General features: G+C 67.5%; 60 protein-coding genes (2 of these 60 cut by a window edge). 28 read left to right on the top strand and 32 right to left on the bottom strand.

Going from position 1 to position 54,220, the window contains the following annotated elements; translation table 11 throughout:
- From VHP37_26050 to VHP37_26030, 5 genes are all read left to right on the top strand, one after another.
- Positions 1-414 carry the 3' portion of a hemerythrin domain-containing protein gene (locus VHP37_26050; protein ID HEX2829837.1) on the top strand. Its footprint begins 87 nt before the window's first position, so 414 of the gene's 501 nt are visible here — the last part of the coding sequence; its start codon lies beyond the left edge, outside the window; its stop codon occupies positions 412-414.
- 144 nt (positions 415-558) lie between these two features.
- Positions 559-1,761 (top strand): hypothetical protein, encoded by a 1,203-nt coding sequence (locus VHP37_26045; protein HEX2829836.1) that lies wholly within the window; start codon positions 559-561, stop codon positions 1,759-1,761.
- 8 nt (positions 1,762-1,769) lie between these two features.
- Entirely contained in the window at positions 1,770-2,165 is a 396-nt protein-coding gene (locus VHP37_26040; GenBank protein ID HEX2829835.1) for a TssQ family T6SS-associated lipoprotein, read from the top strand.
- Positions 2,166-2,179: 14 nt separating this feature from the next.
- The gene (locus VHP37_26035) at positions 2,180-3,427 is read left to right on the top strand and encodes a serine/threonine-protein kinase (protein ID HEX2829834.1); all 1,248 of its coding nucleotides are present in this window, start codon (positions 2,180-2,182) and stop codon (positions 3,425-3,427) included.
- Positions 3,424-4,980: an AMP-binding protein gene (locus tag VHP37_26030; GenBank protein ID HEX2829833.1), complete on the top strand. Its 1,557-nt coding sequence runs from the start codon at positions 3,424-3,426 to the stop codon at positions 4,978-4,980. The genes VHP37_26035 and VHP37_26030 overlap by 4 nt, the downstream gene beginning before the upstream one ends.
- 105 nt (positions 4,981-5,085) lie before the next feature.
- Here the strand turns inward: VHP37_26030 and VHP37_26025 are convergent, their stop codons facing one another.
- Complete coding sequence (locus VHP37_26025) at positions 5,086-6,042, bottom strand: nitronate monooxygenase family protein (protein ID HEX2829832.1); 957 nt, start codon at positions 6,040-6,042, stop codon at positions 5,086-5,088.
- An 89-nt stretch (positions 6,043-6,131) separates the two neighbouring features.
- On the opposite strand from VHP37_26025, the gene VHP37_26020 reads away from it, so the two are divergent.
- A complete protein-coding gene (locus VHP37_26020) occupies positions 6,132-7,250 on the top strand; it encodes a DUF748 domain-containing protein (protein HEX2829831.1) in 1,119 nt (372 codons plus the stop codon).
- A gap of 109 nt (positions 7,251-7,359) precedes the next feature.
- Here VHP37_26020 and VHP37_26015 read toward each other — a convergent pair whose 3' ends face one another.
- Together VHP37_26015 and VHP37_26010 are read right to left on the bottom strand one after the other, a co-directional pair.
- Positions 7,360-7,551 (bottom strand): hypothetical protein, encoded by a 192-nt coding sequence (locus tag VHP37_26015; protein ID HEX2829830.1) that lies wholly within the window; start codon positions 7,549-7,551, stop codon positions 7,360-7,362.
- A 175-nt stretch (positions 7,552-7,726) separates the two neighbouring features.
- Positions 7,727-8,542, bottom strand: coding sequence for an amidohydrolase family protein (locus VHP37_26010; protein ID HEX2829829.1), 816 nt, complete (start codon positions 8,540-8,542; stop codon positions 7,727-7,729).
- Positions 8,543-8,600: 58 nt separating this feature from the next.
- Here VHP37_26010 and VHP37_26005 point away from each other — a divergent pair, with 58 nt between their 5' ends.
- On the top strand, positions 8,601-9,356 hold the full coding sequence (locus tag VHP37_26005; GenBank protein ID HEX2829828.1) for an enoyl-CoA hydratase-related protein: 756 nt from the start codon (positions 8,601-8,603) through the stop codon (positions 9,354-9,356).
- A 279-nt stretch (positions 9,357-9,635) separates the two neighbouring features.
- Entirely contained in the window at positions 9,636-10,163 is a 528-nt protein-coding gene (locus VHP37_26000) for a transposase (GenBank protein ID HEX2829827.1), read from the top strand.
- Between the two features lie 57 nt (positions 10,164-10,220).
- Here the strand turns inward: VHP37_26000 and VHP37_25995 are convergent, their stop codons facing one another.
- Entirely contained in the window at positions 10,221-12,440 is a 2,220-nt protein-coding gene (locus VHP37_25995; GenBank protein HEX2829826.1) for an ATP-binding protein, read from the bottom strand.
- A gap of 111 nt (positions 12,441-12,551) precedes the next feature.
- Between VHP37_25995 and VHP37_25990 the strand changes: the two genes are divergently transcribed.
- Positions 12,552-12,800, top strand: a complete 249-nt coding sequence (locus tag VHP37_25990) for a hypothetical protein (GenBank protein HEX2829825.1) — start codon at positions 12,552-12,554, stop codon at positions 12,798-12,800.
- 9 nt (positions 12,801-12,809) lie between these two features.
- On the opposite strand, the gene VHP37_25985 is transcribed toward VHP37_25990, so the two are convergent.
- The 3 genes from VHP37_25985 to VHP37_25975 are packed head-to-tail and all read right to left on the bottom strand — an operon-like array spanning position 12,810 to position 14,579.
- Positions 12,810-13,781: a tripartite tricarboxylate transporter substrate binding protein gene (locus tag VHP37_25985; GenBank protein HEX2829824.1), complete on the bottom strand. Its 972-nt coding sequence runs from the start codon at positions 13,779-13,781 to the stop codon at positions 12,810-12,812.
- A gap of 51 nt (positions 13,782-13,832) precedes the next feature.
- A complete protein-coding gene (locus tag VHP37_25980; GenBank protein ID HEX2829823.1) occupies positions 13,833-14,126 on the bottom strand; it encodes a hypothetical protein in 294 nt (97 codons plus the stop codon).
- A complete protein-coding gene (locus tag VHP37_25975; GenBank protein ID HEX2829822.1) occupies positions 14,127-14,579 on the bottom strand; it encodes a PA2169 family four-helix-bundle protein in 453 nt (150 codons plus the stop codon).
- Positions 14,580-14,686: 107 nt separating this feature from the next.
- On the opposite strand from VHP37_25975, the gene VHP37_25970 reads away from it, so the two are divergent.
- From VHP37_25970 to VHP37_25960, 3 genes are read left to right on the top strand one after another with little or no spacing between them, the layout of a single operon-like run.
- A complete protein-coding gene (locus tag VHP37_25970) occupies positions 14,687-15,301 on the top strand; it encodes a DUF2076 family protein (GenBank protein HEX2829821.1) in 615 nt (204 codons plus the stop codon).
- Positions 15,302-15,311: 10 nt separating this feature from the next.
- Entirely contained in the window at positions 15,312-15,599 is a 288-nt protein-coding gene (locus VHP37_25965; GenBank protein ID HEX2829820.1) for a DUF427 domain-containing protein, read from the top strand.
- 58 nt (positions 15,600-15,657) lie between these two features.
- On the top strand, positions 15,658-16,140 hold the full coding sequence (locus VHP37_25960) for a hemerythrin domain-containing protein (protein HEX2829819.1): 483 nt from the start codon (positions 15,658-15,660) through the stop codon (positions 16,138-16,140).
- A gap of 99 nt (positions 16,141-16,239) precedes the next feature.
- Here VHP37_25960 and VHP37_25955 read toward each other — a convergent pair whose 3' ends face one another.
- The 3 genes from VHP37_25955 to VHP37_25945 all read right to left on the bottom strand — a co-directional run bounded on the left by VHP37_25955 (position 16,240) and on the right by VHP37_25945 (position 18,992).
- On the bottom strand, positions 16,240-16,950 hold the full coding sequence (locus tag VHP37_25955; GenBank protein ID HEX2829818.1) for a Crp/Fnr family transcriptional regulator: 711 nt from the start codon (positions 16,948-16,950) through the stop codon (positions 16,240-16,242).
- A gap of 113 nt (positions 16,951-17,063) precedes the next feature.
- Complete coding sequence (locus VHP37_25950) at positions 17,064-17,987, bottom strand: hydroxymethylglutaryl-CoA lyase (protein ID HEX2829817.1); 924 nt, start codon at positions 17,985-17,987, stop codon at positions 17,064-17,066.
- A gap of 210 nt (positions 17,988-18,197) precedes the next feature.
- Positions 18,198-18,992: an enoyl-CoA hydratase-related protein gene (locus tag VHP37_25945; GenBank protein ID HEX2829816.1), complete on the bottom strand. Its 795-nt coding sequence runs from the start codon at positions 18,990-18,992 to the stop codon at positions 18,198-18,200.
- Between the two features lie 82 nt (positions 18,993-19,074).
- On the opposite strand from VHP37_25945, the gene VHP37_25940 reads away from it, so the two are divergent.
- Both VHP37_25940 and VHP37_25935 read left to right on the top strand, forming a co-directional pair.
- The gene (locus VHP37_25940; GenBank protein ID HEX2829815.1) at positions 19,075-20,037 is read left to right on the top strand and encodes a tripartite tricarboxylate transporter substrate binding protein; all 963 of its coding nucleotides are present in this window, start codon (positions 19,075-19,077) and stop codon (positions 20,035-20,037) included.
- A gap of 199 nt (positions 20,038-20,236) precedes the next feature.
- Positions 20,237-20,401, top strand: a complete 165-nt coding sequence (locus VHP37_25935; protein ID HEX2829814.1) for a hypothetical protein — start codon at positions 20,237-20,239, stop codon at positions 20,399-20,401.
- A gap of 315 nt (positions 20,402-20,716) precedes the next feature.
- Here the strand turns inward: VHP37_25935 and VHP37_25930 are convergent, their stop codons facing one another.
- From VHP37_25930 to VHP37_25920, 3 genes are all read right to left on the bottom strand, one after another.
- A complete protein-coding gene (locus VHP37_25930; protein HEX2829813.1) occupies positions 20,717-22,108 on the bottom strand; it encodes an amidase in 1,392 nt (463 codons plus the stop codon).
- The gene (locus tag VHP37_25925) at positions 22,105-22,311 is read right to left on the bottom strand and encodes a hypothetical protein (protein HEX2829812.1); all 207 of its coding nucleotides are present in this window, start codon (positions 22,309-22,311) and stop codon (positions 22,105-22,107) included. Before VHP37_25925 ends, VHP37_25930 begins: the two co-directional genes overlap by 4 nt.
- A gap of 178 nt (positions 22,312-22,489) precedes the next feature.
- Positions 22,490-23,311 (bottom strand): alpha/beta hydrolase, encoded by an 822-nt coding sequence (locus tag VHP37_25920; GenBank protein ID HEX2829811.1) that lies wholly within the window; start codon positions 23,309-23,311, stop codon positions 22,490-22,492.
- A gap of 88 nt (positions 23,312-23,399) precedes the next feature.
- Here VHP37_25920 and VHP37_25915 point away from each other — a divergent pair, with 88 nt between their 5' ends.
- Positions 23,400-23,855 (top strand): hypothetical protein, encoded by a 456-nt coding sequence (locus VHP37_25915; protein ID HEX2829810.1) that lies wholly within the window; start codon positions 23,400-23,402, stop codon positions 23,853-23,855.
- Between the two features lie 146 nt (positions 23,856-24,001).
- Here VHP37_25915 and VHP37_25910 read toward each other — a convergent pair whose 3' ends face one another.
- Positions 24,002-24,337: a cupin domain-containing protein gene (locus VHP37_25910; GenBank protein ID HEX2829809.1), complete on the bottom strand. Its 336-nt coding sequence runs from the start codon at positions 24,335-24,337 to the stop codon at positions 24,002-24,004.
- Positions 24,338-24,504: 167 nt separating this feature from the next.
- On the opposite strand from VHP37_25910, the gene VHP37_25905 reads away from it, so the two are divergent.
- The 4 genes from VHP37_25905 to VHP37_25890 all read left to right on the top strand — a co-directional run bounded on the left by VHP37_25905 (position 24,505) and on the right by VHP37_25890 (position 27,821).
- Positions 24,505-24,969 carry an SRPBCC domain-containing protein gene (locus VHP37_25905; GenBank protein HEX2829808.1) on the top strand — a complete coding sequence of 155 codons (465 nt, stop codon included), beginning with the start codon at positions 24,505-24,507 and terminating at the stop codon, positions 24,967-24,969.
- Between the two features lie 135 nt (positions 24,970-25,104).
- Complete coding sequence (locus VHP37_25900) at positions 25,105-26,064, top strand: tripartite tricarboxylate transporter substrate binding protein (protein ID HEX2829807.1); 960 nt, start codon at positions 25,105-25,107, stop codon at positions 26,062-26,064.
- Positions 26,065-26,186: 122 nt separating this feature from the next.
- Positions 26,187-27,449, top strand: coding sequence for a hypothetical protein (locus tag VHP37_25895; GenBank protein HEX2829806.1), 1,263 nt, complete (start codon positions 26,187-26,189; stop codon positions 27,447-27,449).
- A 51-nt stretch (positions 27,450-27,500) separates the two neighbouring features.
- Complete coding sequence (locus VHP37_25890; protein ID HEX2829805.1) at positions 27,501-27,821, top strand: hypothetical protein; 321 nt, start codon at positions 27,501-27,503, stop codon at positions 27,819-27,821.
- Positions 27,822-27,833: 12 nt separating this feature from the next.
- Here the strand turns inward: VHP37_25890 and VHP37_25885 are convergent, their stop codons facing one another.
- Entirely contained in the window at positions 27,834-28,802 is a 969-nt protein-coding gene (locus VHP37_25885) for a tripartite tricarboxylate transporter substrate binding protein (GenBank protein ID HEX2829804.1), read from the bottom strand.
- Positions 28,803-28,893: 91 nt separating this feature from the next.
- Here VHP37_25885 and VHP37_25880 point away from each other — a divergent pair, with 91 nt between their 5' ends.
- Positions 28,894-29,751: a phytanoyl-CoA dioxygenase family protein gene (locus VHP37_25880; protein HEX2829803.1), complete on the top strand. Its 858-nt coding sequence runs from the start codon at positions 28,894-28,896 to the stop codon at positions 29,749-29,751.
- 216 nt (positions 29,752-29,967) lie between these two features.
- Here VHP37_25880 and VHP37_25875 read toward each other — a convergent pair whose 3' ends face one another.
- The 7 genes from VHP37_25875 to VHP37_25845 form a co-directional block, all read right to left on the bottom strand.
- On the bottom strand, positions 29,968-30,273 hold the full coding sequence (locus VHP37_25875) for a hypothetical protein (GenBank protein ID HEX2829802.1): 306 nt from the start codon (positions 30,271-30,273) through the stop codon (positions 29,968-29,970).
- On the bottom strand, positions 30,270-31,616 hold the full coding sequence (locus tag VHP37_25870) for an acyclic terpene utilization AtuA family protein (GenBank protein HEX2829801.1): 1,347 nt from the start codon (positions 31,614-31,616) through the stop codon (positions 30,270-30,272). The genes VHP37_25875 and VHP37_25870 overlap by 4 nt, the downstream gene beginning before the upstream one ends.
- Positions 31,617-31,814: 198 nt before the next feature.
- Positions 31,815-33,446 (bottom strand): thiamine pyrophosphate-binding protein, encoded by a 1,632-nt coding sequence (locus tag VHP37_25865; protein ID HEX2829800.1) that lies wholly within the window; start codon positions 33,444-33,446, stop codon positions 31,815-31,817.
- Positions 33,447-33,545: 99 nt separating this feature from the next.
- Positions 33,546-34,631 (bottom strand): mechanosensitive ion channel family protein, encoded by a 1,086-nt coding sequence (locus VHP37_25860; protein ID HEX2829799.1) that lies wholly within the window; start codon positions 34,629-34,631, stop codon positions 33,546-33,548.
- A gap of 115 nt (positions 34,632-34,746) precedes the next feature.
- Positions 34,747-34,959 carry a hypothetical protein gene (locus tag VHP37_25855; protein HEX2829798.1) on the bottom strand — a complete coding sequence of 71 codons (213 nt, stop codon included), beginning with the start codon at positions 34,957-34,959 and terminating at the stop codon, positions 34,747-34,749.
- Between the two features lie 66 nt (positions 34,960-35,025).
- A complete protein-coding gene (locus tag VHP37_25850; protein HEX2829797.1) occupies positions 35,026-35,478 on the bottom strand; it encodes a DUF2127 domain-containing protein in 453 nt (150 codons plus the stop codon).
- A gap of 147 nt (positions 35,479-35,625) precedes the next feature.
- Positions 35,626-37,275, bottom strand: a complete 1,650-nt coding sequence (locus tag VHP37_25845; GenBank protein ID HEX2829796.1) for a hypothetical protein — start codon at positions 37,273-37,275, stop codon at positions 35,626-35,628.
- Positions 37,276-37,434: 159 nt separating this feature from the next.
- Between VHP37_25845 and VHP37_25840 the strand changes: the two genes are divergently transcribed.
- Together VHP37_25840 and VHP37_25835 are read left to right on the top strand one after the other, a co-directional pair.
- The gene (locus VHP37_25840) at positions 37,435-38,739 is read left to right on the top strand and encodes a phospholipase D-like domain-containing protein (protein ID HEX2829795.1); all 1,305 of its coding nucleotides are present in this window, start codon (positions 37,435-37,437) and stop codon (positions 38,737-38,739) included.
- A 192-nt stretch (positions 38,740-38,931) separates the two neighbouring features.
- A complete protein-coding gene (locus tag VHP37_25835) occupies positions 38,932-39,723 on the top strand; it encodes a PhnD/SsuA/transferrin family substrate-binding protein (protein HEX2829794.1) in 792 nt (263 codons plus the stop codon).
- Here the strand turns inward: VHP37_25835 and VHP37_25830 are convergent.
- Both VHP37_25830 and VHP37_25825 read right to left on the bottom strand, forming a co-directional pair.
- Entirely contained in the window at positions 39,720-40,709 is a 990-nt protein-coding gene (locus VHP37_25830; protein HEX2829793.1) for a D-2-hydroxyacid dehydrogenase family protein, read from the bottom strand. The genes VHP37_25835 and VHP37_25830 overlap by 4 nt on opposite strands.
- Positions 40,710-40,879: 170 nt before the next feature.
- On the bottom strand, positions 40,880-41,281 hold the full coding sequence (locus VHP37_25825; GenBank protein HEX2829792.1) for a PaaI family thioesterase: 402 nt from the start codon (positions 41,279-41,281) through the stop codon (positions 40,880-40,882).
- A gap of 157 nt (positions 41,282-41,438) precedes the next feature.
- Between VHP37_25825 and VHP37_25820 the strand changes: the two genes are divergently transcribed.
- Positions 41,439-42,962: a sulfatase-like hydrolase/transferase gene (locus VHP37_25820; protein HEX2829791.1), complete on the top strand. Its 1,524-nt coding sequence runs from the start codon at positions 41,439-41,441 to the stop codon at positions 42,960-42,962.
- A gap of 254 nt (positions 42,963-43,216) precedes the next feature.
- On the opposite strand, the gene VHP37_25815 is transcribed toward VHP37_25820, so the two are convergent.
- Positions 43,217-43,366: a hypothetical protein gene (locus tag VHP37_25815; GenBank protein ID HEX2829790.1), complete on the bottom strand. Its 150-nt coding sequence runs from the start codon at positions 43,364-43,366 to the stop codon at positions 43,217-43,219.
- Positions 43,367-43,418: 52 nt separating this feature from the next.
- On the opposite strand from VHP37_25815, the gene VHP37_25810 reads away from it, so the two are divergent.
- The 5 genes from VHP37_25810 to VHP37_25790 all read left to right on the top strand — a co-directional run bounded on the left by VHP37_25810 (position 43,419) and on the right by VHP37_25790 (position 48,097).
- Entirely contained in the window at positions 43,419-44,381 is a 963-nt protein-coding gene (locus VHP37_25810; GenBank protein ID HEX2829789.1) for a tripartite tricarboxylate transporter substrate binding protein, read from the top strand.
- Positions 44,382-44,423: 42 nt separating this feature from the next.
- A complete protein-coding gene (locus VHP37_25805; GenBank protein HEX2829788.1) occupies positions 44,424-45,587 on the top strand; it encodes a mandelate racemase/muconate lactonizing enzyme family protein in 1,164 nt (387 codons plus the stop codon).
- 110 nt (positions 45,588-45,697) lie between these two features.
- Positions 45,698-46,642 (top strand): tripartite tricarboxylate transporter substrate binding protein, encoded by a 945-nt coding sequence (locus VHP37_25800; GenBank protein HEX2829787.1) that lies wholly within the window; start codon positions 45,698-45,700, stop codon positions 46,640-46,642.
- Positions 46,643-46,674: 32 nt separating this feature from the next.
- The gene (locus tag VHP37_25795) at positions 46,675-47,646 is read left to right on the top strand and encodes a tripartite tricarboxylate transporter substrate binding protein (protein ID HEX2829786.1); all 972 of its coding nucleotides are present in this window, start codon (positions 46,675-46,677) and stop codon (positions 47,644-47,646) included.
- Positions 47,647-47,746: 100 nt separating this feature from the next.
- Positions 47,747-48,097, top strand: coding sequence for a PilZ domain-containing protein (locus tag VHP37_25790; GenBank protein HEX2829785.1), 351 nt, complete (start codon positions 47,747-47,749; stop codon positions 48,095-48,097).
- Here the strand turns inward: VHP37_25790 and VHP37_25785 are convergent.
- The 7 genes from VHP37_25785 to VHP37_25755 form a co-directional block, all read right to left on the bottom strand.
- Positions 48,075-49,340, bottom strand: coding sequence for an MFS transporter (locus tag VHP37_25785; GenBank protein HEX2829784.1), 1,266 nt, complete (start codon positions 49,338-49,340; stop codon positions 48,075-48,077). The genes VHP37_25790 and VHP37_25785 overlap by 23 nt on opposite strands.
- 64 nt (positions 49,341-49,404) lie before the next feature.
- A complete protein-coding gene (locus VHP37_25780) occupies positions 49,405-49,938 on the bottom strand; it encodes a hypothetical protein (protein ID HEX2829783.1) in 534 nt (177 codons plus the stop codon).
- A 12-nt stretch (positions 49,939-49,950) separates the two neighbouring features.
- Complete coding sequence (locus VHP37_25775) at positions 49,951-51,213, bottom strand: amidase (protein HEX2829782.1); 1,263 nt, start codon at positions 51,211-51,213, stop codon at positions 49,951-49,953.
- Positions 51,214-51,258: 45 nt separating this feature from the next.
- On the bottom strand, positions 51,259-51,528 hold the full coding sequence (locus tag VHP37_25770) for a hypothetical protein (protein HEX2829781.1): 270 nt from the start codon (positions 51,526-51,528) through the stop codon (positions 51,259-51,261).
- A gap of 199 nt (positions 51,529-51,727) precedes the next feature.
- Positions 51,728-52,693, bottom strand: coding sequence for a tripartite tricarboxylate transporter substrate binding protein (locus VHP37_25765; protein HEX2829780.1), 966 nt, complete (start codon positions 52,691-52,693; stop codon positions 51,728-51,730).
- Positions 52,694-52,858: 165 nt separating this feature from the next.
- On the bottom strand, positions 52,859-53,821 hold the full coding sequence (locus VHP37_25760) for a tripartite tricarboxylate transporter substrate binding protein (protein HEX2829779.1): 963 nt from the start codon (positions 53,819-53,821) through the stop codon (positions 52,859-52,861).
- Positions 53,818-54,220 carry the 3' portion of a threonine synthase gene (locus VHP37_25755; GenBank protein ID HEX2829778.1) on the bottom strand. Its footprint extends 794 nt past the window's final position, so 403 of the gene's 1,197 nt are visible here — the last part of the coding sequence; its start codon lies off the right edge, out of view — the gene reads right to left on this strand; its stop codon occupies positions 53,818-53,820. Before VHP37_25755 ends, VHP37_25760 begins: the two co-directional genes overlap by 4 nt.

Raw genomic sequence — 54,220 nt, 5'->3', positions numbered from 1 at the left:
CTCGAGGACAACGCCGAAGCGGCCGAGCAGGTGATCGAGACCGCCTGCACCGAGCTCAAGTTGCACGACAAGATCGAAACCGAGATCTTCTATCCGGCGGTGCGCGAGGCTGCGGAGCAGGAAGAGATCGCGGACCTGCTCGACGAAGCCGAAGTCGAGCACGACACCGTGCGCGAGCTCATCGAGAAGCTCGAAGGCATGGATCCCACCGACGGGAAGCGCCACGCGCACTTCACGGTGCTCTCGGAGTACGTGAAGCACCACGTCAAGGAAGAAGAGAAAGAGATGTTCCCCAAGGTCAAGAAGCTCAAGTCTCTCGACCTCAAGGCGCTCTTTGATGCGATGAAGGCGCGCAAGGAAGCGCTGATGGCCGAGATGGGGGTGGAAGTCTCGGAAGAAAGCGAAACAACCTGATCGTCATTCCCGACGGCGCGCCCGCGCCGATCGGGAGCCTTCGGCTCCCTTCGGGCAGTAAACGCCAAGGAGGGAAACCAAGGTTTCCCTCCTTGAACCTCCTTTCCTTTCAAACCAACTGCAGCGATCAAGTATGATCAGTGGATGGCGGATCTCCAGAACCGCACGCTGATCTGCAGCGTACTCTTCATCGACATCGTCGAGTACTCGCGCAAGCCCGTCGTCGAGCAGATCGCGCTCAAGGACCGGTTCAACGCCCTGCTCTCCGAAGCCCTCCGCGGCGTGGCGGTCAACGACCGCATCATCCTCGACACCGGCGACGGCGCGGCGATCAGCTTCATCGGCGATCCCGAAGACGCGCTGTTCGTGGCGACCGACCTGCGCGACGACATCGCGAGCGGCGTCGGCCGCGACGGCACGGAGCTTTCCACGCGCATGGGCATCAACCTCGGCCCGGTGCGCCTCGTGCGCGACATCAACGGCCAGCCCAACATCATCGGCGACGGCATCAACGTGGCCCAGCGCGTCATGACTTTCGCGATGCCGGGCCAGGTGCTCGTTTCGCGCTCGTATTACGAAGTCGTATCGAGGCTTTCGGACGAGTCCTCGCGGCTCTTCACCTACGAGGGCTCGCGCACCGACAAGCACATCCGCGAGCACGAGGTCTACGCGGTGGGCGCCATACCGGAGCCGCACCGCCGCGGCGACGAGGCCGCCACCGACTGGCGCGCAGGCCGCAGCCGCGGGCGCGACACGTGGGCGCGCGTCGTCCACACGCTCGCCGCGTTCGTGCACCGCATCGTGGCGCGGCCGCGCATCGCGACCGCGGTCGCCGTCGGCGTGATCCTCGCGACCGCGATCGGCGCGCGCGCGTTTCGCGAGCCGCCGCCGCCTTCGCAAGTGCGCCTGACCGAGCCCGCGCCGCCGCCGAAGCCTGCGGTCGAACCCGCCGGACGTCCCGACGACAAGCTCGCGGTCGCGACCGGCACCGCGCCGCTCAAGCCCATCGCACCCCCGCCCGAAGCGAAATCGGCCGAGCCTCGCATCGCGCCTCCGCCGGTCGCACGCGCGCCGTCCAGACCGGCGGCGGAGACCGCGACCGCCGAGGAGCAGACCGCGAACGTTCCGGCCCCGGCCGAGCCGGCGCTGCTGTCGCTCGCGATCGCGCCGTGGGGCCAGATCTTCGTCGACGGCCGCCCGCGCGGGGTGAGCCCGCCGTTGCAGGAACTGGAATTGCCTGCAGGCCGCCATCGCATCGAGGTGCGGAATTCCGCGGCGCCGACGCATGTTGTCAACGTCAACGTGAAGCCCGGCGAGCGGCTACGCATCAAGCACAAATTCGATTGAAGGACGACATGCGCATCATTCGCTTCTGGTTGGCCGCGTTCCTCGGCGTCGCGGCGCTGGCGGGTTGCTCGTCGCAACCGGTGACCGCGATCAAGAGCATCTTCCAGAGCAAGGGCGAGCCCCAGCTCCAGACCGGCATTCGCCAGTACGAAGACGGCAAGTACGCCGCGGCGACCACCAGCCTGCAGGACGCCCTCTCCGCCGGCCTCTCCGACGCCGACCAGGTCACCGCGAACAAGTATCTCGCGTTCATCTCGTGCACGCAGGGCCGCGAGCGCCAGTGCCGGGCGTATTTCAGGCGGGCGCTCGAGCTCAACCCCGCTTTCGAGCTCGAGCCGAACGAAGCCGGCCACCCGATGTGGGGGCCGGTCTTCAAGAACGTGAAGGCCGGCGGCCGGCGGTGAGCGTGGGGACGGCCGTGGACGCCCGCAGGCTCGGCCGTTACGAGATCGTCTCCGAGATCGGCAAGGGCGCGATGGGCACGGTCTACAAGGCGGTGGACCCGATGCTCGACCGCACCGTCGCGCTGAAGACGATCGGCGTCGCCGCCAACGATCCCGATCTCGCCGAATACGAATCGCGCTTCTATCTCGAAGCCAAGGCGGTCGGCGGCCTCAACCATCCGAACATCGTCACGGTCTACGACGTCGGCAACAGCGGCGGCATGCCGTATCTCGCGATGGAGTACATCGAAGGGCGCGAGCTCGCCGCGCTCACGCGCGAGGGCCGGCCGTTGCCGCTGGAGCAGGCGCTCGATATCGCCGTGCAGGTCGCGGAAGGCCTCGCGTACGCGCACGCGCACGGCGTCATCCATCGCGATATCAAGCCGGCGAACGTGCTGCTCGCCGCCGACGGCACGGCGAAGATCGCCGACTTCGGCATCGCGCGCATGCGCTCCGCGGAAGCCAGGGCGGAGGCCGTGAACGTGCTGGGCTCGCCGCGTTACATGTCGCCCGAGCAGGTGCTCGGCCGCCGCGCCGACCACCGCTCGGACATCTTCTCGTTGGGCGTCATGCTCTACGAGATGCTCACGGGCTCGGCGCCGTTCGCGGGCGCGGACCTCAACGCGATCCTCTTCCAGATCGTCAACCTCGTGCCGCCCGCGCCGAGCACGATCGCGCCGGGCACGCCGACCATGCTCGACTTCATCGTCGCCAAGGCGCTGACCAAATCGCCCGAAGAGCGCTACGCCAGCTCGCGCGAGCTCGCGGACGATCTGCGGCAATGCCGCGGCAATCTCGCCGCGGGCCTGCGCATCGTCGGCGTCGCGACGCCGCAGCAGCGCGCGCTGCCGACCATCGATCCGTACGCCGCGACGCCGCTGCTCTCCAAATCGCCGCCGGTCGCGCGGCAGGGCGATACCTCGAAAACCGACGACGGCGACGCGAGCCTCGGGGTCGCGCGCGACTTCGACTCGCTCTCGGCGATGGTGAGGCTCGCCGCGCAGACCGGCGTCACGCAGAATTTCGAGAATCTTTCGAAGCCCCCGAGCAGCGACACCGCGGACGCGTCGACGACGTACGGCATCCTGGTGCGCGAGCAGTCGTCGGGCATCGTCAGCGCGCTGGACCGTCGCTTCAGCGGCTGGACGCCGGCGGACTGGGTGCTGTTCGCGATCAGCGTCGTGGTCGCTTTTTCGGTCGCGGTTTTGATCGTCCTGTTTTGAATCTTCCAGACTTACTCTCCGGCGACTCGCACGAGGTCGCGCTGATCGATCGCGAGCGCCGCGTCACGTATGCCGAGCTCGACGCGGAGAGCCGGCGCGTCGCGAGCGGTCTGATCGAGGTCGGCATACGCGAAGGGGACCGCGTCGCGCTGTGGCTTCCGAACAACACCGCGTGGCTCGCGTGCTTTTTCGCGTGCGCGCACGTCGGCGCGATCGCGCTCGCGGTGAACACGCGCTTTCGCTCGGGCGAGCTCACCGACATCCTCGGCCGATCGGGTGCGAAAGCGCTCGTGCTGTGGCCGGGATTTCGCGGCATCGACTTCAACGGGATCCTCGAAGCGGTCGACCCCGCGGCGTTGAGCGCACTGGACGTCGTCGTCGCATACGGCGAAGGCGACGAGACGGTTCCCGTGACGATCGCGCAGCGCCGGGCGGTCGCGTATCGCGATATCGCGCGTTCGAGCGCGCTCGAAACGACGCGCGCCCGTCCCGACGCCGGGGTGCTGCTCTTCACCACGTCGGGCACGACGAGCAAGCCCAAGTTGGTCCTGCACGACCAGCGGTCGCTCGCGCGCCATGCCTTCGATGTCGCGCGGGCTTTCGGCTTCGACGCGCCTGACGCGACGATCCTGCTGCCGATCCCGCTGTGCGGCACCTTCGGGCTCACGGCCGCCCTCGGCGCGATCGCGGCGCGGCGGCCGCTGGTGATGCTGCCGACGTTCGACGCGCAATCCGCCGCATCGCTCATCCGCAAGCATGCCGTCACGCATTTTCCGGCCGCCGGCGACATCGTCGCGCAGCTCCTTGCGTCGAGCGACGAGCCGCGGCCTTATCCGAGCGTGCGGCTCGTGATCGGCGCGCGCACCGGGCAGGCGGCGCGCGCCGAGAGACGCGGCCTGACGCTCGTCGGCGTGTACGGGATGAGCGAGGTGCAGGCGATGGTGTCGCGGCATTACGAGACCGATCCACCCGAGAAGCGCGAGCTCGGCGGCGGGCAGCTCATCGCGACCGACGCCAGGGTGAGGGCGCGCGACACCGCCACCGGCCGCATCCTGCCTCACGGCGAGAGCGGCGAGCTCGAATTCCGGATGCCGAGCGCGATGACGGGCTACTTCGGCAACCAGGAGGCGACGCGCGCCGTCTTCACAGACGACGGCTTTGTCGCGAGCGGCGACCTCGGTTACACCGTCGAAGGCGGTTTCGTCTTTCAGTCGCGCATGGGTGACGCGCTGCGGCTGTCCGGTTTCCCCGTCAATCCGCTGGAGATCGAGGAGACGATCAACGCCGTGCCCGGCGTCGCCGCGTCACAGGTCGTCGGTATCGACGGCGAGCGCGGGACGTACGCAGTCGCGTTCGTCGTCGCGCAAGCGGGCGCCGTCGTCGACGAGCAAACCGTCATCGCGCACTGCGCGTCGCGCATCGCGGGCTACAAGGCGCCGAAGCGGGTGTTCACCATCGACGCGTTCCCGGTGACGCATAGCGCCAATGGCACCAAGGTGCAGAAGGGGAGGCTCCGCGAGCTTGCAGTCGAGCGATTGAGAAGTGACGGGTAAAGCAGTGACGGATAAAGCGGTGACGAAAGGCGTCGCGCGACAGCACACGTCACCGTTTCATCCGTCACGGTCTCATCCGTCACCGTTCTATCCGTCACTTTTTGCTCAGCGCGCCAGGCGGCGCCTGGCGGCGTCATACTCCGCCACCATCTGATCTATGAGTTCCCTCGTAGCCGGCACCGCACTGATATTGCCCACGCCCTGTCCCGCGCCCCAGATGTCTTTCCACGTTTTCGGGCGCTCGTCGCGCGAGGTGTACTTGAGCTTCTCGCCTTCCTGCACCGGCAGGTTGTCGGGATCGAGTCCGGCGTTGCGGATGCTCTGCTTGAGGTAGCTTCCGTGCACGCCGCTGAAGAACGGCGTGTAGGCGATGTCTTCGGCGTTCGAATCGACGATCATCTGCTTGTAGGCCTCGACCGCGAGCGATTCCTGCGTCGCGATGAAGCGCGTGCCGACGTAGGCTGCGTCGCAGCCCATCGCCTGCGCCGCGAGCACGCCGGAGCCGTTGGTGATCGCGCCGGCGAGCACGAGCGGGCCGTCGAAGATCCTGCGCACTTCGTTGGTCAGCGCGAAGGGGTTGAGGCGTCCGGCGTGGCCGCCCGCGCCGCCGCAGACCAGGATGATGCCGTCGACGCCCGCTTCGAGCGCTTTCTCGGCGTGGCGCACGCGCACCACGTCGTGCAGCACGATGCCGCCGTATTCGTGCACGCGCTTGGCGATCGCGGTCGGCGCCTGCAGCGACGTGATGACGATGGGCACCTTGTGCTTGGCCACGACCTCGAAATCCTGGTCCAGGCGCTTGTTGGCCTGGTTGACGATGAGGTTGACGGCGTAGGGGCCGATCTTCGCTTCGGGACGCTCGCGCTTTTCCTTCGCGAGCGCGTCCTCGATCTGCGTCAGCCACACGTCGAGCTGTTCCTGCGGCCGCGCGTTGAGCGCGGGGAACGAGCCGATGATGCCGGCCTTGCACTGCTCGATCACGAGGTCGGGCCCCGACACGAGGAACATGGGGGCACCGATCACGGGCGCGCGCAAGCCGGCAAAAATCTCTCTCGGGGTCATCGAATCCTGCTCCTTCGGGTGGGCTCACGATTCTAACCGCGCCCGGCCCGGCATTTACCTTGCTCGGCCCGGGCGAGGAGAGCTGCGAGATGGCCGCACTCAGCGAAACCCACATGCCTGCGGGCAGCCGCGTCCGGCGGACGGCCCTGATCGTACTCGCCGTATTGGCCATGCTCGGCCTCGCCTTCGTCGGCGCCATTCATTACGCGACGCGCAGCGTCGAAGCGCGCGTGCTCGAGGCGCTCGGACCCGACAGCGAGGTCGACGCAGTCACCGTCGGCCTGCACGAGGTGCGGCTGGCCGGCCTGCGCGTGAAAGCGCCGAAAGGCTGGCCGACCGATACCGCGCTGCGTGCCGAGGAAGTCGTCGTCACGCCCAAGCTCAAGCAGCTTTTCTCGGACCGCGTGGAGATCACCGAAGTGCGCATCCACCGTGCGTATCTCTCCGCGCTGCGGCCGAAGGGCGGCGGCGGGTTGCGCCTGCTGCCGAGCGTGACCGAGCGCGCGAAGAAGGACGAGGGCGACGGCAAGCGCGGCGTCGCGGTGCGCGCCGTCCGCTTCGAGAACTGCACGATCGATCTGTACGACGCGACCGTGCCGCTCGAGCCGCAGCGCGTGCGCATCGACGACGTCACCGGCTCGATCGAGGGCGTCGAGGTGCCGGACCGCGGCGCGCGAACCAAAATCGACCTCGACGGCGCGCTGAAAGGTCCCGTGCACCGCGGCACGGTGTCGGTGCAAGGCTGGGTCGACGTCGGCCGCAAGAGCTCCGAGCTCACCATCGCGCTGCGCAACGTCGATCTCGCGATGTTCGAGCCTTACATCTTCACGCGGGTGAAAGCCGGCGTCGAATCGGGCACGTTCAGCCTCGACCTCAAAACCACCGTGCGCGACAACGTGTTGCACGCGCCGGGAACGCTCACGATCAGCGGGCTCAGGCTGCGCGCGAGCGAGAGCCCCATGGAAGCGCTCGCGAGCCTGCCGCGCAAAGCGGGTATCGGCGCGCTTGCCGACGAGCAGGACCGCATCACCGTGCCGTTCGAGCTCGAAGGCAGCATCGACGATCCGAGCTTCTCGATCGCGCGCGGCGCCGCGTTCCAGGCGGGCATCGCCCTCATCAAGGCGTTCGGGCTCTCGATCGAAGGATTGATCCGCGCGCTGGCGATCATGCTCAGCGGTCTCGGGAGCGGGCTCGGCAGCGCCGTTTGACCGCAGCGGCCGGCGGGTGATGAGTTATGAAAGGTGACGGATGGAGCGGTGACGGGTTACGGTTCGTGACGCTCTTTCGTCACCGCCTTATCCGTCACCGCTTCACCCGTCACTTTTTCAGCTCAGCGCAGACTTCCCCATCGCTCCCCCAGTACTCCACGCACTTCGCCCGCGTCATCGGTCCCTGTCCGATGACTTTCGCGAAGAGGAAATCGACCAGCGTCTCGATCTCGCGCGGCTGCGGCGTCGCCGGCGCGTTGAACAAGGCCTGACCGGACGCCTGCAGATCGGCTTCCCTCATGCCGTAACAGCGCCCGTCGCCCGCCCAGCCGTGGCACGCCTGGCAGTTGCCTTTCTGGGTGTAGAAGCGCAGGCCTTCGGCGTGATCGCTTGGGCGTATGCGCTTGCGTTCGACAGGAGAACCGCGAACATCAGTTCCCTCCCCCTCGGGGGAAGGGTTAGGGTGGGGGTGGGTTTCATTCGAACCCGTACAGCTTCGCCGGATTGTCGACCAGTATCTTCCTGCGGGTCGCCGCATCCGGCGCCCACGTCGATAACAATCGCATGAGCGCGAGATCGTCGGGCGCTTCGCCCGACACCGACGGATGCGGCCAGTTCGTCGCGAACAGCATGCGCTCGGGCCAGCGCTCGACCAGCTCTTTCGCGATCGCGCCGATATCGTCGTAATGCGGCGGTCCGCTCTTCGAGCCGTGATAGGGCGCGGAGAGCTTCACCCAGCAGCGTCCCGCGTCGAGCAATCGGTGGAGCGCGCGCACGCCGGGCGTGTTCGAATCGACCGGCGCGGTGAAGCGGCCGATGTGGTCGACGACGAGATCGCATTGCAGGTTCGCGAGCAGGTGCTCGCGCTCGGCGAGCTCCTCGCCGTTCAACTGGAGATTGATGTTCCAGCCGAACGCCCCGACGCGCGACGACATCGGCGGCATCGTCTCCCAGCCGAGCGGGCGTCCTTCGAACATGACGTAGCGCAAGCCTCGCATGCCGGCGCGCGTCAGTCGTTCGAGCTCCGAGTCGGGTACCTCGGGCTTCACTACCGCGACGCCGCGCGCGCTGTCTCCGAGCTGCGCCATCGCGTCGAGCGCGCAGCTGTTGTCGTCGACGTAAGCGCTCGATTGCACGATGACGACACGCTCGAGGCCGAGGCGTTCCTGGACCTTGCGATAGTCGGCGACGGTGGCGGGGCGCGCGGCCGCCTTGCCCTTGCGCTTCAGCTCGAAGCGCGGGTCGTAGATGTGCATGTGGGTGTCGGTCGCGCCGGCGATGCGTTCTTCCATGGGCTCCTCCTGTTCGGTGCTTCGTATAATGCCTCAACACGTTCGACAGGAGATCGCGATGGCAAGTCTCAGGCTCGACATCGACGGCGACGTCGCCGTCGTCACGCTCGATCGTCCCGAATCGATGAACGCGCTGAACGTCGAGCTGCGCGAGGCGATCGTCGATACCGCGCGCGCGCTCGATACGAACGACGAGGTGAACGCGGTGGTCTTCACCGGCGCGGGCGACAAGGCTTTCTGCGCGGGCGCCGACCTGAAGGAGCGCTGGCGCAAATCGATACAGGAGCTCTACGACCAGCGCCGGCACGGCCGGCCGAGGTTCGTGAGCGCGGTTGCGGCGATGGTCAAGCCGACGATCGCGGCGATCAACGGCTACGCGCTCGGCGGCGGCGCGGAGCTCGCGCTCCAGTGCGACATCCTCATCGCGTCGGATCGCGCGAAGCTCGGTTTCCCCGAGGTGACGATCGGTTTCCTGCCGGGCGGCGGCGCGTGCCAGCGCCTGCCGAGGCTCGTGGGGCTGCAGAAAGCGAAGGAGCTGATCCTGAGCGGCCGCCGTATCGATGCGCGCGAGGCGCTGGAGATCGGTCTCGTCGCGCGAGTCGTGCCGCACCAGAGCCTGATGAACGAAGCGCTCGGGCTTGCGCGGCAGATCGCGGCGAACCCGAGGATGTCGGTGGTGCAGGCGAAGATCGCGCTCAACGCGTCACAGGAGACGACGCTGTCGGCCGGCCTTCAGTTCGAGAACGAGGCGTGGCTGTCGTGCATGCTGTCGGAGACGTGGCGCTCCAAGATCGAGCGCTTCTCGCCGCGCTAGCGCGCGCCTGCGCCGCCGCCTCCTGAGCCCGCAGGCGCAGCCGCCGTGCCGCCCTGGTTTTGCTCGTCATGATCGGCTCTTCCGGAATGCTCTTCGGACCCCGAAAGTTGCAACGCCTATTCCCGGGCGTAACGTCGCGGTGCGTTGCCACGCACCCTACGTGACCCGACGCGCAATCATGCGTCCGACGTCCGCGGCCATCGTAGGGTGCGCGCGAGCGCACCGCGCAGTAGTCCCAACGGTTGTAAGCCGTCCACGCGCGTTGTGCGCTAATCCGATATGCCGAACTATCGCCGGCTTGTCACCGCCCACCGCACGATCTTCTTCACGGTTGCCGCAGCGAATCGCCGCAGCGCTGTGCTGACTGACCACATCGAGCAGTTGCGCGTCGCGGTCGACATCACACGTCGCATGTTTCCGTTCGCTATCGATGCGTGGGTCGTACTTCCGGACCATCTGCACTGCATCTGGACGATGCCCGAGAACGACAGCGACTTTTCGGAGCGCTGGAGAACGATCAAAGCTCGTTTTTCCAGCGACGTCTCCGCCTCGGCCTGTCTGTCGCGCAGGCAGCTGGCTCGAGGCGAACGAGGAATATGGCAGCGGCGCTTTTGGGATCATGTGATACGGGATGAAGCCGATTTCGCAGCTCATTTCGATTACATCCACAACAACCCGGTGAAGCATGGGCACGTCGAACGGGCGGTCGATTGGCCGTTTTCAACGTTTCATCGATATGTGCGGGCAGGGATTTATCCGTTTGATTGGGGATGCGAACTCGGGATTCCGGGCGATTACGGAGAATAAGGTTTAAAAGGAGCGGTGCGTTAGCACGCACCCTACGTGATCGATCGTGTCGCCTGCTCAAACCCCGACCGTTTTGACTTTATTCATCTCCTCGAACAACGCGGTTCGCGCGTCTTCGAGGGTGTAAGGCTTGAGCAGGACACGGAACGGCGAGGTGGCGGTGAGGCGCTCTGAATAGCCGGTCGCGAGCACGATCGGCACGTCGGGCCGCGTGAGGCGCATCTCCTGCGCGAGGTAGAGGCCGTCGCCCTGGCCGGGCATGACGATGTCGGAGAGCACCGCGTCGATGTCGTGGGTGCGCAGCGCGGCGAGCGCGGTCATCGCATCGCTGGCGGTGATCACGTTGAAGCCGGACGCGCGCAGCCCCGGCACCATGACCGCGCTGACGAGCTCGTCGTCCTCGACGAAGAGGATCGTCGCCGGCGCGTTGTCGGCGCGCGGCGGCTCGGCTTCGGGCGCTTTCGCGGTCTCCTCGGCGCGGCGGCTGCGCGGCAGCAGGATGCACAGCGTCGTGCCTTCGCCCGGTTTGCTCTCGATGGTCGCCGTGCCGTCGGACTGCTTCGCGAAGCCGTAGATCTGCGCGAGCCCCAGCCCCGAGCTGCGGCCGATTTCCTTCGTGGTGTAGAAAGGCTCGAACACGCGCGACAGGTGCTCGGGTGCGATGCCCTGCCCGTTGTCGCGGATCGTGATGCCGACGTATTCGCCCGCCGGCAGTCCGGTCGCCGACCCTTCGGCGACGCGCTCGTTCTTCGCCGCGATCCCGAGCTTCCCGCCGTCGGGCATCGCGTCGCGCGCGTTGAGCGCCGCGTTCAGCACCGCGAGCTCGAGCTGCACCGGGTCGACGTAGACCGGCCACAGCGCGTCCGCCATGTCGAACGTGAGCTCGATGTTGCGCCGGAGCGCGCCTTCGATGAGATCGCGGAACTCGCCGATGTGCGCCTTCAGATCGATGGCCGCGGGCGCCGACTGCGTGCCGCGTCCGAACGTCGCGAGCTGGCGCGTGAGCCGGGTCGCGCGCTCGATGGCGCGCTTGGCCGAGTCCATCGCGCCCTTGACGGCGTCCGCGTCGCGCACGCGCAGCGCGACCTCGACCGCCGCGCTGATCGTCTGCAGGAGGTTGTTGAAATCGTGCGCGATACCGCCGGTGAGCTTGCCGAGCGCTTCGAGCTTCTGGTTCTGCAGCATCGCCTCGTGCGCGCGCCGGGTCTCGGTGACCGCTTCCTCGACGCGCTTCGCCATGACCTCGTTCGCGCTGCTGATGCGATCGGACGCGTGTTGCAGCTCGTTGGCGACCATGCGCGTCTCGAGCAGGCCCTGCCGCGGCGCGCGGATGCGCTCGCCGCGCCCGACCGCGGCGGCGAGGCTGACCAGATGCCGCAGCGGACGCGAGATCGTGCGCCCGACGTACATCGCCGCGAGCATCGCGAGCACGAGCAGCACCGCGGTGACCATCACCGTCACGTTGAGCGCGGCCATGATGGAGGCGTCGATGTCCGCTTTCGGCATGCTCACCGCCAGCGTCCATCCGGTGCTTTCGATCGGCGTGAACGCGGTGAACGTGTGGACGCCGTCGAGGCGCACGGTGTCGAACACGCCTTCGCGGCGCACGGCAAACTGCGCCATGAGGTCGTCGGTCACCGGTTTGCCGACGAACTGCTCGGGAGAGAGCCGGCGCGCGACGATGATGCCCTTGCGGTCGATGATGGAGGCGTTCCAGCCTTTGGGCAGGCGCTGGTCCTCGAGCGCCTTCTGCAGGCTGTCGGCGTAGGTGCCCATCGACAGATAGCCGACCAGCTTGCCGCCGTGGATCACCGGCACCTGCAGCGCGAAGCTCCAGCGCTTGGCGATCGGCGCCATGAACAGATCGGAGAGCATCGTGGCGGCGGGCTGCGTGCCGGCGCGCAGCTCGACGAACGATTTCGACCGCGGCAGCGGCTCGCCGAAAGGCACGCGGGTGTTGATGAGCTGCTGCTGGCTCACGTCGGTGAGTATCACCGTGCGCTCGGCCGTCGGCGCGGCGGTCCGCGCGAACTCGTAGAACGCCGCCAGCTCGCCGCGCTGCAGCGCCGGGGACATCGCGAGCGTGTTCAAGGTCGTCTCCCGCCGCGCGAGCTCGCGGTCGACGACCGAGGCGACCGCGGTCGCGATCTCGGACAGGTTGCGCGTCGCGACCTGCGTCTGCTGGTGGTAGAGCGCGTACAGCCCGAACAGCGCCCCGATGACGCCGGGAAGGACGATCGCCAGCGCCAGCGCGAGCAGACGCGTCCTTATCGACACCGCGCGCTCCGCGAAACAGCTCGCCGCGAGACCGCCGCTTTGTGTACCCTACGGGCACCCGGCTTGCTCGCCACGCGCAGCGTGTCCGGCCCAGCTATCCGAGGAAAACACATGGCTACCGAAGTCGACGACCGCGACCTGACGAAAGAACCCGGCCTGGGCCTTGCGCTCCTGACGGTGCTCGGCATCATCCTCACCATCGCGGTGTTGAGCGTGATGATCTGGGGCATCATGCTCGGCGTCACCGCGACCACGGCCGGGCGCAACGACCAGGATGCCGCGCAGACCGCGCCGATGATGGATCAGAAAGCGCTGCCGGCGAATCCGCCGTCGAATCCGCCTCCCACGCCCGTGAAGTGACACGGCCGCTCATAGCGAGCCTTTGATGCCCGCGGCTTCGATGACGCGGGTGTATTTCGCCGTCTCGCGCCTGAGGAACTGAACGAACGCCTCCGGCGTGCTCGCGACGACGGTCATGCCGTCGTCCGAAAGGCGCTGCTTCAATTCCGGCAGGTTGAGGATGCGCGACACCTCCTGCTGCAGCCGCGCGATCGTCTCCGGCGGCGTGGCCGACGGCACGAGCAGGCCGTACCAGTTCGTCATGTCGAAGCCCGGCAGGCCGGCTTCGGCGATCGCCGGCAATTGCGGCGCGATCGGCGAGCGGCCGGGGCTCGTCACGCCGAGCGCGCGCAGCCGGTTCGCCTTGATGAGCGGCAGGCTTTGCAGGATGTTCATGAAATAGACCGGCACCTGCCCGCTCAGCACGTCGGCGATCGCGGCCCCCGATCCCTTGTACGGAATATGCGCGATCTTCGCGCCGGCGAGCGTGTTGAAGAGCTCGAGCGACAGATGCGGCAGCGAGCCCACGCCGGCCGAGCCGCCGTTGATCGCGCCGGGCTGCGCCTTCGCCAGCGCGATCAGCTCGCGTATCGACTTCGCCGGCAGCGACGGGTGCACCACGAGCACCAGCGGCCCCGACGCGAGATGCGAAGCGGGCGCGAGATCGCGGTTCTGGTCGTACGGGAGCTTGCCGTAGAGCGCAGGGTTCGCCGCGTAACCCGCGGGGACGATCAGCATCGTATGCCCGTCGGCCGGCGCTTTAGCCACGTAGGCCGCGCCGATGGTGCCGTTCGCACCCGCGCGGTTGTCGACGATCGCCGGCGTGCCGTGACGCTCGGTGAGCTTCTGCGCGATCGCGCGACCGAGGATATCGGTGCCGCCTCCGGGCGGGTACGGCGCGACGATGCGAACCTGACCCGATGGAAAATTCTGGGCGGCCGCGCCGAGCGGCAGGAACGGGCTCAGGAAGGCCAGCGCGCAGGTCAGGCGTGATGCGTTCATCGATCGCTTTCGAAAAACGCGCATCGTACCACCCGGCGCGAGCGGCCCGCGCTACTTGCGCTCCCTCAGACACTTCGTCATGAAGCGGCTGCGCTCGGGACCGCGCATGCCGTCCGCATCGCGCTTGCAGCTCGCGAGGTCGTCGCCGATGCGCTCCACCGCGCGTTTTTCCTGTTCCTCCGAACGCTTCTCCGGCTCGTCGACGCGCTTCTCCTGCTTGGCCGTATGCTCGATATCGTCGGAAGAGGCCGCGTCGCTGCCGTCACGAGCGCGGTCGGCCGCGAGCGCCGGCGGCGCGGCGAGCGCCGCCAGCAGCAGTGCGATCGTCGCCGATCGAGTTCGCAATCAGCTCCTCGCTTTCGCGGCACGCTCGAGCGCGCGCACCCGGTCGTGATGCTGCATCACGCCTTGGTACTGGCGCTCGACCATCGCGCGGATGGGAGCCGGCAGCTCTTTCTTGAGCGCGCCCTCGTAGCTGTGTTTCGCGACGTCCTCGCCGCGCTCGCACTCGGCCAGCACCGCCGCGTCGTCCTTGCCGAAGATCGCCGACTTGATGTCGACCCAGCGCCGGTGCGCCGAGCCCGCCATCGAGCCGCTTTTCTCGGGTTTGCCGCCGAGGCGCTGCACTTCGGTGTGCAGCTCGCCCGCCGCTTCCGCGCAGTGACGCGCCATCGTGCCGAACATCGTCTTCAGCTCGGGGTTCTTGATATCCTCCGCACACGTGAGAAAGCCTTTCTCGCCGTCCTTGCACGTCTCGATGAGGTCGTTCAGCGTCCCGATGATGTCGTCGTTGGTCATCGCCATGGAATTTCCTCCGGGAATGGTTGCCTGAATCCCGGGCGTTGCATCTTTCGTGCCCCTCGGCCGCGACAGCATCGCCCGTGCCGAGTTCAAGGAGTTTTTCGATGACACCCCAGGAAAAAGATTTGCTCGAACGGTTTCTCGGCGACATGGTGGCCGCGCGCGCCGGACAGAAAGACCCTCAGGCCGAAGCGCTGATCCGGGACGCCGCATCGCGCCAGCCCGACGCCGTATACCTGCTCGTGCAGCGCGCGCTGCAGCTCGATCAGGCGCTCCAGCTCACCCAGGCGGAAGTGCGGAAGCTCACCGACGAGCTCGCGCAGGCGAGGTCGGGCGGGACAAGCGGCGGAAGCTTCCTCAACGACCCGGCGTGGGGATCGAAGCCCGCCGCGGCGGCAGTGCCCGCGCCCGCGCCGAACCCGGTGCAGCAGGCGCCGATCGCGCAGCCCGCGGCGGCGCCCGCGCGCCCGCTGTCCGGATGGGGCGGAGGCGGCATGCTGGGCACGGTGGCCGGCGTGGCGGCGGGCGCGGTGGGCGGGGCGTTCCTCTACCAGGGGATACAGCACCTCATGCATCGCAACGATCCGCCGCCGGGCGGCGCTGCGGGAAGCCACCCCGCGGCGCAGCCGCTGGTGAGCGACGGCACCGGTTTCGAGAATCTCGTCCCGGACGACAGCGAGCTGCTCGCCGACGGCAGCGCCGACAGCGATACCGTCTAAGGAGATCCCCATGCCCAAAGCGTTGTGGAAAGGCAAAGTGATCGCGGAAGCGCAGGACGACGCGGTCGAGCGCGTCGAAGGCAACGTCTACTTCCCGGCGAGCGCGGTGAAGCGCGAGTACCTCCGGCCGAGCGACACGCACACCGTGTGCGGCTGGAAAGGCACCGCGAGCTATTACCACGTCGCGGTCGACGGCGAGGTGAACGACGACGCCGCGTGGTATTACCCCGAGCCCAAGGACGCCGCGCGCAACATCAAGGACTACGTCGCGTTCTGGAAGGGCGTGACGGTCGAGTAGAGCGATCGCGGCACACCGGTTGCAAAAGCCGCGTTAACCAACAAGGGAGACGCGGACAATGGATGCGATCGACTACCTGCGCAGACAGCACCACGAGCTGGAGCGCGCGATGGCGCAGGTGCTCGAGGCGGATGCCGAAGGCATGCGGCGCCGCTTCGTCGAAGTGGCGGACCTGCTCACCATGCACATCGAGTCCGAAGAGCAGGTCTTCTATCCCGCGGTGAAAGCTGGGCGCACCGAAGACATCCTGCTCGAGTCGCTCGAAGAGCACCTGTCGCTCAAGCGGCTGCTCGCCGACCTGCTGGAGCTCGATCCCGGCGACAAGACCTTCGAGCCGAAATTCAAGGTCCTGAAGGAGCAGGCCGAGCACCATCACAAGGAGGAGGAGGAAAACCTTTTCCCCAAGGCGGCGAAGCTGCTCGATCCCGGCCGCCGTGCCACGCTCGGCGACGAGATGCAGGCGCTGCAGGCGAAGCTCAGACGCGCGGGCGAGCCGCGCGAGATCGTGGCCGAGCAGACGGAGAGCGCCGCGCCGCTGTAAGGTCTACGCCGCTGCTTCGGCTCGGCTACGCCGAGCCTCGCCGCGCAAAGGCGTGCTTAGGCGCCTGGCGGCGCTACACGTTATCGCCTGTCGGCACGATCAGCATAACAACCGCTCGAACTCCCGGCGCACGACCGCGTAGCACTCGCACGAGGACTGCTCGAGGCGCTCGCGGTCGAGGACGTTGATGACGCCCCGGTTGTAGCGGATCAGCCCCGCCTTCTGCAGCTCGCCTGCGGCGACGCTCACCGTCGCGCGGCGCACGCCGAGCATCTGCGCGAGGAACTCCTGCGTGAGCGCGATGCGGTCGCCGCCCGCGCGGTCGTGCGACATCAGTATCCAGCGGCACAGGCGCTGCTGGACCGAGTGCAGGCGATTGCAGGCGGCCGATTGCGACACCTGCGACAGGAACGCCTGCGCGTACAGCCGCATCAGCGCCGCGAACGCGCCGCCTTTCTCGATCTCGGCGCGAAACGCCTGCGCGGGCATGCGATACGCGCTGCCGGGCACCTGGTAGAACGCCTGCGCCGGGCTGTGCTCGGTCCCCATCGCGAGCGGAACGCCCGCCATGCCTTCGTTACCGACCGTTCCCACTTCCGCCACGCCGCCGTCCTCCATGACGACGACCACCGAAAGCACGCCCTGCAGCGGGAAATCCACCGCGGCGATCGGCTCGTGCTGCCGGAAGAGCGTTTCGCCGTGGCGCGTCTCGACACGCTCCATCGCGTCCAGGACGCGCCGCCGGTCGTCCTCCGGCAACAGGGAGAGCAGATGGTTCTCGCCCGGTATGTGTAGATTGCACGTAGCCACGCGTCGCAAATTGCAACGCGTATGCCGTTGAAAGGTCTACGCCGCTGCGTCGGCTCGCCAAGGCGAGCCTCGCCGCGCAAAAGGCGTGCTTAGGCGCCTGGCCGCGCTACGCGTTATGCAGCGCGCGCAAATCCTTTCGGCAGACCGGCGCGGGCGATGGTGCCGTGGAAGGGCTCGCCCTGCAGCGCCTGCTCGATCTCGCTGCGCAGCGCGACGAGCTTGTCGATGTCGATGCCGGTCGCAAGGCCCATCGATTCGAGCATGAAGACGAGGTCTTCGGTGCAGATGTTGCCGCTCGCGCCCGGCGCGTAAGGACAGCCGCCGAGGCCGCCGAGCGACGCGTCGAAAGCGCGCACCCCGGCGTCGAGCGCGGCGACGACGTTGGCGAGCCCGAGCCCCCGCGTGTCGTGGAAGTGCGCCTTGATCGGAATCGCGCCGACGTCCCTGGCGATCGCGCCGAACAGGCGCCGCACCGCCGCCGGATTGGCGTAGCCGACGGTGTCCGCGACGATGAGCTCGTCGGCGCCGGCGGCGACGCATTGCATCGCGATTTCCCGCGCACGGTCTTCGGACACCGGCCCTTCGATCGTGCAGCCGAGCGCGGTGGAGAGGCCCGCGACGATCTTCGGGCGTTTGCCTTCGGGCTTGCTGCGGACGAGATCGACGATGCGCGCGAAATCGGCGACCGACTCGGCGGTGGAGCGCCGCACGTTCGCGCGGTTGTGGCTCTCGCTCACCGACAGCACGAAGTTGATCTTGTGCACGCCGAGCTCCATCGCGCGCTCGGCGCCCTTCAGGTTGGGCGCGAGCGCCGCGACGCGCAGGTTGGGCAGCGTGAGCGCGTGCTCCACGACTTCGGCCGCGTCGGCGAACTGCGGCAGGAGCTTCACCGGCACGAACGAGCACACCTCGATCTCGCGCACGCCGGCTTCGGCTTCCGCCGTGCACCAGAGCTGTTTCAGCGTGGTCGGCACGAAGAACGGGACGCTCTGCAGCCCGTCGCGGGTGCCGACTTCGTGGACTTCGACGTCTACCATGGTGCTTGTCCTTGGATCTTTAAAAGCAATTGACCACAAAGGACGCAAAGGACGCAAAGGAAAAACAAAAGCGTTTTTGAAACGTAGGGTGCGTTAGCCGCGAGAGCAGCGTAACGCACGCTACGCGGCTGACATTGCCGCAACCGTGCGGCATGCTATCCGACGAGCCTTCCTTTGCGTCCTTGGCGTCCTTTGCGGTTAAAACGTTTTTTACTTCCCTTTGAAATTCGGCTTGCGCTTCTCGCCGAACGCCTTCACGCCTTCCAGCCGGTCTTCGGTCACCACCGTGCGGTTGTAGGCTTCGATCTCGAACGCGAGGCCGGTGCGCAGGTCGGTCTGCAAGCCGCTGTGGATCGCTTTCTTCGCCTGTCTCACCGCGACCGGTCCGTTGCCGCAGATGCGCCGCGCGATCTCGAGCGTCCTCGGCATGAGCTCGGCGTCTTCGCACACTTCGTTCACCATGCCCCAATCGAACGCTTCATCGGCGGTGAACGGCCTCGCGGAGAGGATGAGCTCTTTCGCCCGGCGCTCGCCGACCGCGCGCGGCAGGTTCTGCGTCCCGCCGCAGCCCGGGATGATGCCGAGCGAGGTCTCGCTCATCGCGAAGCGTGCGCGCTTCGCGGCGTAGATGAAGTCGCACGCGAGCGCGAGCTCCATGCCGCCGCCGAACGCGGCGCCGTTGACCGCGGCGATGACCGGCACGGTGCAGTTCATCACCGCGTAGATCGCTTCCTCGAAGATCGCGTGCTGCGCGCGCCATTGCGCGTCGGTCATGCCGTCGCGCTCCTTGAGATCTCCGCCGGCGCAGAACGCCTTGTCGCCGGCGCCGGTGACGACGATGCAGCGCGCCTCGCCCGGCTGGAATTGCAGCGGCACGAAGATGTCGCGCAGCTCCATTCCCATCTGCGTGTTCATCGCGTTGCGCGTCTCGGCGCGGTCGAGGGTGATCGTCAGAAAGCCGTCGCCGGAGCGCTCGAGCCTGAGCGTAGTGGGTTCCTTTTGCATGCGCTTAGATTAACATGTGGACCACGCGCTCCGCGGGCACAGAGAGCGCGGCTCGAAGCACATCTCAATCGGAGGAGGTGGCATGAAGCGTCTGGTTCTCGCAGTCGTCGCATTCGGGTTCGCGTGTCATGCGGCGCTCGCTCAGCAGTATCCCGTGCGTCCCATCCGCATGATCGTGCCTTGGCCGCCGGGGCAGGCGACCGACCTCGCAGGCCGCGTCGTCGCGCTCAAGCTCTCCGAGCTTTTCGGCCAGCAGGTCATCGCCGACAACCGGCCGGGCGCCGGCGGCATGATCGGCACCGACCTCGCCGCGAAAGCGCCCGCCGACGGCTACACGGTGCTCGCGGCGTCGAGCGGACCGGTGACCATCAACCCGCTGCTGCAGAAAGTGCCTTTCGACCCGGTGAAGGATCTCGCGCCGGTGGCGAACGTGGGCCTCTCCCCTTACATCCTGGTGAGCTCGCCCAAGCTGGCGCCGCAGAACATCAAGGACTTCGTCGCTTACCTCAAGGCGAGCCCGGGCAAGTACAAGTTCGGATCGAGCGGCACCGGCGCGACCGCGCACCTCGTCGCCGAGATGTTCAACGGCGCGGTGGGCGTGCAGGTCATCCACGTGCCGTACAAAGGCAGCATCCCGGCGCTCACCGACGTCGTCGCGGGCGACATCACCTATTCGCTGGAAACGATGGCGGCGACGATGCCGTTCATCAAGTCGGGGCGGCTCCGCGCGTACGGCATCTCGACCGCGAAACCCAGCGCGCTCGCGCCGGGGATAGAGCCGTTCGCGACCGCGCTCAACCTGCCGGGATTCGACGCGGCGGCGTGGATCGGGGTGATGGTGCCGTCGGGCACGCCGAAAGCGGTGATCGAGCGCCTCTCGAAAGCGGTCGACAGCGCGATGCAGACCAACGACACAAAGGAGCGCCTGAACGCGGCAGGCCTCGAAGTCGACTACCGGCCGACGTCGCAGTTCGGCGGCTTCCTCGCCGACCAGCGCAAACGCTTCGCGGAGATCATCAAGAAGAACAACATCAGACTGGAGTAAAAGCGTTTTAACCGCCAAGGACGCCAAGGAGATGCGGTCGGGTAGTAACGCTATGAGCCGTGCCGATCGCCGAGCCGCAACGCTATTCTCTACGGCGCCGCGACCGACTTGCCTTGGTTTTCCTTTGCGTCCTTGGCGTCCTTGGCGGTCGATTGCTTTTGATCTCTCAGCCAGGCACGGCCGTTGCCATTAGAGGGACATGCTTACACCTTGCACCTGCTGTTACGTGCCGCACACGAACCCGCCTGAAGAGGGCAGGGAGGCGGCGTACTGCGACCGCTGCGAGGTGGCTTACCTCGAGTTCAAGCTGAAGCTGCTGGCCGCAGCGGTCCGCGTGGCGGCGCGCAGGGCCGACGAGGTTTAGCGCAGTACTCCGACAGCGCGGTCGTGGCCGCGCCCTTACCGGCGATCGTGCCGCCGGTGGAAAGCACGACGACGGTGGGTAGCTGCTTCACGGGTTGTGCCTGTGCAAACGAGGCGGACATCATCATCAATACGAACAGGCCACGGCCGATCGCGTTAGTCATGGATGATTCGATTATCCCCCATTGGATTTTTGAACCGCCAAGGACGCCAAGGACGCCAAGGACGCAAAGGACGCAAAGGTTTTACTAACGTCGCGTCGTCATGAGCTCGCTATGTTTAGCTTTCCTTTGCGTCCTTGGCGGTCGATTGCTTTTTAAAGGTCCGGATGCCGGGTGTGCCACTCCGTCGCGCGCTCGAACGCCGCTGCGGCGCGGAGCAGGGTGACTTCGTCGAGCGGCCTGGCGACGAGCTGTATCGACAGCGGCAGGCCCGAGGTCGACAGCCCGCCCGGCAGCGCGATCGCCGGATGGCCGGTCAGGTTGAAGACGTTGCGCGCCTGGCGCGGATAGGTGCGCGCGACCGCTTCCTCGTCGTCGATCGCGCACGCCGGATCCATCGCGTTCGCGACGAGCAGCACGTCGGCGTCGCGCAGCGCGTCGTTCACGGCCGCGATCAGCCCGGCGCGGCGCTGCTGCGCGTGCACGTAATCGCCCGCTGACAGGAACGCGCCGCCCATCAGACGCCTGCGTGCGAGCGCGCCGTAATCGCCGGGACGCTCGCGCAGCCACTTCGCGTGTATCGCCCACGATTCGGCGAGCATCACCGTGCGCTGCACGCCCGAATACAGCGTCAGCGGCGGCAGTGCGACGTCGTGCAGCAGCGCGCCTTCGCTCTTCAGCGTGCGCGCGGCGGCGTCGATCGCCGCGGCCATCTCGGCATCGGCCGGCAGGTCGCTCTCGTGGAAGTGGCGCACGAAACCGATGCGCATCCCGCGAACGCCGCGATCGAGCTCGCGCCCGTAAGCGACCGTGCTCGAAGGCGTGCTGCCCGGGTCGCCTGCGTCGTAGCCCGCCATCGCGTCGAGCATGAGCGCGATGTCGCCCACGCTGCGCGCCATCGGCCCGACGTGATCGAGCGTGAACGACAGCGGGAATACGCCGCGGCGCGAGACCAGGCCGTATGTGGGCTTCAGCCCGACGATGCCGCACGCGCCCGCGGGATTGCGCACCGAGCCGCCGGTGTCGGTGCCGAGCGCGAGCGGCACCATGCCCGCCGCGAGCGCGCTGCCCGACCCCGACGACGAGCCGCCCGGGTGGTGGCCGCGCTGCCATGGATTGCGCGCCGGCGGGTACGGCAGGTCGAAGCTCGGACCGCCGATCGCGAACTCGTGCAGCGAGAGCTTGCCGAACGGGATCGCGCCCGCGCCGCGCAGGCGGCGGATGCACTCGGCGTCCTCTTTCGCGACGTGGTCGAGCCTGACCTTCGAGTGACACGTCGTCGCCTGGCCGGCCACGTCGATGATGTCTTTGACGCCGACCGGGACGCCGTGCAGCGGGCTGCGCGCCTGGCCGCGGGCGATGTCCTTCTCCGCGGCGCGCGCCGCGTCGACCGCGGCTTCGGCATCGAGCGCGATGAACGCGTTGAGCTTGCCGTCGATCTCGCCGACGCGCTCGACGAGCGCTTGCACGAGCTCGACGGGCGACAGCTTCTTCGCGCGATACGCCGCCGCGATCTCGCTCGCGGTGAGCCAATGGGTGGCGCTCACGACTGTTCTCCCGTCGACGGGAGCGGCGCCGGCAGCACACGCATCGGCGGCCACGGCTCGGTCGCCGGATCGTCCGGGATGTCGAAGCCCCGCGTCGCGTGCGCCGCGGCCGCAGCGGCGGCGATCACGTCTTCGCGAAACTCGCGCACCGCTTTATCGAGCCCGGCAGCGCGGGCGGTAGAGAGGACGTCGGTTTTTTCCATCGATGACTCCTTGCTAAAGGCCAAAAGCAATGGACCGCCAAGGACGCAAAGGACGCGAAGGAATTCGTCGGGTGCGAATCACGCGCGCCTCATGTGCAAGCGCAAGCGATATAGCGAAAACACTCGCGACCGTAACGCTTTCCTTTGCGTCCTTGCGTCCTTTGCGGTTAAGAAGCTTTTACGCTTGTCCGATGTCGGCGAAAAACTGCTCCATCAACCGGTTCACGAGCTCGGGCTCTTCGCAGTTCGCGAGGTGTCCGGTCGCTGGCAGGACGGTTATGCGCGAGACCGGGCAGCTCTGCTTGATGAACAGCGCGCCTTCGAACGCGGCGGGGTCTTCGTCGCCGGCGATGACGAGCAGAGGCACCTTCAGCGCGCGGAACTTGTCTCCGAGCGTCGTCAGCCCGGGTCGCTTCGCCTGTATGCCGCGCTGGGTGTTGGCGCAGCCCTGCGCCGAGTGCTCCATGAAGCGCCGGCAGAAATCGTCCCATCCGCGCGGGTTCTTGCGGGCGAACTGGACTCGGTTCGGGGCGACGCGCACGCGATCGAGGGCGGCCTCGAGGCCTTGCTCGTAGCGCTTGGCGTTCACCTCGGAGTTCGCGCGCTGCTGCTCCGGATCCGCGACCGAGCCGCTGCCCGCGCCGATCGCAGTGAGCGAGACAGCCATCTCCGGATGGGTGAAGCCGAAGTGCAGCGTCGACTGCGAGCCCATCGAGCAGCCGACGATGTGCGCCCTGGGGATCTCGAGATGCCGCATGACCGAAGCGATGTCCTCGATGGCGTTGTCGACGGTGTAGCTCTCGACGCTCGCCGGCACGTCCGAAGGCGGGTAGCCGCGTGCGTTGAACGCGATGCAGCGATGGCGGCGGCTGAAGTACTGGACCTGCGCTTCCCAGCTCCTGAAGTCGCCGGAAAACTCGTGCACGAAGACGATCGGCGTGCCCTTGCCGGCCTCCTCGTAATAGAGACGGTGGCCGTCGTGGCTCTTGGCGTAAGGCATCGACTCCTCCCTTGGATGGCCCATCCAGTGTAACCCGGCGCGGGCACGGTGCTTGCGCGTCACATGAAACCCGCAACACGGAGTCTCGATGGCCGAAGTCACCGTCGCCCGCATCCATCTCGCCACACCGCACCGCGACCGTCTCACCGTCCGCGCCCGCAAAAGCCGCGACGGGCGCATGCACTACCGCATGGTCCACGAAGGCGCCGCACACAAGATCCGCATTCGTCCCGAAGTCAGCGCGAAACCGCTGTCGTTCGATCGCCTCGTGAAGCTCATCGACGGCGCGCATTACGAGAACGCGTGCGCCGATCCGTACGACCGGGAATGCTACGGCAACGTGATCTGGGGAACCCTGCGCTTACAGTTCGAGCACGGCGTCGCGGGCGCTGACGAGTATCTCTACTTCGCGACGGTGCAGTCGGAGCAATACCCGCAGCTCGAAGCGTATTACCGCGAGCGCGTGGCGCAGTGGTGCCTCGAGCATTGCGAGGAAGAGGAGGATTGCGGGAAGGTGGTGCGGATGAAACTGAGGCGAGGATAGGAAAACGCCATCCCCGCGAAGGCGGGAATCCAATTTTTCAGAACTTCGAACGTCAAAATGGATTCCGGCTCACATTGCGCTGTCGCGCGGTCCGGAATGACGATCCACTCACATCGCCGTCGGGTGCGTGCTAACGCATCGCGCCCCTACGTCAGCGGCACGAAGTCGTACTCGCCGACCCCCTGCAGGATCAGAAACGTCGCCGACGTCTCCCCCGGGTTGATCACCAGGTGCGGCCGCCTCGCCGCGAGCGCGAAACTCTGGCCGACCGCCAGCGTGACGTCCTCCTTGGGCTCGCGCATGAATATCCGGATCGTCCCTTCCAGCACGTAGAACGTATCGCCGACGTTGCTGTGGTAATGCCACGGCACCTTCTGCGTCGGCGAGATCGTCAGCTCGTTGATGCGGAACCCCGGGCGCTCGGCGTGTCTCGCGCGGCGCTCCACCGGATACAGGCCCGATGCGTCCTTGTAACTTTCCACGATTCGTCCTCCTTCCGCACGAGCGTAGCACGGGTAGATTGGACCAGCAGCTATCCGCCGCCCGATTGTGGGATACCATCGAGCGCTGGTCCGCGGGCACAGCCCGACAGAAAGAGCGACGAAGGAGAGACGATGAAGCCGAATGCGGCGATAGTGGGCGATCGGACATGATCGAGATCAACGAGCGGTTCGATGTGCCCGGCGCCAGGCCGCGCGAGGTCTGGAACCTTCTGTCGGATCCTCAGGCGGTCGTGGAATGCGTGCCAGGCGCCGCCCTCGGCGAAAAGCACGAGGACGGGTCTTTCGACGGCAGCCTCGCCGTGAAGTTCGGACCGGCGCGCGTGACCTTCAAGGCGCGCATCGAGCTCGATCTGAACGACGAAGCGATGACCGGCAGCGTGACCTCGCGCGGCAAGGACAGCCAGGGCGGCACGCGCTTTCGCGCGACGATGGCGTTCAAGGTGACCGAGCAGGAAGGCAATGCGGGCTCGACCGTTCTCATCAACGGCGAGAACGAGATCACCGGCAAGCTTTCGGGCATCGTCGAAGCCGGCGCGAAGATCGTGGTGAAGCGCATGGCGTCGGAGTTCGCCGAGAATTTGCAGGCGAAGGTCGGAGCTCCGGCGAAGTAATCGCAGGGTGCGGGCCGACGCACCGCGGATTCAAAATGGGTTCCCGCCTGCGCGGGAACGACGAAGAGTCGTCATTCCCGACCCGCGGTAGCGGACGCGATCGGGAATCCATTCCGATCTTGGTGAGGAGCAGAGATGAACGGCATGCGCTGCACGCTCGCACTCGCTGTTTGCTTCAGCCTTCCCGCATACGCGGACGGCTATCCCGCACGCCCGCTGCGCCTCATCGTGCCGTTCCCCGCCGGCGGCGGCTCGGACGCGGTCGCGCGCATCGTCTCGCCGAGGCTCGGCGAGCGCCTCGGCCAGCAGATCGTCGTCGACAACCGCGGCGGCGCGGGCGGCTCGATCGGCACCGAGCAGGCGGTGCGGGCGACGCCCGACGGCTACACGATGGCGCTCGCGTCGACGTCCGAGATCGCGATCAACCCCGGCCTGTACAAGCTCGCCTACGACACCGTGCGCGATCTCATGCCGGTCTCGCTCGTCGCTTCGACCGCGATCGTCGTCGCGATCGCGCCGAACACCGGTTTCAACAGCCTGAAAGACCTCGTCGCCGCCGCGAAAAGCAAGCCGAACACGATCAACGTCGCGTCGGCGGGCAACGGCACGATCACCCATCTCTCCGGCGAGCTTTTCCGCGGCTTGGCGAAGCTCGAGTGGACCCACGTGCCGTACAAAGGCGCACCCCTCGCGCTGGCCGATCTCGCCGGCGGGCGCGTGCAGGTCATGTTCTCGTCGCTGCCTGCGGCGATGCCGCTCATCAAGTCCGGACGCATCAAGGCGGTGGCGATGTCGACGCGCGAGCGCCAGGCCGCGCTGCCCGAGGTGCCCACGGTGATCGAGAGCGGCATGCCGGCGTACGACGTCGTCTACTGGTATGGCGTATTCGTGCCCGCCGCGACGCCGAAGGCAGCCGCGGCGCGGCTCGCCGAAGAGATTGCGCAAACACTGAAGCAGAAGGACGTGATCGCGAGCCTTGCGTCCCAGGGCGCCGCCGCCGGCGATTCCACGCAGCCGCAGTTCGCGCAATTCGTGAAGTCCGAGCACGCACGCTGGACCGGTCTGGTGAAGTCGGCGGGCGTCAAAGCGGATTGAGGATCGTGCGCCACGAGATTGCCACGTCGCCGCTACGCGGCTCCTCGCGATGACGGTCATTGCGAGGAGCGTCAGCGACGAAGCAATCCCGAGACGCTCGACAACAAACCCAAGGAGCTGAAATGCCAGAGACCGTAGATCGCTTCGGCAACCCGCACGACCCCATCGTCGGCTACGCACGCGGGTCGATACTCAAAGGCACCGACGAGGAAGTCGCGCGCATGTTGAAAGCGCGGCACATGGTGGGGAACCGCGTGCGCACGCTGGGCAAGGACAGCGTCTACGACCTGTCGGGCATGAACCGCGGCGCGGGTCTGACCGAAGAGGAAGTGCCGCACCTCACCAGCCACGTGCCGTTCTTCGAGCGCTTCGAAGGCAAGACCGAGCCGCTCGCGATCAAGCACATGGGCGCCGATCCCGAGCGCCACCGCGCGCTCATCGTCAACCGCGTCTCGGCGGCGAACTTCATCGCGCTGACGACGATACTGAAGCCCGGCGACACGGTGCTCGCGCTCGCGCCGAAAGGCGGCACGTGCCATCCCTCGACGGTGCGGCCGATCGCGATGGCGGGCGCGGATTTCCAGCAGTTCCATTCCATCGACGACCTCGAGCGCGCATGGCAGGAGCAGGGGCCGCCGCGGCTGCTGCTGATCACGCCGATCAGCGCATCGAAGCGCCACATCGACCTCGCCGACGTGCAGCGCGCGCTCGCGCTGCCCCGCGGCGCGGACACGCTCGCGTATCTCGACGACGCGCACATGGCTTCGCGCGTGGGCTTCTTCCGCGAGCCGCGCACCTTCCAGGTCGGCGATGTCGATCTCGCGGTGTGCTCGGCCGACAAGCACGTCGCCGGTCCGCGCGCCGGTGTCTTCGTCGGACGTCCCGATCTCGTCGAGGAGATCGGCTCGCGCATCTACGAGCTCGGTCTCGAAGCGCAGGCCGGGCAGTACGTCGGCGTCGGCAACGCGCTGCGCAACTTCGATCCCGAAGTGATCCGCCGCGCGGGCGAGGTCGCGAAGGAGCTGCTCGAAGTGATGAAGACGCAGTACGGCGACCGCGTCTACCAGGGTGGGCCCGGCGTCTCCATCGGCGGCGACGACGTGCTGTCGATCGCGATGGAGCAGGCGGGCGCGAGGGAGAAGCCCAGGCTCGTCGCGATCGAAGCGGCGGGGCTGGTGGCGATGGACATGCTCGGCGAGGACGGCATCCTCACCATCGGCGCGGTGTCCATGCCCGGCAGCGCGCCGGTGCTGCGCCTCATGATGTATCCCGACGGCGGCCGGCTCGGCGTCGAGCGCATCGCGGCGTCGGTGGAGAACGCCATCGGCAAGCTCGCGAAGTGCGTCAACGACGTCGACGCGGCGCGCGAAAAATTGTTGGGATAAAGCGGCACGCGCCTTGCGGCGGCTGCTGTCACACGCCATCAAGGAGCCGCCATGAAAACCCTCACCCTGGCTGCTGCGCTCGCGTTGGCATTCGTCGCAACCGCGGCGAGCGCGCAGAACGCCACCGGCAGCCTCTCGGTAGTGCCCGGCATGAACGGCGAGAGCAGCGGCACGGTCACCGGCGTGGGCCCCGAGCGCGCCGGCGCCTTCGGCACTCCGCCCGACATCCCCGACGTCGGCGCGGCACGCGGCTCGACGCGAAGCCACGCGAAAGGCGCCGGATCGGCCCAGGGCAGCGCAGGGGCAGGGCGCGGCACGGGTACCGGCACGAAGAAGCGCAGCACCGTCCCGGCAATCGTCGATCCGTTTTGAGCGTCCGCGGCGCTAGTCGGCCTTGATGCCGGCGGCTTTCACGACCTTCGCCCACTGGGCGATCTCGGTCACGATCATCTTCTGGAACTGCTCGGGCGTGCTGCCGACGGGCTCGCCGCCCTGGCTGAGCATGCGCTGCCTGGTGTCCGGCATCGCGAGCACCTTCACGAAATCGGCGTGGAGCTTGTTGACGATGTCGCGCGGCGTGGCCGCGGGCGCGAGCAGGCCCCACCAGATCCCCGCCTCATAGCCCGGCAGCACTTCCTCGGCGATCGTCGGCAGGTTCGGAAACGCGATCGAGCGCTTGAGGCTCGTCACCGCGAGCGCCTTCATGCGCCCGGCCTTGATGTAGGGCGAGGCGGACACCGGTCCCGCGAACAGCACCTGCACGTGACCGCCGACGAGATCGGTCTCGGCGGGGCCGCTGCCTTTGTAGGGCACGTGAGTCATGTCGACGCCGGCGCGCAGCTTGAAGAGCTCTCCTGCCATGTGCAGCGGCCCGCCGCTGCCGCTGGACGCGTAGGTGAGCTCGCCCTTGCGCGCCTTCGCCAGCGCGATCAGCTCCTTGGTCGTCTTCACCGGCAGCGTCGGATGCACCACCAGCACCAGCGGCGACACGCCGATCAGCGTGACCGGCGCGAAGTCCTTCACCGTGTCGTACGGGATCTTCGAGTACAGGCTCGGATTGATGGTGTGATTGTTCGACGACATCACGACGGTATAACCGTCCGGCGGCGCTTTCGCGCCGATCTCGTGGCCGATCATCATCGACGCACCGGGGCGGTTGTCGATGATCGCCTGTTGTCCCCAGATCTCGGTGAGCTTCTGGCCGAGCAGCCGCGACACCACGTCGGTGCCGCCGCCGGGCGGGAAGGGCACGATGATGCGCACGGGCTTGGCGGGGAACGACTGGGCCGACGCATGGAGTGCGCAACCCAGCACGACGGCGGCGGCGACGAGCCGCGGCGGTGATGTCTTCATCGGTGATCTCTGCTTCGAAGGAGGGTGGATCGAAGGGTTAACGTATCACGCCTATATAATGAATAACCGCCGATCGTTCGAGGAACGCCCGATGCTGAACCTGCAACAGCTTGCCGCTTACGAGCGCGACGGCGTCGTGCTCGTCGAGAACGTCGTCGACGAGGCGATGCTCGGCCGCATGCGCCGCGCGCTGTCCGACCTGATCGCCGCGTCGGCATCGGTCACCGCGCACAACGACGTCTACGACCTGGAGCCGGACCACAGCGCGGCCAATCCGCGGCTGCGCCGGATCAAGCTCCCGCACACGCGCCACCCGGTGTTCCGCGAGCTCTGCACGAGCGAACCGCTGCTGTCGATCCTCAAGCAGCTCCTCGGGCCGAACGTGCGCATGCACTCTTCCAAGCTCAACGTGAAAGCGCCCAGCGGCGGCGCAGGGCTGGAATGGCATCAGGACTGGGCTTTCCATCCGCACACCAACGCGAGCATCCTCGCGGTCGGCCTGATGCTCGAAGACTGCCGCATGGACAACGGGCCGATGCTCGTGCTGCCGGGCAGCCAGAAGACCGGCGTGCACGATCACAACGCCGAAGGACGCTTCGTCGGCGCGATCGATCCGGAACGCACCAGGCTCGACTACGAGACGCGCATCGCGTGCGTCGGCAAGGCGGGCACGATCTCCATCCACCACACGATGGCGGTGCACGGCTCGGCGCCCAACACCTCGCGGTACCCGCGGCCGTTCCTGCTCTACGAGTTCATGGCCGCGGACGCATGGCCGCTCGCGGGCGTGCCCGATCTCGAAGAGTTCGACAGCCGGATGATCTGCGGCGAGACGACCTACTGCCCGCGGCTCGAAGCGGTGCCGGTGAGATTGCCTTTGCCTGCCGCCGAGAACCTCGGGTCGATCTACGAGAACCAGACGACGTTGAAGAGGCGCTACTTCGCCTGAGGGCGTTAAAAGCAATTAACCGCAAAGGACGCAAAGGACGCAAAGGAAATCGTTCGGGTGCGAACGCAGCGCACCTAGGCCGAAGCGAGCAGTTATCCCCTCCCCCTCAGGGGGAGGGTTAGGGTGGGGGTGGGTTTGAACTTCTGCCGATTTTGTTTTTGACTTTCCTTTGCGTCCTTTGCGTCCTTGGCGGTCAAATAGCTTTTGATTTTGGCGTTAGCCTTTAAGGTCGATATCGAGCATCACGTAGGACAAGCTCTTGCCGTGCGCATCCTGCGCCAGCGAGATCGTCACGCCGCCGCCCAGCGCGTTCTCGATGACGAAGTTCAGCGCGCGCAGCTTCGGCAGCTCGTAGCGCGTCACCGGGCCTTTCGCGATGTGTGCGTAGGCGTGCGCGACGCGCTCGACGGTGAGCTGCTCGCGCAGGATGTTCCACGCGCGCTCGTCGTAGGCGGTGACCGACACGTTGGAGGTGTTGCCCTTGTCGCCTGCGCGGGCGTGGCCGAGGTCGTAGACTTTCACAGCGTGCCCTCCACCGTGACGCGCGGCTTCACCCACTCGCGGGGCACCAGCACCGATTTCACGCCGATCACTTCGCGCAATCCGTTCGTCCCTCCGCCGCCGCCCGCGGGACCGTTGACGTGCAGCGTGCGCATCTCGAAGCCGAGCGCCTGCGCGGTCTTGCGGTCGGGGCTGCGCGCGGCCATGCGCAGCCGCACTTCGTACGGTTCCGGCCGTCCTTCGCCCATGCCGTGCAGGCTCGACATGCCGATGTAGTCGACACGGATCTCGGGGTAGGAGAGGCCGCGCAGCTTCAGCCGCTCGCGCACGATCTTCTCCGCGAGCTGCGCGCGCGCGAGCGCGTTGGGCCCGGCATAGCCCACTTCGCCTTCGCCGATCCAGCCGTCGTGATAGCCGACGACCGCCTTGTAGGTCGGCGTGCGCGGCTTCGCCCTGGCGCCGGTCGCGCGCACGCGGTGCGTGCTCTCGACCGCGAACTCGACGTCGGTGATGTCGAGCACGCAGTCGGGCGTGATGTAGCGCGCGGGATCGTGCATCTCGTACAGGACCTGCTCGGTGCACGTCTGCACGTCGAGGCGTCCGCCGCTCGTCTCGAGCTTGCCGAGCGTGAGCGCGCCGTCGGCGGTCACGTCGGCGTACGGGAAGCCGATGTTCACCGCGTCGTCGGCGTCCTTGCGGCCGGGGTCGATGAAGCAGCCGCCGGTGAGCTGCGCGGCGCACTCCATGAGATGCCCCGCCAGCGTGCCGGCCGCGAGCTTCGGATAGTCGTCGTAGCTCCAGTCGTGCGCGTGCATGAGCGCGCCGACGAACATCGACGGATCGGCGACGCGGCCGGTCATCACGACCGGCGCGCCGGTCGCGAGCGCGTCGCGGATGATGTCGGCACCGAGATAGGCATTCGCCGCGGCCATGCGCGGCAGCAGCGACTCGACCGGCTCGCCGCTCTCCATCAGCGGAAGCTCCGGATGCGCGCGGATCACTTCGGCGACGTCGTCGCCCCCGACCACCGCGACCGGCAGCTCGCCGAGACCCAGCGACTTCGCGACTTCTCTCACCTTGCGCGCCGCCGACTGCGGATTCGCCGCGCCCATGTTGGTCACGACGCGCACATCGTTCCTGCGGCACGCGGGCAGCACCGCTTCGAAGCGCTCGACGAGGTAGGGCGTGTAACCCGCTTCGGGATTCTTCAGCCGCGACAGCGTCTCGCGTGCGATGGTGCGCTCGGCGAGGCACTCGAAGATCAGGTAATCGACCTCGCCGCGCTCGGCGAGATCGCGCGCCGGCTCGAAACGGTCGTCGGAAAATCCGGCGCCGGTGCCTACTCGCACAGTCTTGGCAGTCATGTAGCTCCTCCGTTTTTTAAAAACAAAGCGTCAACACGGAGGGCACGGAGGAACACGGAGGAACACGGAGGAGAACCCATTCGGTCGCGGACGCCCGGCCGTGACAAGCCATGTCGACGTCGGGCGGCCGGGCCATTTAGCTTTCCTCCGTGCCCTCCGTGCTCCTCCGTGTCCTCCGTGTGCAAGCTTTGTTTTGATTCAGGGCATCTTCACAGTCGGCGCGGCCAGCCTCTGTACGACAACGTTCACCACCGCCGGCTTGCGCGAGGCGATCGCGCGGTCGAGCGCGGGCCCGAAGTCGGCGGCGCGCGTGACGTGCTCGCCGTGGCCGCCGAGCGCGATCGCGACCTGGTCGTAGCGCGTCGGCGACAGCTCGGTATACAGCGCGCGGTCCTTGCCGTAGCTCCTGATCTGGATCTGGTGCTCGGCGTTCCAGCACGCGTCGTTGCCGACGACGATTACGGGCGCGAGCCCGCAGCGCACCGCGGTCTCGATCTCCATGAGATGGAAGCCCGCCGCGCCGTCGCCGGTGAGCGCGATCACCGTGGCGCCGGGCCGCGCGACCTTCGCGGCGAGCGCGAACGGCACCGCGCTGCCGATCGAGCCGCCCTGGCCGTTGATGAGGCGGTTCTTCGAGCTGATGCACGCCTGCGCCCACTGGCCGAACTCGCCGCCGTCGGAGACGAACACCGAGTCCCACGCCGCGTCGAGGGCGCGCTGCACCTCGCGTCCGATGTCGAGCGGGTGCAGCGGCCCTTCGCTCGATGCGATCGCCGGCACTTCCTCCGAGCGGTAGCGCACCGCTTCTTCGACTTCCGCCGTCCACGCGTTCGGCCCATCGCCCAGGCCCGATGCGCGCTCGATCAGTCTGCGTGCGGTCGGCACCGTATCGGCCACGGTCGACAGCACCACGCGCTCGTGCCCGATCACGTCGAGCGCGCGCGCGAGCGCGGCCGCCTCGGGATCGACCACGACGAACCGACACTCTTTTGCGAACCCCGGCGCTCTCGCGAACTTCAACGTGAAGTCGGGCTCCTTGCCGAGCAGCACGACGAGGTCGGCGCGGGCCACCACACGCGCGAGCCCGCCGAGCGACGGATCGTTGAGCCCGCGCGGGCTTTCCATGCACAGCACCGGCGCGTCGAGCGCACGCGCGAGCGTGGCGCGAAGCTCGCCCGCGCGCGCTTCGGCCATGACCGGTCCGGTCAGCACGAGCGGCCGCGCCGCTGCGGCGATCATCGCGATGACCGCGTCGACGGCAGTTTCGCTCAACGGCCGCGGCTCCACGTCGAGCAGCGGCGAATCGCGCTCGGCTTCGCCGTCGTAGGCGCCTTCGAGGACATCGACGGGCAGGCTGACGTGCACCGGCCCCGGACGGCCCGAGGTGGCGATGCGCACGGCGCGCGCGATGTCGTCGCCGAGGCCGGCGGCGCTCGCTGCCGTCCATGAGGCTTTGACGACGGGCGCGGCCATCTCCGCCTGGCGCATCTCCTGGAACGAGCCCGTGCCGAGCTCGGACAGCGGCGCGTGCCCCGAGAGCAGCACCACCGGGGATTCGGACGCGAGCGCGGTGTAGAGCGCGCCGATGCCGTTCGCGTGCCCCGGCCCGCCGGTGAGGAGCGCGAACGACGCCTTGCCGGTGAGCCTCGCGTAGGCGTCGGCCATGTGCACCGCCGCGTTCTCGTGGCGCGTGTGGACGACCTGAACGCGCGCGTCGAGCATCGCGTCGTACAGCGGCATCACGTGGTTGCCCGACAGTGAGAAGACGTGCGCCACGCCCGCATCGGTGAGCGTGCGCGCCAGGAGATCGGCGCCGCGGTTGTTCGACATGGGGAAACCTTCGTTGGTGTATCGCGTAGTTTAACGGCAGCGCAGGCGCCTCGCGTGCAGCACGGAGGCCTCTTTCTGCAGGTGAGGGCGCCTGCGCTCCTAACGCATGTTGCTCTTCGGAAACAGCACGCGGTCGGGCGCTGCGTTGAGCGCCTCGAGGATCTTCAGGGTGAGCCGCGTCCTGACGTGGCCCGATTCGCGCGGCACCACGAGGTAGCGCACGATCGCCTCGATCCACGTGTTCTCGCTCACGCGGAACACGACCGACGGGCGCTCGCGCACTTCGAGGTGGTCGACCGGCGTCCTGGCGAGCAGCGCCTTGAACACCTTCACCTTCTCGATCATGGTCTCGCCGAGCTCTTCCTCGGCGATCTTCTGCATCGTCGCCGCGACGAACTCGAGATCGCTCTCGTAGGCGAGGTTCACCTTGACCTCGTTCCAGATGTAAGGAAAGAGCGGCCACGAGTAATTGAACACCGGCGTGCTGAAGACGTTGGTATTGGGAAACTTGATGACGCGTCCGCTCGGATGGTCGGTCGAGAGATGGCGTCCGCCGATCTCCCACAGCGTCGTGTCCAGGTAGCCGACGTCGATCACGTCGCCGCGCGCCTCGCCGATCTGGATGCGGTCGCCGACGCGATAGGGCGCGCGCGCGAGAATGTAGATCCAGCCGATGAAGCTCGAGATCGGCGCCTGCAGCGCGAAGCCGAGGATGAGCGAGATGAGCCCGAGCGAGACGACCGCGGCATACCACTCGACGAACAGCACCGAGATGACGATGAGCGCCAGCGCGAGCCCGATGACGAGCCGCAGGATGCGCTTGAGGTTGAAGCGCGCGACGGGGCTGGGCAGGCGCTCGATCCAGTAGATTTCCACGGCGCGTGCGATCGCGAGCACGATCGCGATACCGAGGGCGCCTGAGATGTAACGCTGCGCTTTTTCCGACGCCAGCGCGTCGAGATGGAAGAACGGCGGGTCCCACTCGAGGATCGCGAGCGCCGCTACGGCTGCGAGCGCGGCGAGCAGGTAAGGCAGGGTCCACGCGATTCCCGCACGGCGTTCCTCGTGCACCTCGGACGCTTCGTGCGCGATGCGCTCGGGCTCGTGCTCGGGCTCCGTGGTTTTTGCAGCCGCGCGCTCGAGCGTCCTGAGCGTTCGGGTTTCGTGCAGCGACTCCTGCGCCATGCGCGGCTACTGCAAGGAATGCACCTGATGGGGACTGAAGGTCAAGATGGGTCCCCGCCCCCGACTGGAGCATTCGAGGGCAGGCTCTTCGCGGGGATTGACGGGCTGCCGCCCGTCAACTCTTGTCGATGAACTCTTCGTCTTCCGGGTCCATCGGCGCATCGGCGGTGGTGTCGCCCTCGGCGACTTTGCGCCGCGCCTCGTCGCCCTCGCTCTTGCCTCCCGTGGACTGACCGCGGAAACGGCGTTGCTCGTTCGTCGGCGCCGCGCCTTCGGGCCCGTCCGGCCTGGTTCGGTCGCGGGAGTCTTTTCTGGTTTCGTCCGGCATGGCAGCTCCTGACGTTGAGGTTCACGAGACACGAGTACGTCGCGTGCCGTCGCAAACTTTACCTGTTCAGCTCGCGCTTGCGCGAGCGCGCCACAGCATGAATACGACGCCTGCATTGAGCAGGAGCACGGTGATCGCCGGCCACGTCACCCGCTGCGTGAGCTCGGCGAGCTCGAACGGAAGATACAACGCGGCGGAGATGATGCCGAATCCCCACGCCCAGCTTCTCGCGCGCCAGAGGCCGTAAGCCTCCACAAACCTTACAGCGGCGTAAGCCAGCGCACCCAGGCTCAGCGCGAGCTTGTGCGCGCTGCCGAAGTCCGCGAGCGTCGCCGCGAACACGCCGGGATAGTGCCGCGCCGGATTCAGATGGAAGTGCTTCACGATCGCCTCGGCCCCATGCTGGAGGTCGCCGTGCAGCAGGCGGAAGACAATGCCGGCCGCGATCAGCACGAGCGCGCCCTTGAGCGCTTCGACGATCGCGACCGCGCGCAGCTCGCGGGTGCGGCTCGCGGCCATCTAGATGTTGCGGAATGACTTTTCCATCGCCGCATTGTCGCACCCGCGAGCCGTCGCGCGACCAGCTGCGCTAGACCCACCGGCGACTGATGAGCTGTTTCGACCGGCTGCCGTAGTGCGCGGAAAATCGGGGACAGACCCCGATTTTTAAGCCACTGAATGCGCGATACTTCTGGCGGGCGTGCCCTCGCTCGATCTCACCACCTCGAATACCGCATCGCTGTAGAGCGCCCACGGCAGCAGCACCGCCGAGTGCCCGCCCTGGCCGCCGGCGACGACCACCTGCACGTCGTCGGGCGAGCGGGTGACGTACTGGAAGCCTTGCGAGTGATCCTGCGCGGCGACGCTCACGATGCCGCGCGACCGGATGCGCTCCAGCGGAATGCGCGCGCCGGCGTGCACCTCGCGGCGGATGCGCCGCTTGTCGTAACCGTCGCGCGCGAGGATGCGCGCGTGATCGGGATTGAGCACGAGCACGAGCGGTCCCGCGTTGGATGCATTGTTGCTGCCGAGCGTGGTGCAGCAGTCGATGAACGTTTCGAGCAGCGCCGCGCCCGTCGTGCTGCCGATGTCGAGCACGTTGTGAGGCGCTTCGGCCTTGAGGACCATCACGCAGGTGGTGTCGGCGTCGTAGCGCTCGGCGTTGAGCGTCGGCCACGGGCTCAAGCGGGGATCTTCGGCGAAACAGTAGGTGAATTCCGCCGGCGACGACAGGCACGCGAGATCGGCGTGTCCCGGCACCGGGCGGCAGACGTTGAGCAGCGCGAGGTTCACCGCGCGGCCGATGGTCGCGTTCGCGCGAAAGCCGGGGCCGAGGCAGCCCGCGCCGCCGTGCATGCCGATCTGCTGAGCGATCGGGCCGCTGGCGAGCACGAAGTGGCCGCCGCTGAACGTCGTCGTCACCGCCTGGATCAATCCGTATTCGGGCCGCGCCAGCGCGCGCAGCGCCGTGAGTACGATCGGCACGTAGTGCGGCCGGCATCCCGCCATGACCGCTGCGACGAGCGCGTCGCGCACGCGGATGGGCGTGCCGCTGGGGCCGATGCCGCTTGCAATGACGTCGTCGACGTCGAACGGGCAGTGCTCGCGCATGCGCTCGAAGCGCTCGGGCGTCGGTGCGACGATTGGCAGGCCGTCGCCGATGTGCAGGGATTCGAAGGTGTCGTAGACCTCGGCGTCGCTGCCGCTGCGCTCGTGGCGAACGGGCAGATGGCCGTCGTCCTGCGCGGCTTCGCGATCGATCGGATATGAATCGGCGTGCGATGCACCCTGCGTCAGCGCCGTGACGATGCGCTCGACGCATGCATCGGCTTGGCGTTCGACGTCGCCCGCTTCGCTCGCCGGGAAGACATCGAGATCGATCAGACACAGCGCGCCGGCGCGGTAGTGCGCATGCGCGACTGCAAGCGCGGAGCCGGGCTGCGCAGTGAGGCACGCCGTGGGTATGCCGGCTTTCTCGAGCGCGATCGTCAGCGCGACCATCGCGGGGCTCACGCCCATGTCGGCGAGAGCGATCACCGCCGCAGCGGGCTTCATGTCAGCGAGCTTCTGCGCGAGCGCCGCGATGCCCCCGGGCGACTTGCCGCGGATGGTCTCGCGATGGTCGATGAACCGCGCGATGCCGCGGTTCGTCAGTCCGTGCCTGATCCGCGGGAACAGCGCGCCGTAGTGGCCGACGTCCATCTTGAGGTTGTCGTAGAAGAGCACCGTGCCCGCGGCGAGCGCGTCAGGCGCGAGACGAGGCGCGAGCGTGACGCGTTCCAGCGTGAGCTGCCCGCGCGGGTCGAGGAGTCGCATAAGGATCGTCATTCCCGACCCGCGACAGCGGGATCGGGAATCCATTTTCGAACACCGGCAATCGAACATGGATTCCCGCCTTCGCGGGAATGACGACTGCACGGGAATCCATTCGCACGCGACACGGTATCATGCGGCGCGCCCATCACGAACCGAACCATGGACTTTCACGAACTTTTCGACGCGGCCGGCCTGTCTTTCAAGATTCCCGTCGCGGTGCTGGCGCTGCTGGTGCTGGTCATCTTCTTCCTGCTGTTCGTCATCTGGTCGATGGGCCGCCATCGCGACCCCAAGCTCGAGATCGAGAGCGACGGCACGCTCGACACGCTCATCAACTCGCTGGCCGGGCTTTCGCTCGGCACGCCGATCCCCGGCAATCGCGCCGAGATCTTCGAAAACGGCGCGTTCTTCGACGTGCTGCTCGACGATATGGGCAAGGCTCAGCGCTCGCTCCACTTCGAGACGTTCCTGTGGAAGGAGGGCGCGCTCAGCCAGCGCGTGACCGCGGCGCTGGTCGCGCGAGCGCGCGCCGGCGTCACGGTGCGCGTGCTGCTCGACGCGACGGGCTGCAAGAAGATGGGCAAGGAGACCGAGCAGCGGCTGCGCGACGCCGGCTGCAAGGTCACCAAGTTCCACGAGCGCACGCTTGCGAACGTCGGCCTCATCAACCAGCGCGACCATCGCAAGATCGTCGTGGTGGACGGCCGCACCGCGTTCGTCGCCGGCCATTGCATCGTCGACTGCTGGCTCGGCGACGGCGAGGACCGCGATCACTGGCGGGACGTCGGCGTGAGGCTCACCGGTCCCGCGGTGAACGCGGTGCAGGCGGTCTTCAGCGAGAACTGGGTCGAGGAGACCGGCGAGCTCTTCGCCGGCGACGACGTCTTCCCGCAGCCCGACCGCGCGGGCGAGACCCTCGTGCACGTCGCGCACGCCAAGCCCGAGAACTCGGCGCCCGCGGTGAAGATCCTGCACCACGCGGTGATCTGCTGCGCGAAGAAGCGCCTGTGGATCCAGAACCCGTATTTCATTCCCGAGCCCGAGGCGATCGACGCGTACGGCGAAGCGGTCAAGCGCGGCGTCGACGTGCGCGTGATGGTGCCGTCGGCCGAAGCCTCGGACATGCCGATGGTGCAGCACGCGGCGCACCGCAACTTCGGGAAGCTCCTTGCCTGCGGCGTGCGCATCTTCGAGAACCCGAAGACGCTGCTCCACCAGAAGGTGATGACGGTCGACGGCATCTGGTGCGCGATCGGCTCGACCAACTTCGACGACCGCGCGTTCGAGATCAACGACGAGATCACGCTCGGTTTCCTCGATTCGAAGCTCGCCCGCGAGCTGGAAGAGGTCTTCGAGCGCGACCTGAAGGACTGCACCGAGCTCCGGTGCGACGAGTGGGAGAAACGGGGCACGCTGCACAAGCTCAAGGACCACTTCTTCTATCTCTTCAACGAGCAGCTCTAGTTGCACTACAATCGCCCGATGCACCGCAGCCATCTCGCGCGCCTCGCGCACCCGCCCTCGCTGTAGGCAATCACCGCACGCGTGCCGTCCGGTCCGTCCTCCCTAACGACGGGCACGCGCACACTCAGCACGATCAAGGCACGGCTCGTCATTCCCGCGAACGCGGGAATCCATTTCGACCTACAGCCGAACATGCCTTCGAACCAACCCCTGCGCCTCGCGACCTGCATGGCGCCCAACGCCGAACCGATGGTGCGCGAGCTCGCGCTATGGCTCGCGGCGCGACTCGAAATCCCGGTGCAGCTCGTCGACGACGTGCCGTGGCAGGAACGCGAGCGCCGCCTCGACGCGGGCCTCATCGACCTCTGCTGGATCTGCGGTCTGCCGTACGTGCAGAAGGCCGACGACGGAATCGCGATCGAGCCGTGCGTCGCGCCGGTGATGCGCGCGGCGCGCTATAGCGACGAGCCGATCTACTACTCGGATGTGATCGTGCGCATCGACAGTGCGTACCGCACCTTCGCTGATCTGAAAGGACGCACCTGGGCGTACAACGAGCCGCGGTCGCACTCGGGCTACGGCATCGTGTGCCACAGCCTCGCGCAGCGCGGCGAGACGTTCGGCTATTTCGGCAAGCTGATCGAAGCGGGCTCGCACCAGCAGGCGCTGCGGCTCGTCAAATGGGGCGACGCCGCCGCGGCGGCGATCGACAGCACGGTGCTGGAAGCGGAGCTCGCGCGCATACCGTCGCTGCGCCGGGCGTTCCGGGTCATCGACACGCTGGGCCCCAGCCCGGCGCCGCCGTGGGTGATCTCGACGCGGCTGCCGGCGGCGTCAAGGCTGGAGATCGCGCACGCACTGGAGTCGATGAGACAGGATCCCGAAGGCGCGGCGATCCTCGGGACCTGGGGAATTTCGGAGCTGCGCCGTGTCGGCGCGGCGCACTACGATCCGATGCGCGACATGATGCGCGTCGCGATCTAGCGCGCGAGCCGGCTGTCGTTCCTCTCGGGCGTGAGCACCCGGATCGGGCTGCCGCTCGCGAACGCGACGAGGTTGTCGACGGTGTCCTCGTAAGCGACCTTGAAGAACTCCTGCACCGCGTAGCCGAGGTGCGGCGTCAACACGGTGTTGGGGAGCTTGCGCAGCGGGTGGTCGTCGGGCAGCGGCTCCTGGTGATAGACGTCGATGCCGGCGCCGGCGATGCGGCCCGCGCGCAGGCAGTCGATGAGCGCCTGCTCTTCGATCAGCGGCCCTCGCGAGGTGTTGATGAGAAGCGCGGTGGGCTTCATCAGCGCGAGCTCGCGCGCGGCCACGATGTTGCGAGTCGATTCCGCCAGCACCATGTGCAGGCTCACCACGTCGCTAGTCGCGAAGAGCTCGTCCTTGTCGACGCGCGTGACGCCGAACTGGCCGGCGATCTCCTGCGTGAGATTGGGGCTCCACGCGATGACGTTCATGCCGAGCGCCTTCGCGGTGGGCACCATGTTGCGTCCCTGGCGGCCGAGGCCCACGAGACCGAGCGTGCGGCTGTTGAGCGTGATGCCGGCGGTGTGCTGCCAGCCGCCTTTCTTCATCTCGTTCGCTTCCAGCGGGATGTGCCGCGCCACCGCGAACATGAGCCCCCACGCGAGCTCGGAGGTCGCCTTGTTGTAGCTGCCACGGAAGAGCTCGGTGTGAGAGACCACGATGCCGCGCTCGTTCGCCGCCGCGACGTCGAGCGTGCGGTGGTAATAGCCGGTGATGCAGATCAGCTTGAGATTCGGCAGGCGCTCGATCAGCGAGCGCGGCACCGGCATGCGCTCGCGGATGAGCGAGATCGCATCGAAAGGCCGCAGCGCTTCCGCCGCCTCGTCCGGCACCTTCAGCGGCCGGTCGAACATCGTGATCTCGGTGTCGGGCGGCAGCTTCGACCAGTCGGCGGATTTCTGGGAGAGATGGAGGTAGTCGTCGAGGACGGCGATTTTCATGAGAGTCTCGTTGCAGAGGAGGAGCGGGACAGTGTAGTCGCGCTTTCGTCATTCCCGCGCAGGCGGGAACGGCCCGGCGTTTCGTCATTCCCGCGCAGGCGGAAATTCATTTTCAACGGCTTCAAAATGGATTCCCGATCCCGCTTGCGCGGGTCGGGAATGACGATCCGCTACGCGCGCAATACGTAAGTCCCGACATGATGCGCCGCCAGCGGCACGGTCGCGGTGCTGCAGTCGGCGACCGCATACGCGCTGCGCGCGCCGAGCTTGAGCACTCTCGCGCGGCAGATCACGTTCTCGCCGCGCGCGGCGGTGAGGAACGAGCTCTTGAAGTCGGCGGTCACCCACTGCTCGTGCGTGCCGCGCGTGGTGAGGATCGCCAGCCACATCGCGACGTCCGCGAGCGCCATCAGCGCCGGGCCGTTGACCGTGCCGCCGGGGCGGTCGAGCGCTTCGCGGTAAGGCAGCTCGACCTCGCACTCGCCGGGGCTGCACGAGATCGCCCTCAATCGATAGGGCTCGATGAACGGACAGGACGCGAGCAGGGCATTGAGATCTTCGAGCGTTGTCATGGCGGCGTAGTTTACGCGGCTGCGCCGGACGCTCCGGGATTGCTTCGCCGTTGCGCTCCTCGCAATGACGTCATCGCGAGGCGCCGTCAGGCGCCGTGGCGATCTCGTGGCGCACGCAAACGGCGTTAGACTCGCATGACGACCAAGGACCGCGCCCATGACCCGCCAGCCCAACATCCTCCTCATCACCTCCGACCAGCAGCGCGCCGACTGCAACGGCTTCGAGAACGCCAACATCCGTACGCCGCACATCGACCGGCTCGCGCGCGAAGGCACACGGTTCTCCGCGTGCATCACGCCGAATCTCGTGTGCCAGCCGTCGCGCGCGTCGATCCTCACCGGACAGCTTCCGCTCACGCACGGTGCGTGGGACAACGGCGTCGACCTCGATCCGCACGTCGGAGAGAAAGGATTCGCGGGCACGCTGCATCGCGCGGGCTACGACACCGCGTTCCTCGGCAAGGCGCATTTCGCGACCAAGTCGACGTTCGCGCCGACCGGCTCGCCCGAATGCAACAAGAGTCAGCACAAGTACGGGCCTGCATGGTTCGGACCGTACATGGGTTTCCAGCACGTCGAGCTCTGCGTGACCGGCCACCAGCACCGCACGCGTCCGCTCGAGCGCCCGCCGTGCGGGCATTACGAGCGCTGGTGGCTGTCGCGCGGGAAAGAGGAAGAAGCGCTGAAGCTGTGGGCCGAGAGCACGCGGTCCGATCTCGGCGCGGCGCAGACGTGGCATTCCGCGCTGCCGGTCGCGTGGCATTCGAGCACGTGGATCGGCGACCGCGCGGTCGAATGGCTCAGGACGCGCCCGCAGGCGCGGCCGTTCTGCGCGTGGGTGTCGTTCCCCGACCCGCACCATCCCTTCGACTGCCCCGAGCCGTGGAGCCTCATGTACGACCCGAAGGACATGAAGCTTCCCGAGCATCGCACGCGAGACCTCGAGCGGCGGCCGTGGTGGCACAAGGCTTCGCTCGAAGGCAAGCCGCAGCTCACCGACCCGACGATGTTCAAGTTCCGCGCCGAAGGCTCGCGCGTGCCCGACCAGACCGACGCGCAGCTCGCCGAGATGACCGCGAACTACTACGGCATGATCTCGCTCATCGATCACAACGTCGGGCGCATCCTCACCGCGCTCGACGACCTCGGTCTCGCCGACGACACGCTCGTGGTCTACACCACCGATCACGGCGAGCTGCTCGGGAATCATGGCCTGTATCTCAAAGGCCCGACGCCGTACGAAGACCTGCTGCGCGTGACCTGCGTGCTGCGCGGGCCGGGCGTCGCTGCGGGACAGGTCGTCGCAGAACCGGTATCGACGCTCGATCTCGGGCCGACGTTTTTGCAGCTTGCGAACGTGGCGCCGGAGCTGGAGACGCAGGGCAGGAGTCTGCTGCAGCCGTCAGCACGCGACTGCGCCTGGAGCGAGTGGCACCTCCACCCTTCGCGCTGCGGCGTCGCGCTCAAGCTGCGCACCGTCCGCACCAGGGACTGGAAATGCACCTTCGAGCTCGACTCCGGCGCGGGCGAGATGTACGACCTCGCGAACGATCCCGCCGAGATGCACAACCTCTTCGACGACGCCGGCTACCGCGCGAAGCGCAGGGAGCTCGAGGACATGATGCGCGCGCGCCCGGGCAAGGTGAGGGAGACCCTCGCCGAGCCGATCGGCATGGCATAGCGAGCGTTTGGGACTGTCTACGCGCGCCGCGGGATTGCTTCCTCGCTGCCGCTCCTCGCAATGACGACGGTTGTCATCGCGAGGCGACTCCGGCAGGAGCGCCGTGGCGATCTCGTGGCGCACGACGTTATTTCCTCGGTGCGCGCTTCTTCCTCGCCGCGCCCTCCCGGCCGTAGAGCTTCCTCGGCTCGTTCTTCGCGTCGTCCGGCACGCGCCGGCGCGGTTGACTTCGCTCTCTTCTTCGCGGCCATCGGTCAGTGCCGCTTGAAGTACTGCACCTCGCGCTCGTGCTTCTCGGCCGCCGCGCGGGTCTTGAACGTCCCGAGGTTCCGGCGCTTGCCGGTCCTCGGATTCTTCTTTCTCGAATAGAGGCGGTATTCGCCCGAGGCAAGCTTGCGGATCATCGGGTTCTCCTCAGGTTACGATTCGGGTCATCACAGGAAAGAGGAGCCTCGCATGCCTGCATTCCGTCCGTTCCTGCTGCTCTGCGCGTTCGCGCTTGTCCCGCTGACGGCAGCCGGGCAAGTCTCGCGCCCGGTCCGCATCGTCGTCCCGTTCCCGCCCGGCGCGAGCCCGAACGACGTCACCGCGCGCATCCTCGGGCCGAAGCTCGCCGAGCAGACGAAACAGCAGGTCGTCGTCGACAACCGTCCCGGCGCGGCCGGCACGATCGGCACCGACATCGTCGCGAAATCGAATCCGGACGGACACACGCTGCTCATCAACAGCATGACGCTGACGATCGTCCCGAACGCGTACAAGCACCTGCCGTTCGATCCGTACAAGGACCTCGCGCCGATCGTGATGGTGGCGCAGGCGCCTCAGCTCGTCATGGTGAACGCGACGGTGCCCGTGACGACCCTCAAGGAGCTGATCGCGTACGTGAAGCAGCGGCCTCGGGAGTTCAAGTTCAGCTCCGGCGGCAACGGCACGGTGCCGCATCTCGCCGGCGAGCTCCTGAACCACATGGCCGGATTGCAGATGTCGCACATCCCGTACAAAGGCGGCGCGCCCGCGGGCGCGGCGATGATCGCGGGCGAAGTGCAGATGTACATCGACACCGCGACGGGCTCGCTCGGCTACATCAAGGCGGGCAAGGTGAAGGTGCTGGGCGTCGCGGCGAAGCAGCGCACGTCGCTCCTGCCGGACGTGCCGACGATCGAGGAGGCCGGCCTCCCCGGTTACGAAGTGGTCGTGTGGTACGGCGTCTTCGCGCCCGGCAAGACGCCGAAGGCGACCGTGCAGGCGCTCAATCGCGAGTTCCGCACCGCGCTCGCCGCGCCGGACGTGCAGTCGCGCTTCGCCGCCCTCGGCACCGACGTCGTGGGCTCGACTGCGGAGGATTTCACGAAAAAATTCCATGCGGACCTGAAAAGATGGGCGAGCTTCGTGAAGGAGGCCGGGCTGAAGCTCGAGTGACGCGTCATAATGGCGGCTCACCCGACAGAAAAAACATCGCACGTGGCTTCCATCGAGAGCATCACCCCGTTCGTCGTCAACCTCTCGCCGAAATCGAACTGGTTCTTCGTGCGCGTCACGAACGACGCCGGCATCCACGGCTACGGGGAGGGCACGCTGTACGGGCGCGAGACGGAACAGCTCGCCGCGCTCGAATCGCTGAAGCCCATCATCCTCGGGCGGCCGGCGCAGCTCGTGCACATGGCAATGCCCGCAGGCGGCGGGGGGCTGGTCGCGAGCTCGGTGGTGAGCGCGCTCGAGCAGGCGATCACCGACCTGCGCGCGCGCGAGTGGGGAACGCCGCTCTACAAGGAGCTGGGCGTGCCGCCGCAGCGCACCGCCATCCGCATGTACGCCAACATCAACCGCCGCACCGGGGACCGTTCGCCCGAAGGCTTCGCGGCGAGCGCGCGCGACGCGCTGGCGCAGGGCTTTCTCGCGGTGAAGATCGCGCCGTTCGACGGCGTCGTGCCGCAGGAGCTCGGCACGAAGGAGAGCCGCGCGCTGATCGACGCCGGCATCGCGCGCATCCACGCGACGCGCGACGCGATCGGCGAGAACACCGTGCTCATGGTCGACTGCCACTGGCGCTTCGACGAAAAGACCGCCGCGACCGTGCTGAAGGAGCTCAAGAGCGCGAAGCTCTTCTGGTTCGAGTGCCCGATCGCCGAGACCGGGGAAAACCATCCGGCGCTGAAGAAGCTGCGCCGCGTCGCGCACCGCATCGAGACGCGTCTCGCGGGCGCCGAGCAGGGCATCGGCGTCGACGCCTTCAAGCCGTTCGTCGAAGGCGGGCTGTACGACGTCGTCATGCCCGACGTCAAATACGCCGGCGGTTACCAGCAGATGCTGCGGATCGCCGAGATGTGCCAGCGCAGTCAGGTCGACTTCTCTCCGCACAATCCGACCGGTCCGGTGTGCACGATGGCAAGCCTGCATATCTGCGCGGTGGCGCCGAACTTCCTGCTGCTCGAGCACCAGCTCGGCGAGAGCCCGCTGTATCACGAGCTCGTGCGCGGCGCGCATCCCGCGGTGCGCGACGGTTGCTTCGAAGTGCCGAGCGCGCCGGGCCTCGGCATCGACCTCGACGAAGACCTCATGCGCGCGCATCCGTACCAGCCGCTGACGAACGTGCGCGACGCGCGGCTGGGACAGGGCGGACGATGAGCGTGCGACGGCCGTCATTCCCGCGAAGGCGACGCGCCGCGTCGTCCCCGCGAAGGCGGGGACCCATTTTGACTTTTGAGACCCCAAGGTGGATTCCCGCCTTCGCGGGAATGACGGTCGCCGCACTCGCATCGCCCCTGGCCCACGCCCAGTCCGACTACCCCATCAAACCCGTCCGCCTGATCGTGCCTTCCGCGCCCGGCAGCGGCCCGGACACCATGGCGCGCGCGGTCGGCCAGCAGCTCTCGGCGATGCTCGGCCAGCCGGTGGTCGTGGAGAACCGCAGCGGCGCCGGCGGCTCGATCGGCGGCGAAGCGGCGGCGAAATCGCCGCCCGACGGCTACACGCTGATCATGGCGAGCGCCGGCTCGCACGCGGTGAACGTCGGCCTCTATCCGAAGCTGCCCTACGATCCGGTGCGCGACTTCGCGCCGATCAGCCTGGTGTCGCAGGCGCCGAACATCCTCATCGTCCATCCGTCGCTGCCGGTGAAGTCGGTGAAGGATCTGGTCGCGCTCGCGCGCTCGAAGCCGGGTGCGCTGTCGTTCGGCTCCGGCGGCAACGGCAGCACCGCGCATCTCTCGGGCGAGCTGTTCAGGATGCTCGCCAGGGTCAACATGGTGCACGTGCCGTTCAAGGGCGCGCCGCAATCGGTGCTCGCGGTGATGGCCGGTGAGGTGGAGCTCGCGTTTCCCAACCTGCCGCCGGCCATTCCGCAGGTGCGCACCGGCAAGCTGCGCGGCGTCGCGGTGACGACGAGCAAGCGCTTCGGCGGCCTGCCGGCGATTCCGACGATCGCCGAGTCGGGTGTGCCCGGCTATGAAGCGCGCGCGTGGTTCGGCCTCCTCGCGCCCGCGGGCACGCCGCGGCCGATCGTGACCAGGCTCAACGCGGAAGTCGTGAAGATCGTGAAGAGCCCCGACATGCGCACGCGCTTCCTCGCCGACGGCGCCGAAGCGATCGGCAGCACGCCGCAGGAGTTCACAGCGGTCATGAAGACCGACATCGCGAAGTGGCAGTCGGTGATCAGGGCATCGGGGGCGAAGGCGGATTAAACTCGCAGCGGTCCAGAAACTGGGGAGGGCGTATGGACCTGGGTGCAAGCCGGGCATTGCCCGCGGCGGCGGCAGTGCTCGCAATCGGTATCGCAGATGCGGTCGCGCAAACCTATCCCGCGCGTCCGGTGAGGATCATCGCCGCCTCGGCGCCGGGCGGCACGAGCGACATCCTCGCGCGGCTTCTCGCTCAGCAGCTCACGGCCGAGCTCGGACAAAGCTTCGTGGTCGAGAACCGTGCAGGCGCGAGCGGCATCATCGGCACCGACGTCGTCGCCAAGGCGCCGCCCGACGGCTACACGCTGCTCATCATCCAGCCGTCGCTCACGATCAATCCGCACATCTTCGCCAAGGTTCCGCACGACGCGGTGCGCGACTTCGCGCCGATCTCGCTCGTCGTCGACGTGCCGCAGGTGCTCAACGTCCATCCTTCGGTGCCGGCGCGCAGCGTGAGGGACCTGATCGCGCTCGCGAAGGAGCGGCCGGGCCGCGTCACCAACGGCTCGCCGGGGCAGGGGACTCATCCGCATCTCACCTCGGTCCGTTTCGAGCAGGCTACCGGAATAAAGCTCCAGCAGATCGTGTACAAGGGCGTGGGTCCGGCGTTCATCGGGCTGGTGTCGGGTGAGGTGGCGATGGTGTTCTCGGCGGTGTCGTCGGCGATCACGCACATCAAGACCGGAAAGATCCGGGCGATCGGCGTGACCAGCGGCAAACGCGTCCCGGCGCTGCCCGACGTGCCGACGGTGGCGGAGACGCTGCCTGGCTTCGAGAGCTCGCAGTGGTTCGGGATGCTCGCGCCGGCCGGCACGCCGCGTGCGATCATCGACCGCCTGAATCAGGCGATCGGCCACGCGTCACGCACGCCCGAGGTGAAACAGAAGTTCGCCTCGATGGCGATGGAGCCGGTCAACAGCACGCCGGACGAGTTCGCGAAGGTGATCCGCGAAGAGAGCGCGACGTGGGCCAGGGTGGTGAAAGAGGCGGGGATCACGCCGCAGTAGTGGTCCATTCCTTCCCCCTCAGGAGAGTACCAAAAGATTCCCTCCCCCTCAGGGGGAGGGTTAGGGTGTGGGTGGTTTCAACAAGGGGAGCAATAACCAATTGAGGCCGAGCGAGCGGAGAGCGGCGCAAAGGGTCGACATCGACATCAACGCGACGCTGGTGGTGGGCGCAAGCAGGTCGCCGTGCCGGCTGCGCAACATGTGCGAGAAAGGCTTCCTGATCGAAGCGGAGGACTCGCTGCCGGTCGGCGGGCACATCGAGCTCGTCGTGCCGTTTCCGCCCGGCGAGCCGATCCATTGCACCGTGCAGATCCGTCACGTCAACAAGGGGCGCCTCGGTGCGCTGGTCACCGGGATCGGTGACGAAGAGCGGGGAAGGTGTCTCGCGTATCTGGCGGAAAGAAGGGCGGCGTCGCCCGCTGCCGCGTCTACGCCGGCGCCACTGCCTTGACCGGCGCTGCCTGCGCGCGCTCGTGGCGCGGTAGCCACATCGACAGCGGCACGGCCAGGTATCCGATCGCCGCAGCGACGATGATCGAGGCGGTATACGTCCCCGTCATATCGAACAGCAGTCCGCCCAGCCAGCCGCCGAGCGCCATGCCGATGCTCGCGCCGACCATCTGGAACGAGTAGATCGAGCCGAGCGGCGCGTTGGCGCCGAAGAGCTGGCGGTTGATGATCGGGAAGCCGACCATCTCGCCGCCGTAGCAGATCCCGAAGACCACGGCGAACGCATAGAAGTGCCACGGCTCGTGCGCGACGAGCAGGAGCAGGACGGACGTGCTTTGCCCGAGCATCGCGACGGTGAGGCACGAGCGGCCGCCGAATTTCTCGGTGAGGATGGAGAACGCGAAGCGGCTGAACGCCGACGTGCCCGCGATCACGCTGAGCACGCCCGCGGCTTCGATCATCGGCACGCCCGCGATGTGCGCCATCGACACGCCGTGCGCGAGGATCACCGCGTGGCCGGCGCAGCCGAGATGGTGGATGCCCATCAGGTACCACACCGGCCGCTCGCGCATGAGGTCGCGCAGCTTCGCGGTAGGCGCCGCTGCGGCCGCGCGCGGCTTCTCGCCGTCTTCATCGCCCAGCGCGGTGAGTCCTTTTTCGGCGGGCCGGGTGCGGATCAGCAGCGAAAAAGCGAAGAGCACGAATCCCAGGCTCACGCCGATGGTCGTGAAAGCGTTCTGCCACCCGCGCGTCTCGATCATCCAGCTGAAGAGCGGCGCGAACAGCACCGGCCCCGCGCCCAGCGCGCCCCAGTAGCAGCCGATCGCGATGCCCATGTGGCGCTTGAACCAGCGCGTGAGGATCACCGGCAGCAGCACGGTGAACGCCGCGTGGCCCATCGAGCCGACGAACAGCGCGTAGTACAGATAGAACTGCCACAGCTCGGTGATCGTGCCCATGAGCACCGTGCCGACCGAGATCAGCACCGACGCGCCGAGCATCAGCGGCCGCACGCCGAAGCGGTCGCCGAGCCATCCCATCGCGACCGTCGCCGGCAGGCCGAGGAGGAAGGCCAGCGCGTACGCGAACGAGATGTCCCCGCGCTTCCATCCGAACAGCGCGACCAGCGGCTCGACGAACACCGCGAACGCCGCCGAATCGGCGCGCGCGGCGATGGCGAGCACGCAGGCGGCGCCGAGGACGATCCAGGCGTAGTGCAGGCCGGCCTTCGTTGGTCGGGCCATCATGTGGTCCTTTTTCTACTCGTGGGCGGACAAGCCCGATCTTATACCGAGCTGCTGCGCGAATTCAGCCTCCCCACAGATGGCTGCTGACGTACGACCATTTGCCCTTGTGCTCGCCGCGGCAGCCGCCGATCCAGAACTCGTTGATCGCCGGCCGGTGCGCGGTGACGAGCCTGATCGCTTCGCTCAGCTTGATGATCTTCCCCGCCTTGAAGATCGACCGGTTGCGAACGCTGACGATGTGCGGGCAGAGATTGGGCGAAGCGCCGTAGCGAACCAGCATGAGGTCGCGAAGCTGGGTGTAGGTCTTGCCGTCGCCGTGCGATCCGAGGAACTTCGCCAGCGAGTAGTCGCGGCAAGGGCTGGCCTCGTTGACGCGCGGCAGGCCGAGCACGAGCCGCGCGGTGTTCGATTCGAGCGCTTCGCCGTGCTCGACGAAGAACTTCATGGTGATGCCGTTGAGGTTGAACTGGTCGTCTCCGCGCAACTGCCCGCCGTGGGCGAGGATGAGGCAGCGCGTATCGCCCTGGTTCGGGCTTTCGAAGAAGTAGAGCTGGTCGACGATGTCCTGCTGATCGGCTGCCCGTTCCATCGCCATTCGCCGTGTCTCCTACATCAGGGCGCGTTGCGCCCACCCGGCGCACCCGAGGGTGCGGTAATCGCCACCATACGGACCGACGAGCTGCGCGCCGATCGGCAGGCCGTTCGGCCCCTTGAACACCGGCACCGTCACGCACGGCACGTGCAGCGCGGTCCACAGCTGGTTGAAGACCGAGTCCCCGGTCGATTGCAGGCCTTTCGGGGCCTCGCCCGGCGCGCTCGGGACGAGCAGGGCGTCGTAATCGTTGAACGCGATGCCGAGCAAGCGACGGCATTCGTCGAGCACCTTCTGCGCGGCGACGTATTCGTCGAACGTGACCGCGTCGGACTTGCGAAGCTTCTCGCGCACCGCGATCTGCTCTTCGTGATTCGCCCGCTCCCACGCGAGCGCGCGCGAGGATTCGAACGCGCCGACCGCGTTGCGCGCACGCAGGAGCTCCTCGAACCGGGCGGGCAGCGTGACCTCGCTCACGCGCGCGCCGGCTTTCGCGAGCTGTGACGCCGCGCCCTCGAGCGCCGATTGCGTCGCCGCGTCCGCCTTGTCCCAGTGGAGCGTGCGATAGAAGCCGATGCGCGGCTTGTCGACCGCGGGCAGCTCGAAGCGCGATCCCGTCATCACCGAGAGCGCGAGCGCGACGTCGCCGACGCTGCGGCCCATCAGCCCCACGGTGTCGAACGACTTGGTATTGGCTTTGACGCCGATCGGGCTGATCGCGTCGAAGGACGGCTTGAAACCGACGATCCCGCAGAACGCCGCCGGCCGCAGCACCGAGCCGCCGGTCTGCGTGCCCAGCGCGAGCGGCGCCATGAAATCCGCGACCGCCGCGGCCGAGCCGCTCGACGAGCCGCCGGGCGTGTGCGCGGGATTGTGCGGATTGCGCGTCGGCCCCGGATGCGACATCGCGAACTCGGCGGTCACCGTCTTGCCCATGATCACCGCGCCGGCCTGCTTCAGCAGCGCGACGCACGCCGCATCGATGCGCGGCCGATAGCCGGCGTAGATCGGCGAGCCGTACGTGGTCGGCATGTCCGCCGTGTCGATGATGTCCTTCACCGCGACCGGAATGCCGTGCAGCGGGCCGCGCGGTTTTTCCGAATCGCGCGCGCGTGCGTCCGCCAGGACCTGCTGCGGATCGATGAAGGACCACGCCTGGACTGCTTCCTCGCGCGCGGCGACCTGCGCGAGGCAGTCCTCGGCGAGCCGGACGGCGGTGAGCTTGCCGTTTGCTAACAGCGCCGATGCTTCAGTAGCGGAATATCGATGGGTGTTCATGAGGGTGTGGGGAAGTCTCCGACCACACCATCATAGCCGCAACGCCTATCCGCCAGCGCGCGGCGTGGCGACCACTTCGGGACCGTTCACGCGGATCTCGTAATGAACGGGAGACAGCATGCCGGCGGCGGGATCGACCGCGCCCGCGAAACCGTGGAGCTGCGCGTCGGCGACGCATGCTGCGAGCGTCGCGAACGTCAGGCTCGCGACCGCCATCTCACCGGTCGGCGCGATCGCGCGCCAGCACCATCGGTGCAGGACCGCGTTGTCCTGCATCTCGGGAGAGGAACGAAAAATCCAGGTGCGATTCGGCATGATGCGCGAATGGTACCGGACGCTCGCTTGCCACGCGGTACGCGACCGTACAGAGAGGCCCTCGTCATTCCCGCGAAGTCCGGCCCCTCGTTATCCCGCGAACTCCTGCCCTTCGTCATTCCCGCGGAGGCGGTCCCTCGTCATCCCGCGAACTCCTGCCCTTCGTCATTCCCGCGGAGGCGGGAATCCATCTTGACGTTCACTCCTTCGGAATCTTCGCGTCTGCAACGACCTTCCCCCACCGCTTCTGCTCCGACGCCAGCAGCTTGTTCAGCACCGCCGGCGCGCCGCCGGAGACATCGACCCCGATCCTCGCATACCGCTCCTTCACGTCCGCGGTCTGCAACGCAGCGTTCATCTGCTGATTGAGCTTCGCGACGATCGCCGGCGGCGTCTTCGCCGGCGCGAAGATCCCGCCCCACGTGACGACCTCGTAGCCTTTGAGCCCCTGCTCGTCGGCCGTCGGCACCTCGGGCATCACCGCGGCGCGCTTCAGCGTCGTCACCGCGAGCGCGCGCATCTTCCCCGACCGAATATGGGGCAGCACCGAGTTCCCCGAGAACGACCCCATCTGGATCTCGCCCGCGATGATCGCGGTCGCCGACGGGTTGCTGCCCTTGTACGGCACGTGCGTGAGGTCGGTGCCGGTCGCGATCTTGAAATACTCCATCGAGAGATGGCTGCTGCCGCCCACGCCCGACGATCCGAAGTTCACCTTGCCCGGATTCGCCTTGGCGTACGCGATGAACTCTTTCAGCGTCGACGGCAGCGACGGATTCACGACGATGAACTGCGGCTGGGTGCCGGTCATGATCACGCCCGCGAAATCCTTCGTGGGCTCGTACGGCGGCCTCTTCGCGAGCAGCGCCGACGTCACGAGCCCGACGTTGTTCATGAGCAGCGTGTAGCCGTCGGGCGTCGCCTGCGCCACGACCGAAGAGCCCAGCGAGCTCCCCGCGCCCGGCCGCGCGTCGATGACCACCGGCTGGCCCCACGCTTCGTTGAGCTTCTGCGCGAGCGCGCGCGCCTGAGCTTCGGTGCTCCCGCCCGGCGAGAACGGATCGACGATGCGGATGGGGCGGGCGGGATAGTTGTCCGCGGCGAACGCGGAGCAGGCACACAGCACGAACGCCGGGGAAACGAAGCGGGCAGCGAGTTTCGACACGAGGCAAATCCTGTTCTGGGTTTCTGAAACGAGACGACTGTACATGACAACGCGGACGCGAACGAGTCGTCATTCCCGCGCAGGCGGGAATCCATTTTCCTCGGGCACAGGTCGTGAAATGGATTCCCGATCCGCTCCCGCTATCGCGGGGTCGGGAATGACGAATCACTCCTGCTTGATCCCCGCGTCCTTCATCACCTGCGCCCAGCGCTTGAGCTCGTTCGCGATCAGCTGCCTGAACTGCTCGGGCGTGTTCGGCGCGGGCTCGAGCGCGGCGTTGGCGAGGCGCTCGCGCATGTCGGGCGCGGCGACGGCGCGGGTGAGCTCCTGGTGCAGCCGCGCGATCACGGGCTTGGGCGTGCCGCCGACCGACATGATGCTGTACCAGTTCGTCACGACCACGCCGCTGACGCCGCTCTCGGCGAACGTCGGCACGTCGGGCATGAGCGCGCTGCGCCTGGCGCCCGCCGACGCGAGGATCTTCACCCGCCCGCCTTTGACGAGCGGCATCGCCGCAGGGGCGGTGCTCATCGTCGCCTGGATCTGGCCGGCCGCGACGTCGGTCGTCGACAGCCCGGCGCTCTTGTAAGGCACGTGCGTCGCGACGATGCCGGCGCGCTGCTTGAAGAGCTCGCCCGAGAAATGCGTGCCGCTGCCGCTGCCGGCCGACCCGATGTTGATCTTGCCCGGCGCCGCTTTCGCCGCGGCGATGAAGTCCTTGATGCTGGTCGCGTACGGCAGGCTCGAGCTGACGACGAGGATGTACGGCGTCTCCGCGACGACCGTCACCGGGTCGAAATCCTTCAGCGGGTCGTAGCTCGTCTTCCTGTAATAGAGCGGGTTGATCGTGAAGCCGACGTCGCACAGGCACAGCGTGTAGCCGTCCGGCGCGGCGCGCGCGACGATCTCGGTGCCGACGAGCGACGCCGCGCCCGGCCGGTTGTCGACCACCACCTGCTGGCCCATCTGCTCGCCGAGCTTCACGCCGACGAGCCGTCCGACGTAATCGGAGCCGCCGCCCGGACCGAACGGCACGACGAGGCGGATGGGGCGGTCGGGATAGCCCGCCGCGTGGGCGTGAATGGCGCAGGCCGCGGCTGCCAGAGCGACGATCAGGTGCGTTCTCATCGGATGTCTCCCGCGGAAGCGATCAGCCGCTCCGGCGTCGCCGGCAGCGTCGGTATCGATTTGAGGCCCGAGCCCGTCGACACCGCGACGACGCGCTCGGACTTGTCGATGATGCCGCGCGCGAGCGCCTGGCGGATGCCCGCGATCGTGGTCGCGCTCTCGGGGCACGCGAAGATGCCTTCGCTGAAAGTCAGCGCCGCGGCCTCGCGGATCGCGTCCGCGGTGCTGACCGCGATCGCCGCGCCGCCGTGCCGCTTCAGGATCGCCAGCACCGCGCGTCCCGCCGGCGGGTTGGGCGACTTGAGCCCGCCGGGCGGCACGTCCATCGCGCCCCACGGCGTCACCTCGTCGCGGCCGGCGTCGAACGCCGCCACCACCGGCGCGCAGCCGGCGAACTGC

Source organism: Burkholderiales bacterium, from assembly GCA_036262035.1.
Lineage (GTDB): Bacteria > Pseudomonadota > Gammaproteobacteria > Burkholderiales > SG8-41 > JAQGMV01.
This window is presented reverse-complemented; position numbering and strand designations above follow the sequence as displayed.

What these genes read in the sequence shown, in the direction of transcription:
- VHP37_26040 (HEX2829835.1), top strand. Translation starts at nt 1,770, where the DNA reads ATGCGCATCATTCGCTTCTGGTTGGCCGCGTTCCTCGGCGTCGCGGCG.
- VHP37_25760 (HEX2829779.1), bottom strand. Translation starts at nt 53,821, where the DNA reads ATGAGAACGCACCTGATCGTCGCTCTGGCAGCCGCGGCCTGCGCCATT.
- VHP37_25830 (HEX2829793.1), bottom strand. Translation starts at nt 40,709, where the DNA reads ATGAAAATCGCCGTCCTCGACGACTACCTCCATCTCTCCCAGAAATCC.
- VHP37_25860 (HEX2829799.1), bottom strand. Translation starts at nt 34,631, where the DNA reads ATGGCGCAGGAGTCGCTGCACGAAACCCGAACGCTCAGGACGCTCGAG.
- VHP37_25835 (HEX2829794.1), top strand. Translation starts at nt 38,932, where the DNA reads ATGCCTTCGAACCAACCCCTGCGCCTCGCGACCTGCATGGCGCCCAAC.
- VHP37_25950 (HEX2829817.1), bottom strand. Translation starts at nt 17,987, where the DNA reads ATGGTAGACGTCGAAGTCCACGAAGTCGGCACCCGCGACGGGCTGCAG.
- VHP37_25905 (HEX2829808.1), top strand. Translation starts at nt 24,505, where the DNA reads ATGATCGAGATCAACGAGCGGTTCGATGTGCCCGGCGCCAGGCCGCGC.
- VHP37_25770 (HEX2829781.1), bottom strand. Translation starts at nt 51,528, where the DNA reads ATGCCGAATCGCACCTGGATTTTTCGTTCCTCTCCCGAGATGCAGGAC.
- VHP37_26000 (HEX2829827.1), top strand. Translation starts at nt 9,636, where the DNA reads ATGCCGAACTATCGCCGGCTTGTCACCGCCCACCGCACGATCTTCTTC.
- VHP37_25970 (HEX2829821.1), top strand. Translation starts at nt 14,687, where the DNA reads ATGACACCCCAGGAAAAAGATTTGCTCGAACGGTTTCTCGGCGACATG.
- VHP37_25820 (HEX2829791.1), top strand. Translation starts at nt 41,439, where the DNA reads ATGACCCGCCAGCCCAACATCCTCCTCATCACCTCCGACCAGCAGCGC.
- VHP37_25975 (HEX2829822.1), bottom strand. Translation starts at nt 14,579, where the DNA reads ATGACCAACGACGACATCATCGGGACGCTGAACGACCTCATCGAGACG.
- VHP37_25855 (HEX2829798.1), bottom strand. Translation starts at nt 34,959, where the DNA reads ATGCCGGACGAAACCAGAAAAGACTCCCGCGACCGAACCAGGCCGGAC.
- VHP37_26015 (HEX2829830.1), bottom strand. Translation starts at nt 7,551, where the DNA reads ATGAGGGAAGCCGATCTGCAGGCGTCCGGTCAGGCCTTGTTCAACGCG.
- VHP37_25775 (HEX2829782.1), bottom strand. Translation starts at nt 51,213, where the DNA reads ATGAACACCCATCGATATTCCGCTACTGAAGCATCGGCGCTGTTAGCA.
- VHP37_25960 (HEX2829819.1), top strand. Translation starts at nt 15,658, where the DNA reads ATGGATGCGATCGACTACCTGCGCAGACAGCACCACGAGCTGGAGCGC.
- VHP37_26010 (HEX2829829.1), bottom strand. Translation starts at nt 8,542, where the DNA reads ATGGAAGAACGCATCGCCGGCGCGACCGACACCCACATGCACATCTAC.
- VHP37_25890 (HEX2829805.1), top strand. Translation starts at nt 27,501, where the DNA reads ATGAAAACCCTCACCCTGGCTGCTGCGCTCGCGTTGGCATTCGTCGCA.
- VHP37_25925 (HEX2829812.1), bottom strand. Translation starts at nt 22,311, where the DNA reads ATGGAAAAAACCGACGTCCTCTCTACCGCCCGCGCTGCCGGGCTCGAT.
- VHP37_25825 (HEX2829792.1), bottom strand. Translation starts at nt 41,281, where the DNA reads ATGACAACGCTCGAAGATCTCAATGCCCTGCTCGCGTCCTGTCCGTTC.
- VHP37_25900 (HEX2829807.1), top strand. Translation starts at nt 25,105, where the DNA reads ATGAACGGCATGCGCTGCACGCTCGCACTCGCTGTTTGCTTCAGCCTT.
- VHP37_25795 (HEX2829786.1), top strand. Translation starts at nt 46,675, where the DNA reads ATGGACCTGGGTGCAAGCCGGGCATTGCCCGCGGCGGCGGCAGTGCTC.
- VHP37_25945 (HEX2829816.1), bottom strand. Translation starts at nt 18,992, where the DNA reads ATGCAAAAGGAACCCACTACGCTCAGGCTCGAGCGCTCCGGCGACGGC.
- VHP37_26005 (HEX2829828.1), top strand. Translation starts at nt 8,601, where the DNA reads ATGGCAAGTCTCAGGCTCGACATCGACGGCGACGTCGCCGTCGTCACG.
- VHP37_25985 (HEX2829824.1), bottom strand. Translation starts at nt 13,781, where the DNA reads ATGAACGCATCACGCCTGACCTGCGCGCTGGCCTTCCTGAGCCCGTTC.
- VHP37_25940 (HEX2829815.1), top strand. Translation starts at nt 19,075, where the DNA reads ATGAAGCGTCTGGTTCTCGCAGTCGTCGCATTCGGGTTCGCGTGTCAT.
- VHP37_25990 (HEX2829825.1), top strand. Translation starts at nt 12,552, where the DNA reads ATGGCTACCGAAGTCGACGACCGCGACCTGACGAAAGAACCCGGCCTG.
- VHP37_25800 (HEX2829787.1), top strand. Translation starts at nt 45,698, where the DNA reads ATGACGGTCGCCGCACTCGCATCGCCCCTGGCCCACGCCCAGTCCGAC.
- VHP37_25850 (HEX2829797.1), bottom strand. Translation starts at nt 35,478, where the DNA reads ATGGCCGCGAGCCGCACCCGCGAGCTGCGCGCGGTCGCGATCGTCGAA.
- VHP37_25915 (HEX2829810.1), top strand. Translation starts at nt 23,400, where the DNA reads ATGGCCGAAGTCACCGTCGCCCGCATCCATCTCGCCACACCGCACCGC.
- VHP37_25920 (HEX2829811.1), bottom strand. Translation starts at nt 23,311, where the DNA reads ATGCCTTACGCCAAGAGCCACGACGGCCACCGTCTCTATTACGAGGAG.
- VHP37_25965 (HEX2829820.1), top strand. Translation starts at nt 15,312, where the DNA reads ATGCCCAAAGCGTTGTGGAAAGGCAAAGTGATCGCGGAAGCGCAGGAC.
- VHP37_25810 (HEX2829789.1), top strand. Translation starts at nt 43,419, where the DNA reads ATGCCTGCATTCCGTCCGTTCCTGCTGCTCTGCGCGTTCGCGCTTGTC.
- VHP37_25840 (HEX2829795.1), top strand. Translation starts at nt 37,435, where the DNA reads ATGGACTTTCACGAACTTTTCGACGCGGCCGGCCTGTCTTTCAAGATT.
- VHP37_25885 (HEX2829804.1), bottom strand. Translation starts at nt 28,802, where the DNA reads ATGAAGACATCACCGCCGCGGCTCGTCGCCGCCGCCGTCGTGCTGGGT.
- VHP37_25865 (HEX2829800.1), bottom strand. Translation starts at nt 33,446, where the DNA reads ATGTCGAACAACCGCGGCGCCGATCTCCTGGCGCGCACGCTCACCGAT.
- VHP37_26020 (HEX2829831.1), top strand. Translation starts at nt 6,132, where the DNA reads ATGGCCGCACTCAGCGAAACCCACATGCCTGCGGGCAGCCGCGTCCGG.
- VHP37_25935 (HEX2829814.1), top strand. Translation starts at nt 20,237, where the DNA reads ATGCTTACACCTTGCACCTGCTGTTACGTGCCGCACACGAACCCGCCT.
- VHP37_25895 (HEX2829806.1), top strand. Translation starts at nt 26,187, where the DNA reads ATGCCAGAGACCGTAGATCGCTTCGGCAACCCGCACGACCCCATCGTC.
- VHP37_25785 (HEX2829784.1), bottom strand. Translation starts at nt 49,340, where the DNA reads ATGGCCCGACCAACGAAGGCCGGCCTGCACTACGCCTGGATCGTCCTC.
- VHP37_25780 (HEX2829783.1), bottom strand. Translation starts at nt 49,938, where the DNA reads ATGGCGATGGAACGGGCAGCCGATCAGCAGGACATCGTCGACCAGCTC.
- VHP37_25870 (HEX2829801.1), bottom strand. Translation starts at nt 31,616, where the DNA reads ATGACTGCCAAGACTGTGCGAGTAGGCACCGGCGCCGGATTTTCCGAC.
- VHP37_25845 (HEX2829796.1), bottom strand. Translation starts at nt 37,275, where the DNA reads ATGCGACTCCTCGACCCGCGCGGGCAGCTCACGCTGGAACGCGTCACG.
- VHP37_25880 (HEX2829803.1), top strand. Translation starts at nt 28,894, where the DNA reads ATGCTGAACCTGCAACAGCTTGCCGCTTACGAGCGCGACGGCGTCGTG.
- VHP37_25815 (HEX2829790.1), bottom strand. Translation starts at nt 43,366, where the DNA reads ATGATCCGCAAGCTTGCCTCGGGCGAATACCGCCTCTATTCGAGAAAG.
- VHP37_26025 (HEX2829832.1), bottom strand. Translation starts at nt 6,042, where the DNA reads ATGACCCCGAGAGAGATTTTTGCCGGCTTGCGCGCGCCCGTGATCGGT.
- VHP37_26045 (HEX2829836.1), top strand. Translation starts at nt 559, where the DNA reads ATGGCGGATCTCCAGAACCGCACGCTGATCTGCAGCGTACTCTTCATC.